The organism is Kitasatospora sp. NPDC059146, assembly GCF_042786665.1.
Taxonomy (GTDB): domain Bacteria; phylum Actinomycetota; class Actinomycetes; order Streptomycetales; family Streptomycetaceae; genus Kitasatospora.
In genome coordinates, this window is sequence record NZ_JBHZCY010000013.1 from 55,498 (window position 1) to 111,727 (window position 56,230).

The window sequence follows — 56,230 nt, forward strand, 5'->3', positions numbered from 1 at the left end:
GGCCAGGCCGAGCGGGACCGCCAGCAGCAGGCCGATGAGCACCGGGACCAGGGCGATCACGGCGTGGTCGGCGAGCAGGTTGCCGAGGTAGCCGACGTGGTCGCCGATCCAGTACCAGCGGACGATCGGTTCATCGTCCACCGTCGGCTCCGTCCGCCGGGGTCTGCGCGGGTGGCTGCGGGAGCGCTTCGTCCGCCGCGTCCGCCTCGTCCGCTTCGTTCGCCGGGACCTCCGGGTCCGCCTTGGTGAGGGCGACCGGCGTGAGGGCCGGAGTGGGGGCGACCGGCGTGAGCGCGGCCAGGACGGCCTCCCGGCCCGCGGTGCCGACCGCCCGGCCGTCGGCGTCCAGCGCGACCGCGACCCCGGCGGGGGAGAGCACGGCGGCGTCCAGCGCGGCGCGCAGGGTGTCGGTGTCCGGGCGGTAGCCGGCGACCGGCTGCAGCTCGGTGGCACCGGCGGCGCGGTCGATCCAGCCGATCGGGCGGCGCTCGTCGTCCAGGGCCAACTCCCAGCCCCCGTGGCCGGGTCCGTCCTCGATCGGGCGGAGCTCGACGGCCTTCGCGGGCCGCAGGCCCAGGCCGCGCAGGCCCCGGTCGCGGCCGAGGAAGGCGGCCACGCCGTCGTCCGCGGGGGCGGTGAGCAGGGTGTGCGGGTCGGCCAGCTGGGCGATCCGGCCGTGCTCGCGCAGCACCACGACCTGGTCGCCGAGCCGCACGGCCTCCTCGATGTCATGGGTGACGAACAGCACGGTCTTGTGCAGCTCGGACTGCAGGCGCAGCAGCTCCTCCTGGAGCCCGGCCCGCACCACCGGGTCGACGGCGCTGAACGGTTCGTCCATCAGCAGGACCGGCGGGTCGGCGGCCAGCGCCCGGGCCACGCCGACCCGCTGCTGCTGGCCGCCGGAGAGCTGGAACGGGTAGCGCTTGGCGGTCTCGGGGGCGAGGCCGACCAGTTCGAGCAGTTCGGCGGCCCGGGCCCGGGCCTTCTTGCGGTCCCAACCGAGCAGGTAGGGGACGGTGGCGATGTTGTCGATCACCTTGCGGTGCGGGAACAGCCCCGCCTGCTGGATCACGTACCCGATGCCTCGGCGCAGCTTGGCGGGTTCCAGTTCGGCGACGTCGGCGCCGTCCAGCAGCACCCGGCCCGAGGTGGGCTCGACCATCCGGTTGACCATGCGCAGCAGGGTGGTCTTGCCGCACCCGGAGGGCCCGACCAGGACGGTTATCCGACCGGTCGAGACTTCCAGGTCCAGTCCCTCGACCGCGATGGTGCCGTCTGGGTGGCGCTTGCCGGCGCCCTCGAATCTGATCACGGAGTGTTTCCTCGTCAGGGCGCCCCGGGGAGGCGGCGCCTGTGTCGGTCGGTCTTTCGGGTCGTTCGGTTGGCGGCGGTCGCACCGCCCGGGCGTTCTTCCGCCCGCCTGGCTGCCCAGCTTCGGACCGGCGGAAACTCTGATCAGACTATGACCTGCATCATCTCCTGTCCCTGATTTACCGCCCGGCACGTGGCGTGACTCCCGGCCCGGCGGCCCGCCGGCCCGGGAGGTGACCCGGGCTCAGCCGCCCGGGAACACCCCATGTGACCTCGGGTTCAGTCGCCCGGACGGGTCGGCAGCCCGGACGCCGCCCAGCCGACGAAACCGCCGTCGAGATCCGTCGCCCGGTGCAGCCCGAGCTCGCGCAGCGAGGCCGCGGCCAGACTGGAGGCGTAGCCCTCGGAGCAGACCACGATCACCTCGACGTCGTAGCCCGAGGCCTCGGGGATCCGGTGACTGCCCGTAGGGTCGAGCCGCCACTCCAGCACGTTGCGCTCGATCACCAGCGCGCCGGGGATCCCGCCCTCGGCGGCCCGCTGCGCCACCGGACGGATGTCCACCAGCAGCGCGCCGTCCAGCTGGGCCTGGTACGCCTCCCGGGCGCGCGGGCGGTGGACGCCCTCGCGGGCCCGCTCCACCAGGTCGTCGATCGTGGTCACCATTGCTCCGGTCCTTCCTCAGAGGTGCGGACGAGCCCGCCGGCCCGCAGGTCGTAGTGCGCCATCGAGCTCAGCGGGGGCGAGTAGGCGTGCAGGGTGACCGCCGGGCCCGAGGCGGTGTTGCGCACGTCGTGCACGTACTCCGGGCCGAAGGCGCGGGCGGTGCCGGCCGGGACCCTGCGGATCAGCAGGCCCTGGTCGGGGCCGCCGAGGGACAGCTCCTCCAGCTCGCCGAGTGCGACGGTGAACGCGCCGCGCGAACCGCCGTGGTCGTGGAAGCCGGTCGACTGGCCGGGCAGCCAGCTGATCAGCCAGACCTCGTGGTCGTCGTCGGCGACCAGCCGCTGGTACCAGCGCTCCCCGGTGGAGAGCCGGACCAGGTGGATCCACTGGTCGGGCCGCTCGGCGAGCTCGCGGACCACGGTCCGCAGGGTGCTCGGGCTGAGCGGGGGCTGTGCGGGGTCGGCGGCGGGGCCGGTCGTGGGGCCGGTGACCGGGGCGGTGGTGGCGCCCGTGGCGGGGCCGGCGGCCGGTGGTTGCTCGGGGCGGCGGGTCGGGGTCTCGGTTGCGAGGTCCAGGCTCATGAGGCGTCCTCGGGTGCGGCGGGAACGTCGGGAGGGGCGCTCGGATCCGGCGGCGGGGCCGCGGGCTGCGGGCCGCGGGCCGGCGGAGCGGCCCGTGCTCGGCCGGGCACGGCACGGGCGGTGCCGCCGGGCGGGCGGGTTTCAGGACTGCGGGTACGGGTGCGCGGTGCGGGTCCTGGCAGTGGTCACAGGGCGGAACCGGCGAAGTGGAACAGGGTCAACAGGCACAGATGGAACTCGCCTGGCGTCGCAGATCGACGTGCAGGCGGCAAACCAGAGTGGTGCCGGAGTCCATGCCCCGGATCTTTTCCGAGCCGGTCGCACGAAGTCAAGCCGGGGCGCCCGTTCGTTGCGGCCTGTTGCGCCCCGTGAACGGGCGGCCCGACGCCCCGGCCGGGGAGCCGGCTCAGCGCGCTGCGCAGCCTGCTGCCCGGCTCCCTGCCTGGCTCCCTGCTCAGCTCCCTGCTCAGCTCCCGGTCCGGTCCTCGGCGGGCCGCTCGGGTGCTGTGGGCTCTTCGCCCCGCGGCTGCGCGGGCACGGGTGCGGGTGTCGCGGTGGCCGCCGCAGCGGCGGACAGCGCCCGTTCGATCACCGGGCCGGCCTGCTCGCCCAGGTAGCGGCCGAGCGTCTGGTAGGCGTCGAACTGCTGGTGGTCGAACCACTGGTCGCTGGTGCCGTCGTTCGGGAAGGCCGGGTGGGTCACCGCGTAGGACTGCAGCTCGTACGGCATGTCGGCGGTCAGCACCGCCTGGAGGACGATCAGCGTGCCGTGCCGTTCGGAGTCGGGCTCGCCGTCGATGGCCGGGTAGCGGACGTCCCCGGTGATCACGCCCCGGGCCGAGAGCCGTTCGGAGAGCTGGGCCGCCAGCCCGCGCAGGGGCGTGCCGCCGTCGGCGTCGGTCCCGTCGGCACCGGCCCCGTCGTGGTCGCTGCCGGGGTCGCTGCCGTGGCCCCCGTCGGGGGTGCGGCCGGTGGTGGCGCTGCCCGGGATCAGCAGCTCCGGTCGGTGCAGGGTGATGACGACGCCGAGCTCCTCGCGGGCCAGGGTGATGGCGGCGGCCAGGTTGGCGGCGTAGCCGGAGTCCCCGCTGGCGTCGATGCTCACCGCCGTCTGGACCCGGTGCCGTAGCAGTTCGACCAGCCCGAGGTTCTCGTAGTGCCCGCCGTCGGTGGTGAGCAGGAAGCGGTCGTCCGCCGGGAACCGGCCGGTCAGTTCGCGGAGCTGGTAGGGCAGTCGGCGTACGGCGGGCTCCCCGGCGCGGCGCCAGTCGGGCGTGCCGGACCAGGCCGGGCCGAGCTCCGCCGGGTTGGGCAGCCACGTCCCGAGCCGGGCGTTGGTGACCGCGAACAGGCCCTGGTAGACCCGGGACTGGCGGCCCATCGCGGAGGAGAAGGCGGCGCCGGAGACGGCCATCGCGGACTGCACGGTGAGGTCGCGGGCGATGTGCCGACGAGTCCGCCGCTCCAGCAGGTCGGTGCGCGCGTAGCCGACGTCCGGGCCGCCCACGTAGTCGTACGAGAGGGAGAAGGAGACCGCCCGACGGCCGGGCGGCGTACGGGAGTTGCCCGACAGGTTGGCCGCCGCCGAGAAGATCACCTGGGGGAAGTCGGGGTGCCGGGCGCCGTAGTGGCTCAGCCAGGTCTGCTCCCGGTAGAAGTCGTACCGGCGGGCGAGCGAGCGGCCGCCCTCGGTGGCCCGGCGGACGGCGAAGGCCGAGGCCAGGCGCAGCCGGTAGAACGGGTGCAGGCTCATCCAGGTCTGGTCGAGGTTGAGACCGACGGCGCCGAGCACCAGCGGCAGCAGCACCTGGACGGCCGTCGGCCAGGCGTACCCGGTGGCGATCGCCCAGCCGAGGGCCAGCAGCGCACCGGCCGTCAGGGTGCCGAGGGCGGCCCAGACCACCAGGTACTGCGGGAGGTTGGCGGTCAGCCCGCCGCCGATCCGGCCGGCGCCGCGCAGCGCCCCGGCGGCCGCGCGCACGCCGCTGCCGATCGCCCGGCGGTCGCGCCAGAGTATGCCGAGCAGCAGGGCGAGGTAGCTGAGCACCACGGTCAGGCTGAGCCCCGCGCCGGTCAGTCGCGGGCCGGCCGCCAGCGCCTGCTGGAGCCGGACCGCGCCCCAGGCCAGGCCCGGCACCGCCAGCACCCCGAGGGCCAGCAGCCCGGCCAGCGCGAGCGCGGCGTAGTTGAGCCGGCGCAGCGCGCGCGGCAGCAGCGCGTGCCAGCCGAGCGGTGGGAAGGCCAGCAGCCAGAGCAGCCAGCAGCAGGCCGCCGCGCCCAGTACCACGCCGAGGGCGGCCAGGGCGGGGGCGCGGAACTCCAACCCGCCCGGCACGGCGCCCGGGTGGCGCAGGCCGGCGGCGGCCAGGGCGTCCAGGTCGGTGACCGGGACGGCGTGGTAGAAGCGGCTGAGGCCGAGGCCGAGCACCAGCACGGCGGCCAGCAGCAGGGTGAGCGCCGAGAGCACGCCGCGCAGCAGCGTGCCGAGGGCGACCAGCCACTCGCCGGTGCCGTCGGCGATGTACTTGCTGTGGCGGCGGAGGTGGTCCTCCTCCGGGGAGCCGGGCTCCAGGACCGTGTCGGCCGTCAGGCCCGAGACGGCGCGGACCGGGCTGCCGGGGGCGGAGTCGCTGAGCGCGAGCTGCAGCGCGCCCACGGTGTACCCGCCGCCGGAGACGGAGACCAGGTAGCGGGCCCGTTTCAGCCACGGGCGCAGGGCCTGGAGCGCGCCGAGCGTGACGCAGGCCGAGCGGATGCCGCCGCCCGAGGCGCAGAAGCCCAGCTCGGCGGGCTCGCGGCCGGGCGGCACCCGGCCGGCGTCCCGCCAGTGGGCGTGGGCGCCGGGAGCGTCGGGTGGCGTCGCGGCCTCCGGTCGCCGGGAGTCGCGCGGCGGTTCGTGGGGTGGTTCGTGCGGTGGTTCGGACCGGGACGCGTGCCGGAGCCCGTGCCGGGGCCCGTGCAGCGGGCGGCCGTGCCGGGTGAGGACGGGCCAGGGCGGTATCAGCGCCGGGCGGTCCGGGTCGGCGTCGTCACCCGGCTTCACCGCCGTGGCGCGCAACCCGCGGGCGGCCCTGGCGGCCGTCACCGCGAGCAGGGCCGCGGCCGCCACCCCGGCGGGCAGGAGCAGCAGCCGGCTGACGGTGGTGAGCGCCGCCGCCACCGCGAAGGGGGTGTCGGAGTCGGCGTGGTCGAGCCCCAGGCGCAGCAGGACGTCGGCGGCGAGGTCGCTGCCGGCGGCGAGCAGCCCGGCGGCCCCGACCATCAGGGCCGGCCCGAGCCGGCGGCGCCGCCCGAGCACGTACCCGCCCAGCAGGGCCGCGGCCGTCAGCGTCAGCCCGTAGCCGGCGATCAGCCAGGGCTCGTCGCCCAGGGCGGCCCGGTACGCTCCGGAGCTCCCGCCGACCACCGCCTCGGCCGCCGCCCGGGAGCCGGCCAGGCGCAGGGCCGTCAGCCCGGCCCGCGGCACCTGCCCGGGGGCGAGGAGGAGGCCGGCGGCGAGCGGCAGCAGGGCACCGAGAGCGAGCAGCAGGCCGGCCCAGGCCGGCAGCGCGGGCGGCCGCCCCGCCGGCATGCCCGCCGTGCCCGACGTACCCGACGTGCGCTCCGCGCGCTCGTCCGTCGCTGTCATCAGTACCACCCCCCGTTCGGCCCCCGGCCGACCGTCGATCCCCGTGGCCGATCCCGCATCCGGCCCCGCACCCGATCGCCGGATGATCAGCTCATGATCACCGAAGTCGCCCCGTACGCGCGCCAGATGACGATCTGTCGCACCGTCAAGGCGCGTTTTACCCTGTCGTGGCCGATTCCGCACCCCCGGCGCCCGCTTTCACTCGAATGAGTAAGGAGGCCACCAATGGGGTAGATGAGCATTTCATCCCACCCATGGCCACCCGCGTGTCCGCGTAACAAGATCGCCCCGCAGGCGTTACCGCCGACGTATTGTCAGGCGACCGAAGCCCGGCCTACCGTCTACAGATCGCGCCTTCTACGCACGTAGACCCTTCCCGTAGACCCCCGCGGCCCCCGAGCGGAGCCGCGGGCGAGACCCGCCCCGTCAACCCTCAGACCGCGGGCCCGACCGCACGGCCGGGACGCGGAGTTGCGGAGGTACCCATGTCGCAGATCGTCCGTGCCGCGCTCGTCCAGACCCGCTGGACCGGCGACCAGGAGAGCATGATCGCGCTCCACGAGCGGTACGCCCGCGAGGCCGCCGCCCAGGGCGCGAAGATCATCGGCTTCCAGGAGGTGTTCAACGCCCCGTACTTCTGTCAGGTCCAGGAACCCGAGCACTACCGCTGGGCCGAGGCCGTCCCCGACGGGCCGACCGTGCGCCGGATGCAGGACCTCGCCCGCGAACTGGGCATGGTGATCGTCGTACCGGTCTACGAGGAGGAGCAGACCGGCGTCTACTACAACACCGCCGCGGTGATCGACGCGGACGGCAGCTACCTCGGCAAGTACCGCAAGCACCACATCCCGCAGGTCAAGGGCTTCTGGGAGAAGTACTACTTCAAGCCCGGCAACCTCGGCTGGCCCGTCTTCGACACCGCCGTCGGCAAGGTCGGCGTCTACATCTGCTACGACCGGCACTTCCCCGAGGGCTGGCGCGCCCTGGGCCTGGCCGGCGCGCAGATCGTCTACAACCCCTCCGCCACCAGCCGCGGCCTGTCCGCCTACCTCTGGCAGCTCGAACAGCCCGCCGCCGCCGTCGCCAACGAGTACTTCGTCGCCGCCATCAACCGGGTCGGCACCGAGGAGTACGGCGACAACGACTTCTACGGCACCTCCTACTTCGTCGACCCGCGCGGCCAGTTCGTCGGCGAGGCCGCCTCCGACAAGGAGGAGGAACTGGTCGTCCGCGACCTCGACCTCGGCCTGATCGAACAGGTCCGCCAGCAGTGGGCGTTCTACCGCGACCGCCGGCCCGACGCCTACGGACCCCTCGCCGAGGCCTGAGGAGCAGCGCGATGACCACCCGTGACCCGCAGCAGCGCACCGTCGTCCGCGGCGGCCTCGTCATCACCGCCACCGACGAACTCCACGCCGACGTCCTGATCGAGGGCGAGCGCGTCGCCGCCCTGGCCGCCACCGGCAGCGCCGCCGCCGAGGCCTGGACCGCCGACACCGTCATCGACGCCACCGGCCACTACGTCATCCCGGGCGGCGTCGACGCCCACACCCACATGGAGCTGCCGTTCGGCGGCACCGCCGCCTCCGACACCTTCGAGACCGGCACCCGCGCCGCCGCCTGGGGCGGCACCACCACCGTCGTCGACTTCGCCGTCCAGCCCGTCGGCGGGGCGCTGCGCGAGGGCCTGGACGCCTGGCACGCCAAGGCCGAGGGCAACTGCGCGATCGACTACGCCTTCCACACCATCGTCTCGGACGTCAACGACGCCGTCCTCAAGGAGATGGACACGCTGGTCGACTCCGGCGAGTCCACCTCCTTCAAGCTCTTCATGGCCTACCCCGGCGTCTTCTACAGCGACGACGGCCGCATCCTGCGCGCCATGCAGCGCGGCGCGGCCAACGGCGGGCTGATCATGATGCACGCCGAGAACGGCATCGCCATCGACGTCCTGGTCGAACAGGCCCTCGCCGCCGGGCGGACCGCCCCCCGCTACCACGGCGAGGTCCGGCGCGAACTCCTGGAGGCCGAGGCCACCCACCGGGCGATCAAGCTCGCCCAGGTGGCCGGCAGTCCGCTCTACGTGGTGCACGTCTCCGCCGCCTCGGCGCTCGACGAACTCGCCCGGGCCCGCGACGCCGGGCTCCCCGTCTTCGGCGAGACCTGCCCCCAGTACCTCTTCCTCTCCACCGACAATCTCGCCGAGGAGGGCGCCGACGGCTTCGAGGGCGCCAAGTACGTGTGCAGCACGCCGCTCCGGCCGCGCGAGCACCAGGAGGCGCTCTGGCGCGGGCTGCGCACCAACGACCTCCAGGTGGTCTCCACCGACCACTGCCCGTTCTGCTACGTCGGGCAGAAGGAACTCGGCCGCGGCGACTTCTCGAAGATCCCCAACGGCCTCCCGGGCGTGGAGAACCGGATGGACCTGCTGCACCAGGCCGTCGTGGACGGACGGATCAGCCGGCGCCGCTGGATCGAGATCGCCTGCACCACCCCGGCCCGGATGTTCGGGCTGCACCCGCGCAAGGGCACCGTCGCGCCCGGCGCCGACGCCGACCTCGTCGTCTACGACCCCACCGCGGTGCAGACCGTCTCCGCCGCCACCCACCACATGAACGTGGACTACTCGGCCTACGAGGGCCGCCGACTCACCGGCCGGGCCCGGACGGTGCTCTCGCGCGGCACCGTCGTGCTGGACGACGGCCGCTGGCTCGGCCGGGCCGGACACGGCGCCTTCCTGCGCCGGGACACCTGCCAGTACCTGACCTGATCCCCTTCGCCTTCCTTTCGGTTCTCGTCCCCCCTTCCCTTCCCTGTCCTTCTCTTCGCTTCGCCTTCGTCTCGCCTTCGTCGCCCGGGGCCGCGCCGAGTGCGCCGGCCCCGGGCCGCCCTCCCACCCCTCTCCCGGAGCACCCCATGGACATCGGCCTCGTCCTCCAGACCGACCCGCCGGCCCGCCTGCTCATCGACCGGATGATCCGCGCCGAACAGGCCGGGTTCAGCCACGGCTGGACCTTCGACTCCTGCGTGCTGTGGCAGGAGCCCTTCGTCATCTACAGCCGCATCCTGGCCGAGACCGAGCGCCTCACCGTCGGCCCGATGGTCACCAACCCCTCCACCCGCACCTGGGAGGTCACCGCCTCCCTGTTCGCCACCCTCAACGACATGTACGGCAACCGGACGGTGTGCGGCATCGGCCGCGGCGACTCCGCCATGCGGGTCGCAGGCCGACGCCCCGCCACCCTCGACCGGCTCTCCCAAGCCATGCACGCCGTCAAGGAGTTGGCCGAGGGACGCACCGCCGAGGTGGACGGCACCGAGATGCACCTGCCGTGGGTCGGCCCCGGCGCCTCGCTGCCGATCTGGATGGGCGCGTACGGGCCCAAGGCACTAACCCTGACCGGACGTCAGGCAGACGGCTTCATCCTCCAGTTGGCCGACCCCTACCTCACCGAGTACATGGTCAAGGCCGTCCGGGCGGCCGCCGTCGAGGCGGGACGGGACCCGGCCGACGTCACCATCTGCGTCGCCGCTCCCGCGTACGTCACCGCCGACGACTCGCCCGCCGCGCTCGCCCACGCCCGGGAGCAGTGCCGGTGGTTCGGCGGGATGGTCGGCAACCACGTCGCCGATCTGGTCAGCCACTACGGCGAACACTCCGACCTGGTACCCGACGCCCTCACCGAGTACATCAAGGACCGCCAGGGCTACGACTACAGCCACCACGGACGGGCCGGGAACCCCGACACGGCCTTCGTCCCGGACGCGATCGTCGACCGCTTCTGCCTGATCGGACCGGTCGAGGCCCAGCGCGCCCGACTCGCCGAACTCCGCTCGCTCGGCGTCGACCAGTTCGCCGTCTACGCCATGCACGACGCGGTCGAGGCCACCATCGACGCCTACGGGGCGGACGTCATCCCACACCTCTGAACCGCCGGCCTCGTGAGTTCGTGGCCCCCTGGGTCTGTGGCCCCTGAGCCCGTGATTCCTTGATCCTGCCCGTGGCAGAAGGGAGTTGCCCATGGCCGACACCGTGACCGGCGGCGGCGGACAGCGGCAGCATCCCGACGGCCGGGTCGAACTCGACCCGGCCGAAGGGGTGTTGCCTCCCAACGGCTTCACCAGTGACGACCTCCGGCCGGTCCCGGTGCGGCGGCGTACCTGGACCACCTACAACTTCCTCGCGCTCTGGGTCGGCATGGCCCACAACATCCCCTCCTGGACGCTGGCTTCGGGCCTGGTCGCGCTCGGGATGGACTGGAAGCAGGCGGTGCTGACCATCGCGCTCGCCAACCTGATCGTGCTCGCGCCGATGCTCCTCACCGGACACGCCGGGACGAAGTACGGCATCCCCTTCCCGGTGTTCGCGCGGGCCTCGTTCGGGCTGCGTGGCGCCAATCTGCCCGCGCTCATCCGGGCGACCGTCGCCTGCGCCTGGTTCGGCATCCAGACCTGGATCGGGGGTGAGGGGATCTTCCTGCTGGCGGGCCGGCTTCTCGGCGAATCCTGGCGGACCGCAACCGAGTTCGGCGGCTACCCGTGGACGCAGTGGGCCTCCTTCCTGCTGTTCTGGCTGATCGAGATGGTCATCATCGCCCGGGGGATGGAGGCGCTACGGCGCTTCGAGAACTGGGCGGCGCCGTTCGTCATCGTCGGCGCGCTCGCCCTGCTGGTCTGGATCGGCATGAAGGCGGGCGGGCTCGGCCCGTTGCTCGACCAGCCGTCGAAACTGGGCTGGGGCAGCGGGTTCTGGAAGGTCTTCTTCCCGTCGCTGATGGGGATGATCGGCTTCTGGTCCACGCTGGCGCTCAACATCCCCGACTTCACCCGCTTCGGCGGCAGTCAGCGGGCCCAGATCCGCGGCCAGGCCCTCGGTCTGCCGACGACGATGACGCTCTTCGCGCTGCTGTCGGTGCTGGTCACCTCGGGCTCCGCGGCGGTGTACGGCGAACCGGTGTGGAACCCGATCAAGCTCGCCGCGAAGATGGAGAGCCCGGTGGCGCTCCTGTTCGCGCTGCTGACGGTCCTGATCGCGACGCTGTCGGTGAACATCGCGGCCAACGTCGTCTCCCCGGCGTACGACCTGGCCAACCTGGTGCCCCGGTTCGTCAACTTCCGTACCGGGGCGCTGATCACCGGCGTGGTCGGGATCGCCATCTTCCCGTGGAGGCTGACCGCCGACCCGCACGTCTACATCTACGTCTGGCTGGGCGTGGTCGGCGGCCTGCTCGGGACGGTCGCCGGGGTGCTGATCGCCGACTACTGGCTGCTGCGCCGCACCCGGCTGCAACTCGCCGAGCTCTACCGGCCGTTCGGCGCCTACTGGTACGCGGGCGGATGGAACTGGCGGGCGGTCACCGCGCTGCTGGTCGGCGGTCTGCTGGCGGTCGGGGGGTCGTACTCGACGGTGGACGCGCACGGGGTGAAGCAGGGGCCGTTCCCGGTGGACGGGCTGGTCCCGCTCCTCCAGCCGCTGGCGGACTACGGGTGGGCGGTGGGGCTCGCGTCGTCGGCGGTGGTCTACCTGGTGCTGAGCGCGGGGCGAGGAGAGGGACGGGGCGGAACGGGTCGGGGGCAGGAGGAACGGGGAGCGGCGGGCGGGTGACAACTGGCGGGTGACAGATGTCAGCGAACGGATAACAGATAACAGATGACAGCGAACAGATTTCGAAATCTGTTCGCTGTCATCTGTTATCCGCCATCTGTCATTTGTCACCCGTCACCCGTCACCCGTCGCCTCCACCGCGGCCAGGACCTTGGCGGCGCCGTCCTCGGTGGCGAGGGCGGCTGCGACGGAGCGAGCGCGGGTGCGGTAGCGGGGGTCGTCCAGGGCCTGGCGGATGGAGGCGGCCAGGTGGGCGGGGGTCAGGGCGCGCAGGGGTACCGGGCCGGGGGAGACGCCGAGCGCGGTGAGCCGCGCGGACCAGAAGGGGGCGTCCAGCTGGGCGGGCACCGGGACGGTGGGGGTGCCGGAGCGGAGGGTGGCCGCCGTGGTGCCCGCGCCCGCGTGGTGGACGACGGCCGCGGTGCGCGGGAACAGCCAGTCGTGCGGGGTGTCGCCGATGGTCAGTACGGTCTCCGAGTCCTCGGCGGCCAGGCCGCTCCAGCCGGACTGCAGGAGGAGGCGCACCCGGGCGGCGCGGCCGGCGGCGAGGACGGTCGCGGTGAGTCGTTCGGGATCGGGCACGACCAGGCTGCCGAAGCCGACGAAGACCGGGGGCGGTCCGGCGGCCAGGAAGTCGAGCAGCCGCTGCGGGGGCTGCCAGCCCGCGGGTCCGGCGGGCCACCAGTACCCGGCCACGTCCAGTCGGGGGTGCCAGTCCGTCGGCCTGGGGACGACGCGCGGCGAGAAGCCGTGCAGGACGGGGTGGTCGCGTCGGGCCCGGCCGATGCCCAGTGGCGGCAGCCCGAGTCGGCGGCGCAGTCCGCGGACGGCCGGGACGAACAGTTGGTCGGTGGCCGCCTGGACGGCGTGGCCGGCGAGCAGGTTGCCGGGCCGTCCGAGCGAGCGTGCGCCGGTCACGGCCGGGGCGAACTCGCGGGTGGGGGAGAGCGGTTGGAGGTACAGCCCGATGGTGGGGATGCCGGCCGCCTCGGCCGCGACCTGGCCGAGCGCACTGGTGGTGCTGGTGGTGAGCAGCAGGTCGGCACCGAGCGCCGTCGCGTCCGCGATGCCGTCGCCGAGGGCGGGCATGAACCTACGCCCCAGGCGCAGGAGTTGCAGGACGACGCCGGGCCCGCTGCCGGCCCGCAGCAGTCGCCGGCCCTCGGTGGAGGCGAGTTCGGCCCGCGGGTCGACGGGCAGCGGACGGAACTCCAGTCCAGCGGCCCGTACCGAGTCGGCGAAGGTGGCGTGGGTGGCGACGGCCACCTGATGTCCGGCCGCCTGCAGGCGGACGCCGAGCCCGGTGAAGGGTGCGACGTCGCCCCGGGAGCCGGCGGTGGCGATCAGGATGCGCATGGCCGCAGTATTTCGGCGGGTACGACCGGCCGGAAGGACGCCACGCGCGGACCGGTCGGCTCCGGGTGGCCGGATCCCGCCGTCGGCCGGGGTCGGCCGGAACCGCCTCGGTGGGTGTCGGCGTCCTCCGTGGCAGAGCGCGCGGGACGGGGCCGTCGCGCCACGGACGGGAGGGACGGGTTCGGATGAGCGTCGTCGCGTGGATCGTGCTGGGCCTGGTGGCCGGGGCCCTGGCCAAGCTGCTGCTGCCCGGGAGGGACCCGGGCGGTCTGATCGTGACCACCCTGATCGGGATCGCCGGCTCCTTCGTCGGCGGCTGGATCGCGTCGCACTTCCTGCACCGGTCGATCACGGCGCGCTTCTTCGACGGGCCGACCTGGGTGTCGGCGATCGGCGGCGCGTTGGTGCTGCTGATCGCCTACCGGCTGCTGTTCGGCAACTCGCGCCGCTGACGGACGAGCGCGGCGGGGTCTCGTCACACCGATGACGCAAGGGGCGGCGGATGAGCTGGATGGAGTGGATCGTGCTCGGCCTGGTGTCGGGGACGCTGGCCAGGATGGCGATGTCGAGGGGGGAGCGCGGTCTGATCGGCAGCACCTTGATCGGGATCACCGGCTCCTACATCGGCATCTGGATCGTCCTGCACTGGATGCACGGGACGGTGAGGGTGGGCCTCCTCGACGTCACGACCTGGGTGTCGGCGATCGGCGGGGCGATGGTCCTGCTCATCGGCTACCGGGTGCTCCGCTTCCTCGCCCGGCGTTGACCGCCCGGCGGTGACTGCCTGGCGTTGACCGCCCGCCGTTGACCGCCCGGAGCTGACTGCCCGGCGCCTCCGACGTTCCGGCTACCGGTCGGCGGCCCACTCCGGCAGCTCCTCGCAGGCCGCGAGCCAGTCGGCCGGTACGTCCGAGAGCCCGGTGCGGGCGGCCACCACGCCAGCGGCGATGGCGCAGGTGGTGTCCATGTCGCCCCAGCCCTCCAGGGTGTGCCAGATCGCGTCGGGCAGTGAGTCCAGGTGCCCGGCGGCGGACCAGAGGGCGAAGGGGACGGTGTCCGGGGCGGAGATCATCAGCCCCGAGCCCAGCACGTTGGCGGCGTGCCGGACGCTGGTGTGCTCCGGCAGCCGGGCGGCGATCCGCAGGCCGGAGCGGACGTCGCTCTCCGGCAGCCGGTCGGCGACCTCGGTGAGGAGCTCGGTCCGACCAGGCGCCCGGTGGCCCCGGCTGCGGACGGCGAGCGCCGCGGCGAGTGCCACCGCCACCGCCCCGGTGACCGCCTCGGGGTGGGAGTGGGTGGTGAGCGCCTGGAGTTCGGCCTGCCGGGCGACCTCGTCGAGGTCCTCGGCGAACCCGGCGCCCAGCGGGGCGACCCGCATCGCGGCGCCGTTCCCGTACGAGCCCTGGCCCTCGAACTGGCCCGAGGTGATGGCGCGCCAGTTCCCGCCGGCGCCGATCCCGCGCAGCACCCGGTGCATCGACGGGCCGTACTTGCGCTGGTACTCGCGGGCGTACTCGGCCGCGAACCCGGCGGCCAGCGCGTCCTGCCGGACCTCGCCGTGGGCGGCGAGGTGGCGGACCAGGACGAGGGCCATCGCCGTGTCGTCGGTCCAGTGCCAGGGCGCCGGGCGGACCAGGCGAGCCGCCAGGGCGGCGGGTGCCTTGTCCACCGGGACGGAGAACCACCGGTCACCGAAGGCGTCGCCGAGCGCGAGCCCCCGCAGGCTGTCCAGGACGGGACCGGCCGCACGCATGTCATCCTCCGAGTGAGATCAACTGGGTGCGACAGTCTGCCTGAAAGGGTGAGGCGCCGACGACCGGATTTCGCTCCGGCCGCCGACGCCTCACCGCCCTCGCACGGGACGGGCTCCGCTCGGGGCGCGCTCCGCACGAGGACGGGCCCCGCTCAGAACTCCGTCGGCTCGGGGACCAGCTCGGCGGGCCTGCCCTTCAAGCCGCTGAGCACGAGCTTCCAGACCGCCGCGAAGCGCTCGTCCGCGGTGGGCTCGGACCAGGTGTGGGCGAAGACCGGGTTGTGGAAGGGGGCCGTGGCGTCGAAGACCGCGCGAGCGGTGGAGGGGACGTGGGCGAGCTGGAACTCCTTGGCGTCCATGCCGTCGTGGACGATCTGGGCGATCTGCTTGACCAGGGTCTCGACGTGCGCGTCGACGACCGTGCTGTTCTCCTCGGCCAGCACCAGGTAGGTGGCGAACAGCTCCGGGTCGTCCAGTGCCTTCTTCCGCTTGGCCCCGAACAGCGTGGTCAGCCAGCGCTGGAGGCGCTCGACGGCGCCGCCGGCGTCGTTCGCGACCATCTCCAGGTCGTAGTGCGCCTGGTTCAGCCAGCGCTGGGTGACCGCCTCCCGCAGCGCCGCCTTGCTGGGGAAGTGGCGGTAGACGCTGCTGTGGCTGACGCCGAGTTCCCGGGCGACGTCCACGACGGTGGCCTTGGCCGGGCCGAACCGCCGGAGGGCTTCCTCCGCCGCGATCAGGATCTGCTCGGCGGTGAGTGCGGTGTCCGTGGTCACGGGGCCGTCCTTAGGGTCGTGCGGTCGGGTGGTGCGGAGGGTTCTCGCCGGTCAGCGCGGGCTCGGTCAGCGCTCGCTGTCCAGGCGCGCCATCTGCGCGGCAGCGTACCGGTCGCCGGCCGCGGCCCCGGCGGGGACGGCGGCCTCGATGGCGGCCAGGTCGGCGGGGGTGAGGGTGACGTCCAGCGAGCCGAGCGCCTCGGTCAGCCGGTCGCGACGGCGGGCGCCGACCAGCGTGACGACGTCCTCGCCGCGCGAGGCCACCCAGGCGATGGCGATCTGGGCGACGCGGGCGCCCTTGGCGTCGGCGACCGCGCGCAGCGCCTCGACCAGGGCGAGGTTGTGGGTCAGGTTGTCGCCCTGGAAGCGGGGGCTGGCGGTGCGGAAGTCGGTGCCGGCGAGCGAGCGGTCCGGGTTCCAGTGGCCGCTGAGCAGGCCGCGGGAGAGCACGCCGTACGCGGTGATGCCGATGCCGAGCTCGCGGGCGGTGGGCAGGACGGCCGCCTCGATGGAGCGGCTGAGCAGCGAGTACTCGATCTGCAGGTCGCTGATCGGGTGGACGGCGGCGGCGCGGCGCAGGGTGTCGGCGCCGACCTCGGACAGGCCGATGTGGCGGACGTAGCCGTCCTTCACCAGGTCCGCGATGGCGCCGACGGTCTCCTCGATCGGGACCTTGGGGTCGAGCCGGGCGGGGCGGTAGACGTCGATGTGGTCGGTGCGCAGCCGGCGCAGGGTGTACGTCAGCGCGGTCTTGGTGGCGGCCGGGCTGGTGTCGTAGCCGAGCCACTGGCCGTCGGGGCCGCGCTGGGCGCCGAACTTCACGCTGATCTGGACGCTGTCGCGGTCGCGGCCGCGCAGGGCCTCGTGGATCAGCAGCTCGTTGTGGCCCATGCCGTAGAAGTCGCCGGTGTCGAGGAGGGTGATCCCGGCGTCCAGGGCGGCGTGGATGGTGGCGATGCTCTCGGCCTCGTCGGCCGGGCCGTAGAGGTCGGACATGCCCATGCAGCCGAGGCCGAGGGCGGAGGTGACGGGGCCGGAGGTGCCGAGGGGGCGCTGGGCGGGGCGGGTGGTCGAGGCCATGGGAGCTCCAGGGGCGGGTGCGGCGCCGGAGGGCGGGGGCAGTGTGACCCGGATCTCACTATGGCACGACAGCGAACAGATTTCAAAATCTGTTCGCTGTCTTTTGTCATTTGTTCGTGGCGATATGCCCGCTAGGAGTTGCGCCGCGAAGAGTTGCGCCGCGAAGAGTCGCGCCGCGAGGAGTCACGCCGCCTGGAGTCAGGAGTACGGCCCCGGCGAGCGCAGCAGGTGGGCCCGGGCGGGCGGCAGGTTGCGCCACACCGTGCGCTCGCCCAGCCCGTACGTCGCCTCGAAGCGCCGCAGCAGCCGCACCACCGCCCGGTGGCGGGCGCCCCGTCGGGGGCCCGAGGTGAGGGTGCGGGCCGTCGTGGTGCCGAGGTACCCGAAGTAGGTCAGCTCGCCGCCCGGGGCCAGCAGACGCAGGTAGAGGTCGAGGATGCGCCGGACCAGGGCCGGCTCGAAGTTGGTGAACGGCAGCCCGGACACGATCACGTCGTACCGCTCGGCCGCGGCCCCCGTCGGCGCGGCCGCCTCCGGCAGCTCCTCCACCCGGCAGGTCGACAGTCGCAGCCCCACCCCCGGCCGGCGCGCGGCCAGGACCGAGTCCTCCCGCAGCCGGTCGGCGAACCGCGGGTTCGCCTCGACCACGTGCAGCCGGTCGCCGGGGCGCAGCACCTGGGCCAGCCGGCGGGTCACCACGCCCGTGCCGGCGCCGACCTCCAGCACCGAGATCGGCCGGTTCGGGCGGCTGGTGGCCGGCACCACCAGGGCGTTCACCAGCGCCGGTCCGCTCGGCGCCAGCGCGCCGGTGTCGTGGAAGGTGCGCAGGGCCTCGGCGAGGAACAGCAGGCGGTCCCCGCCGTACGGAGAGCCGTGGGTGCTGGGCGCGGCCTGCCCGGCTTGCGTGCTGTGCGTGTCGTGCGTGTCGTGCGCGCTGTGCTGGTCGTGCACGCTCTCCTGGCCGTGCGTTTCGGCTGAACTGTGCTGCTGCGGAGGGGAGTCGGGGCTCGGGTGGAGCTGTTCGGTCGTCATGTCGACGACGCTAGGGAGCGCGGGAACGCCGCGGATCGGCCGGTGAGCGGCGCCGACCCCCGACGAAAGTCGAGGGTGCCGACGTCCGGGAGGAGGGGGTGCCGCGCCGCCGTCCGCCCGTAGCATTCGAGCGGGTGGACGGGACCGGGCGGGGAGGAGCTCCATGCGCACAGGCCTGCTCGGCTGGTACGGCCCGGACCACCGGCCCTGGGCCGACAGCCTGTTGCTGCTCGGGATCCTCGGGCTCGCCGTCGAGGAGGGCGTCTTCCAGTGGCTGCACCTCGACGGCCCGCTGCGCCTGCCCCGGGTGGCGGTGGCCGTGCTCGCCGCGCTCTCGCTGCTGCTCGCCCGCCGTCACCCCGCCGCCTCGGCCGTCCTGCCGGTGCTCACCGGCGGGCTGCTCAACCGGGCCTTCCCGGGCTTGATCAGCGTCTACTACCTGGCCTCCCTCGGCCGGGTCGGTCCGGCGGCGGCCGGCGGCGCGGTGATCGCCGTGGGCAGCGCGATCACTGCGGACTCGCTGGTCGGCTGGGCCGGCACGACCGGTTCCCAACTCCTCCTCCAGGCGGCCACCTTGTCCTTCGGGCTGTGGCTGCACGGCCGCCGGGTGCTGATCCGGACGCTGCACGCCCAGGTCGAAACCCTGCGGCGGGAGCGGGAGTTGCGCGCCGAGCAGGCCCGCTCCGCCGAACGCGCCCGGATCGCCCGGGAGATGCACGACGTGCTGGCCCACCGGCTGAGCCTGCTGGTGCTGCACGCCGGAGTGCTGCGCGACCAGGCCCGGGCCGGGACCGTCGCCGCCGACCCGGACCGGCTCACCCACCGTCTCGAACTCCTGCGCACCACCGCCGCCCGCTCGCTCGACGACCTGCGCGACGTCCTGGGCGCCCTGCGCGCCGAACCGCCGGAGCGGGCCGCCGCCGAGGCCGACGTGCCCGTACCGTCCGGGGAGTGGTCCGCGCCGTTCGGGTCGTCGACCGGGGCGCTGTCCGTCCCGTTGTCCGGCCGGTTGTCCGTCCCGTTGTCCGGCCCGCCTCCCGTCCTGCCGCCTGTCCCGGCACCTGCGCTGCGCGACCTCACCGACCTGATCGACGAGGCGAACCAGGCCGGGCAGCAGGTCGAACTCGCCCTGGCGGGAGACCCGGAGGCCGTGCCCACCACCCATCGGCTCGCCGTGCACCGGGTGGTCCAGGAGGCGCTGACCAACGCCCGCAAGCACGCCCACGCCGCGCCCGTCACCGTCCGGGTCGGCTACGGGGCACCGGCGACCACCGTCGAGGTCCGCAACGGCCCCGGAGGGACGACGCCGAACGGGCCGGTCTCGGGTGGCGGGTACGGGCTGGTGGGCCTCGGCGAACGGGTCGGCGCGCTGGGCGGCCACCTGGACGCCGGGCCGGACGGTGCCGGCGGCTTCCGGCTCTCCGCCCGGCTGCCCGCGCCGGACCGGCCGGCGCAGTCCGTGCCGCCATCCCACGCCGTGCCGCCATCCCACGCCGTGGCGCCGCCGGAGGTCCCGCCACCGGAGGTCACGCCGTCGAGGCCCCCGTCACCGGAGCCGCCGTCGCCGAGGTCGCCGTCCCGGAAGAAGCCCCCGCAGCCGAAGGACACCGCATGATCCGCACGATGGTGGTCGACGACGACGCACTGGTGCGCCTCGGCCTGGTCGACCTCCTCGCCCAGGACCCGGCCCTGACCGTGGTCGCCGAGGCCGCCGACGGGCTGCAGGCCGTCGAGCTCGCCCGCGGCCGCCGGATCGACGTCGCGCTGATGGACATCCGGATGCCCCGGCTCGACGGGATCGCCGCGACCCGGCGGCTGCGCCAACTCCCAGACGCCCCGCGGGTCATCGCGCTCACCACCTTCGACCTGGACGAGTACGTGTACCAGGCGCTCGCCGCCGGGGCGGACGGCTTCCTACTCAAGGACACCCCGCCCGCCGAGATCGCCCGCGCCGTCCACGTGGTCGCCGCCGGCCAGGGGATGCTGCACCCCGCCGCCGCGCGACGGCTGATCGACCGGTACCACCGGGTCGGCGCGCCGCGCTCCGTCGCCGCCCGGGCCCGGATCGCCGGGCTCACCCCGCGCGAGACCGACGTGCTGCGGGAGCTCGCCGACGGGCTGTCCAACGCCGAGATCGCGGGCGTCCTGGGGATGCGGGAGAGCACCGTCAAGGCGCACGTCAGTCGGATCCTGACCGCGCTCGGTGTGGCCAACCGGGTCCAGGCGGCGCTGCTCGCACGCGATGCGGGGCTCGTCGGGGACGGCGCCTGACCGCGGGCGCTCGGGAGGGCAGGGCGGGGCGCAGCGTCGGACGGTGTTCACACGGATGTTCCCCGGGCTTCGGTCCAGGTGTCGCCGCGGGCTTCCCTGAGCCGTCGCGTGCCTCCGGTTGGTACCGCCCGCTGAGCCGCTGTCACCCATCCGGCGTGGAAATGCCGTGCCTTGGCGGTTTGCGCTGCCGAACCCGGGCAGCGGGTCCATGGTGGAGATGGGCGCGATCCGGCGACCGTGCCCGCGCGTCGATCCGGGCCCGCCCGCCGAGCGCCCGCCGCTTCCGCCGACGGGTGCCCGGCACCGGGGCCCGTACCGGCACGCTGGGAGCAGGGCCACCTCGCAGGAAACCGAACGGTTCTTCTAGGCTCACATCTCGGCTTCCCTGCGGCGGTCCGGCCCTTGCGCCCGCCACCAGGAAGCCGCCGTCCACGGGGCTCCGGGCGGAACCGGGGCCACCGGATCGAGCGAGGAGGACGCAGATGCCAAGCACGCCGCCCAACCGTTCCACCGCACTTGGACCAGACGGGCCGTTCCGACGGGCCGTCCGGCCCCCCGGCCGACCGGCGCGGTCCGGCCGGGCCTGGCACCCGGGCGGGGGCGGTCGGCCGGTGCGGCCGCTGAATACCGGCTGCGGCCGCGGAGGCGAGCGTTGAGTCCCCAGATCGTCGGGTCGCCGGCCGCACCGGGCAGCGCCGCGGAACCCGACCGCGTACCCGTGACCGTTCCCGCCGCGGCCGACGGTGAGGCCCTGGTCGCCCTGGGCGGTTCCGCCAAGGTCGGTTCGTCCACCGTTGGTTCGTCCACCGTCGGTTCCGCTGTCGAGAGCCCGCCGGTCGCGACGTCCACGACCGGTGCCGCGGTCAGGCCCGGTGCTACGGCCGCGTCGGTGGCCGCGGTGAAGGTCGATGCCACGGCGAAGTCCAGTGCGTTGGCGGTCGGATCCGCCGGCGCTGCTGCCGCTGTCGCTGCCGGTGCCGCTGCGACGAGCATCACCGCTGCGCTGCCCGGACTGCCGCAGGCGCTCAGCACCCGGGCCCGTACCCTCGCCGGCGCCGTCCGGCGGCGGTGCGCGGACCTGGCCCGGATCGAATCGCCGAGTGGTGACGCGCCCCGACTCGACGCGCTCGCCGAGGAGTTGGAGTCCGGATTCCGGGCCACCGGGGCAACCGCCCGCCGTGAACCCGGACCGGCCGGTGACCACCTGGTGCTGGAGTGGGAGGGGCGGGACGAGACCCTGCCCCACCTGCTGATCGTGGGGCACCACGACACCGTCTGGCCCGCCGGCACCCTGGCGGACTGGCCGGTGACCGAGCAGGACGGGCGGCTCACCGGGCCCGGGGTGGTCGACATGAAGGGCGGACTCGCCGTCCTGGAGGGCGCCTTGGCGCTGCTCGCCGACCTGGGGCAGCGGCCGCACCGCACCGTACGGCTGGTCGTGGTGTCCGACGAGGAGGTCGGCAGTCCGGACGGGCGTGGCCTGGTCGAGCGCCAACTGCGGGGCGCGGCGGCCGTCCTGGGACTGGAGCCGCCGCATCCGGACGGCCGGTTGAAGACCGCGCGGCGCGGCAGTACCCGGGTGCGGCTCACCGTCACCGGCCGGGAGGCCCACGCGGGCAACGACGCCCACGACGGGGTGTCGGCGGTGGACGAGCTGGTCGACCAGCTGGTGCTCGTCCGCGACCTCGCGGGCCAGCCCGGTACGGAGCTCAACACCGGTCGGATCAGCGGGGGTTCACGGGCGAACGTGGTCGCCGGACGGGCCGAGGCGGAGCTCGGCCTGCGCTTCTCCACCACCGAGGCGCAGCGCCGCACGCTCGACAACCTCGCGCGGCTGACCGCGTTGCGGCCGGGCGCGCGGGTGCGGACGGAGGTGCTGTCCAGCCGGCCGGCCTGGCCCGAGCGCACCGGTAACCCACTGCTCAGGCACGTGCGTTCGCTCGCCGCGGTGCTCGGGCAGCAGCTCGACGGCGCCCCGGCCGGCGGTGCCGGGGACACCAACCTGCCCGGCTCGCGCGGTCTGCCGACGCTGGACGGGTTCGGCGCGGTCGGCGCCGGCGCCCACGCCCGGCACGAGTACATCAAGCTGGACCAGCTCGCGCCGCGGATCGCCCTGCTGGCGGCGCTGCTCGCGGTGCCGCTGCCGCGACTGCGGGACCGCGCGGAGGGGTGACCCTCGGTGGCTGACGGCTGACGGCTGACGGCTGACAGGTAACGGCGAACAGATAACAGCTGACAGATTTCAGATTCTGTCAGCTGTTATCTGTTGTCTGTTTTCTGTTCGCCGCCCCTCGGCCTGCCCCTCGCTCCCTGCCCCTCGCGCCCGCCCATTCGTCGGCGTCCCTTGCCATCTCTCCGTCCCGCCGCGCAGAATGGTACCGACCGAACGGTCAGTCGGTTGGCTCCCCGCCGTCCAGGCCGGGGAGCCGGGAAGCCGGAGCAGGAACACGAGAGGGGACCGTGGTGACAACAGAGGTGGAAGAGGCGGTCCCCGCGCAGACGCCGGAGGACCGGTTCGACGCGGTGATCGCCGCCGAGCAGCGGATCGAGCCCCGGGACTGGATGCCCGACGCCTACCGGGCCACCCTGATCCGCCAGATCGCCCAGCACGCCCACTCCGAGATCATCGGCATGCAGCCCGAGGGCAACTGGCTCACCCGGGCCCCCTCGCTGCGCCGCAAGGCGATCCTGCTCGCCAAGGCCCAGGACGAGGCGGGCCACGGCCTCTACCTCTACGCCGCCGCCGAGACCCTCGGAGTCGACCGTGCCGAGCTCACCGAGAAGCTGATCAGCGGCCGCCAGAAGTACTCCTCGATCTTCAACTACCCCACCCTCACCTTCGCCGACGTCGGCGTGATCGGCTGGCTGGTGGACGGCGCCGCGATCTGCAACCAGGTCCCGCTCTGCCGCTGCAGCTACGGTCCGTACGCCCGCGCGATGGTGCGGGTCTGCAAGGAGGAGTCCTTCCACCAGCGCCAGGGCTACGAGCTCCTGATGACCCTGATGCGCGGTACCGAGGGCCAGCGCCGGATGGTCCAGGACGCGGTCGACCGCTGGTGGTGGCCGTCGCTGATGATGTTCGGCCCGCCGGACGCCGACTCGCCGAACACCGCCCGCTCGATGGCCTGGCGGATCAAGCGCCACACCAACGACGAGCTCCGGCAGCGCTTCGTCGACATGACCGTCCCGCAGGCCGAGCACCTGGGCGTCACCCTCCCCGACCCCGAGCTGCGCCGGAACGAGGAGCGCGGCGGCTGGGACTTCGGCGAGCCGGACTGGTCCGAGCTGACCAGGGTCATCCGTGGGCAGGGCCCGTGCAACGCCCAGCGGGTCGACCGCCGCCGGGCCGCGCACGAGGAGGGCGCCTGGGTGCGCGAGGCGGCCGTCGCCTACGCCGCCAAGCGCGCCGCCGACGCCGGACACGCCGTCGATGCCGGACACGCCGCGGCCGCCGAGCGGCCCACCCCCGAACAGGAGAACGAGAAGTGACCGAGTCCGAGGCAGGCCCCAAGGCCGGCTGGCCGCTGTACGAGGTGTTCGTGCGCCCCCGGCGCGGCCTGAACCACGTCCACGTCGGCTCGCTGCACGCCGCCGACGACCGGATGGCGCTGCTCGCCGCCCGCGACCTGTACACCCGCCGCAACGAGGGCGTCAGCCTCTGGGTCGTCCGCTCGGACGCGATCACCGCCTCCACCCCGGACGAGCGCGACCCGTTCTTCGAGCCCAGCGGCGACAAGGTCTACCGCCACCCGACCTTCTACGACATCCCCGAGGATGTCCCGCACATCTGACGGGGGAGCCACCGTGCACGACCACACCACGTCCGCCACCGAGGACGACCACGTCTACCTCAGCCTCGCCGGGGCCACCCCCGGCCCCGAGGGCGAGGGCCGCTGGGCGTACGGGACGGGCTTCACCGACCCGCTGCTCGGCGTGGACACCGCCCTGCCCGCCGGCCTGGCCGGTGCCGACCTCGCCGCCTACTGCCAGATGCTCGGCGACGACGCCCTGGTGCTCTCCCAGCGGTTGATCGAGTGGTGCACCCGGGCGCCCGAGCTGGAGGAGGAGGTCGCGCTCGCCAACCTGGGCCTGGACCTGCTCGGCCAGGCCCGGCTGCTGCTCACCCGGGCCGGCCAGGCGGACGGCTCCGGCCGCACCGAGGACGACCTGGCCTACTGGCGGGAGGACCACGAGTTCCGCAACGTCCGCCTGGTGGAGACCCCGAACGGCGACTTCGCGCACTCGATCGCCCGGCTGCTGCTGTTCGCCACCGCCCGCGGCGCGCTGTACGAGGCGCTGAGCGCCCACCCGGACCCGGTGCTGGCCGCGGTCGCGGCCCGGGGCGTCAAGGAACTCGCGTACCACCGCGAGTACGCCACGGCCTGGACGCTGCGCCTCGGCGACGGCACGCCGTACTCGGCGGAGCGGATGCAGGCCGGGCTGGACGCCGTCTGGCCGCTGCTGGAGGAGCTGTTCACCGCGCACCCCGTGGAGCTGCGGGCCGGCGTCGACCCGGCCGGTCTGCGCGAACCGGTGCTGCGCGAGCTCGCCGCCGTCCTCGCCGAGGCCGGACTGACCGTGCCGGACCTCCCGCCGCTGGCCACCGTCCTGGGCCGGGCCGGCCGCGACGGGGTGCACACCGAGGCGCTCGGCCCGCTGCTCGCCGAGCTGCAGGTGGTGGCGCGCGCCCACCCGGGGGCGACGTGGTGACGGGCACCGCGGACACCGTCCGCGAGAGGGCCTGGTCGGTGGCCGCGGCCGTCCCGGACCCGGAGCTGCCCATGCTCACCCTGGCCGACCTGGGCGTGCTCGCCGGGGTCGAGGTGGACGACGGCAGCGGCACGGTGACGGCCTGGCTGACGCCGACCTACTCGGGCTGCCCGGCCGTCGCCGAGATGGCCGCCGACGTCGACCGCCGGCTGCGCTCCGCCGGGTACCCGGACGTCCGGGTGCGGCTGCGGCTGGACCCGCCGTGGTCCACCGACCTGATCACCGCCGAGGGCCGCCGCAAGCTCGCCGAGGCGGGCATCGCCCCGCCGCGCCCGACCTCGGCCCTCACGTCCGGCCCCGGGCCGGTCCCGCTCACCCTCGGCGCCACCCGCACGGGCGCCGCGGCCCCCGTGCCCTGCCCGCACTGCGGGGGCGCCGACACGGAGGAGCTGTCCCGCTTCGGCTCCACCGCCTGCAAGGCGCTCTGGCGCTGCCGCGCCTGCCGCGAGCCGTTCGAACGCGTCAAGGAGATCTGAATGCCCGCCGCGACCCCTGTGACGGACCCCGTCCGCCCGGCCCGTCGGCCGAGCTTCCACCGGCTGCGGATCGAGCGGGTGGAGCGGCTCTGCGAGGACGCCGTGGCGGTGACCTTCGCGGTGCCGGACGCCCTTGCGGACGAGTTCGCGTTCCGCCCCGGCCAGACCCTGACCCTGCGCAAGCTGGTGGACGGCACCGACGAGCGCCGCTCGTACTCGATCTGCGCGCCCGTCGGCGGCCCGCTGCGGATCGCCGTCCGCGAGGTGCCCGGCGGGCTGTTCTCGCGCTGGCTGGTGCGCGAGGCCCGGCCCGGCGAGGAGGTCGAGGTGCTGACCCCGTCCGGCCTGTTCTCCCCCGAACTCGGCGTCCCCGCCGATCACGTGCTGCTCGCGGCGGGTTCCGGCATCACCCCGATGCTGTCGATCGCCGCCTCCGTGCTGGCCGCCGACCGCCGTTCCACCGTCACCCTGCTCTACGGCAACCGGCGCAGCGACACCGTGATGTTCGCGGACGAGCTGGCCGACCTCAAGGACCGCTACCTCGGCCGGTTCCAGCTGGTCCACGTGCTCTCCCGGGAGACCAGGGACGCCGAACTGCTCAGCGGCCGGCTGGACCCGGAGCGGGTCCGGGCGCTGCTGGCGGCGCTGGTGGACGTCGACGCCGTCGGGCACTGGTGGCTGTGCGGGCCGTTCGGCATGGTCACCGGGGCGAAGGAACTGCTCGCCGACCTGGCCGTGCCCGGGGAACGGGTGCACCAGGAACTGTTCCACGCCGAGGACGAGCCGCTCGCCGAGCGGGACGAGGACCTGGACGGCCCCGACGGCGCGGCCGGGGCCGAGGCCGGCGAGCGCAGCGAGGTCACCGTCGTCCTCGACGGCCGCGGCAGCACCCTCACCCTCCCGCGCGACCGCTCGATCCTGGACGGAGCCCAGCGCTCCCGCCCCGACCTGCCCTTCGCCTGCAAGGGCGGGGTGTGCGGCACCTGCCGGGCCCTGGTCACCGAGGGAGAGGTGGAGATGCGCCGCAACTTCGCGCTGGAGGAGAAGGAACTGGCGGCCGGCTACGTCCTCACCTGCCAGGCCCGGCCGGTCACCGACCGGGTCACCGTCGACTACGACCGCTGACCGGGGCCGTCAGGCGGGGACGGCGGCGGGAACGGGGGCGGGTACGGGCTCGCGCTCGGCCGCCCCGGCCGCGCCGGCCGCCCCGACCCGATCGTCCAGGCCGACCCGACCGGCCCGCCCGGTCGGGTCCCCGAGCAGCTCGACCAGGTCGTTGACGGCGGCGCGGCACGCCCGGTTGGCGCCGATGGTGCTGGCGGACGGCCCGTAGCCGACCAGGTGGACGCGCGGGTCGGCGGTGGCGCGGGTGCCGGTGAGCGCGATGCCGCCGCCGGGGGAGCGCAGGCCGAGCGGGGCGAGGTGGCCGACCTCGGGGCGGAAACCGGTCGCCCAGACGATCGCGTCCACTGCCAACTCCTGGTCGCCCCAGGCGACTCCGTGCTCGGTGAGCCGGTCGAACATCGGGCGGCGGTGCAGCGCCCCCAGCTCCTCGGCGCGGCGGTAGGCGACGGACGGGCCGAGGCCGGTCACGCTCACCACGCTGCGCACCGGCAGGCCCTGGCGGACCCGCTCCTCGACCTTGGCGACCACCGCGCGCCCGTACTCGGGGGTGAACGGGCCCTCGTGGAAGACGGGTTCGGAACGGGTGACCCAGACCGTCTCGCCGACCGCGGCCACCTCGGACAGCACCTGGATCGCCGAGGCGCCGCCGCCCACCACCAGGACGCGCCGGCCCGCGAACTCCTCGGGGCCGCGGTACTCGGCGTAGTGCAGCTGACGGCCCGCGAAGTGGCCGGGGTAGTGGGGGAGGAACGGGCGGGTCCAGGTGCCGGTGGCGTTGATCAGCGCGCGGGTGGACCAGGTGCCGCGGTCGGTCTCGACCAGCAGCCGGGAGTCGGGGCGCTCGGACTCGGCGCGTACGGCGCGCCCCGCGACCGGGCGCACGACCGGGAGCGCGTGCCGGTTCTCGTACGCCGTGAAGTACCCCGGCACGACCTCCCGCGCGCGGGCCTCCGGGTCGGGTGCCGGGAGCTCGGCGTCCGGGAGGTCGTGGAAGCCGTGCACGGTGGCCATCCGCAGGGACGGCGAGCGGTGGGCCCAGGCGCCGCCCGGGGCGGGGTTGGCGTCGAGCACGACGAAGCCGCCGTCGACTCCCGCCCGGTAGGGGGCGAAGCCGCGGCGGCCGAGGTGGTAGGCGGCGGACAGTCCGGCCTGTCCGGCACCCACCACCAGGACGTCCACGCGCCGCGCGCCGGTTTCGTCCGTCGCCCCTGTCGCCCCTGTTGCACCTGTTGCACCTGTTGCACCGTAAACAGTCACGCACGTGAAACATCGGGGTGGCGGTGGCTGTTCCCGCGCAGCGCGGGGGCGGCGTGGGGCGGCCAGGTCCGTGGTGAGGTGCTGGGCCTCAGCCGATCGGCGAGATCACCGCGGCGGTACCGTACGCGCAGACCTCGGTGCCGACGTCCGCCGCCTCCGTCACGTCGAAGCGCATCATCAGGACGGCGTTGCCGCCGCGCGCCTTGGTCTGCTCGATCAGCCGCTGCATCGCCTCGTTGCGGCTCTCGACCAGGGTCTTCGTCAGACCCCGCAGCTCGCCGCCGATCAGCGACTTGAGCCCGGCACCGATCTGGCTGCCGATGTGGCGGCTGCGCACGGTCAGCCCGAAGACCTCGCCGATCACGTGGTCGACCCGGAAGCCGGGGATGTCGTTGGTGGTCACGACCATGACGTCGGCGTTCGGGCCCTGCCCGCCGCCGTACTCGTTGATGTCAGCCATGGGGGCCATCCTGCCGGTGTCGTGCGTCCGGGTGACAGAGGCGCGGCCGGGCGGTGGCCGAGAAGCTCTCCGGAAGCTGGTACGGACCGGTGATCGGGCGGCCGAAAAGCCGTACCGTAGCCCCATGGGCGAGCGAAGCGATCATCCGCAGGGGCCGGGCGCGGCAGAGTACTCCGGCGCGCCGGAGATCGAGGCGACGGTGGTGCTGGGCCTGCGGATCAATGACTGGCCGGCGCTGCGCGCGGCCGCGATCAGGGCCGTCGAGGAGTTGGACTTCGACGGCGTCGACCCGGCCGGCCAGCGCCGTGAACTGCTGCGCGAGGTGGCCGAGGACGCCAACGCGGCGCTCGGCGCGCTGCTCCACCCGGACCGGCTGGTGGCCGCCATTCCCGGGGTCGAGGCGATCGGCGGCACGCTGGAGATCAGCGTCACCGAGGACTTCACCCCGGACTTCGCCGAACTGTTCCCGCTGGACGGCGAGGACGAGGAAGGCGGCGCGGGCGCCGACTGGACCCTCACCCCGCGCACCGCCTGCCTGCTGCACGCCCAGCTGCTCGGCCTGGCCGATGCCGCCTACGACGACCTCGACGAGCACGGGGACGACCCGGTGGTCGACGGCGAGGACGTCGACTGGACGGTCTTCGCCCGGCTGCCGCAGCGCACTTGGCGGCTCCACCGGAACTGGCGGCGCACCATGGCGCGGGCCTTCGACGACCTGGCCGACGACCTCGCGCTCGGCGAATGGCCGCTGCCGCGCTGCCTCGCCGATGAGATCGCGCTGCGGATGGCCCTGGTGGACGCCCGGACGCTGCTGGGCTCCCAGCCCGAGTCGGTGGCCGACATGATGGGCGACCTGCCCGCCGACCTGTACGACTACGACTGGGACGGCTGCCACGACGAACTGTTCGGCGTCTTCGGGCCGGACGACGGCGACCCGGAGCTCGGCGCGGAGCAGCGCACCGAACTGCTGCTGGCCGCGACGCACCCCGAGGGCTGGTTCCTGATGTACGAGGACGCCGAGGAGCGGGACCCGCAGCGCGGCTACCGGCGCTGAGCGGGCGGCCGGGCCTGTCCGGCGGACCTTGCCGGGCGGGATGCGTCGGACCGGCCCTAGGCTGCGGGCATGTCCGATGTGTCTGATGTGTCTGATGTGTTTGGGGTGTCCGGTGTGCGCGGTGCGTCCTCGGCGGAGTCGGGTCCGGACGAGTCGGCGCTCGGCCGGATCGCGCTCGGACTGGACGGCGTGCGGGCGGCGCAGCGCGGGCGGACCGCCGAGGCGCGGGCCAGCTTCGAGGCCCTCTGGGAGGAACTGGGCGAGCGGGACGTCTTCCACCGCTGCGTCCTGGCGCACTATCTGGCCGACCTCCAGGACGATCCCCGGGCCGAACTGGAGTGGGACCGGCGGGCCCTCGCGGCCGCCGACTCGCTGACCGCCGAGCGCGCCCGGACCTACGACTCCGCGCTCCAGGTACGGGCCTTCTATCCGTCGCTGCACCTCAACCTGGCCTCCGACCACCTCAAGCTCGGGGAGCCCGACCTCGCGCGCGAACAGCTGGAACGGGCGGTCCGGAGCCTGGACGCCCTGCCGGAGGACGCCTACAGCGCCGGGATCCGGACGGCGGTGGACGAACTGCGGCAGCGACTGCGCTGAATCCGGCCGGTCGGCCGGCTCGGGGCGCGCCCCGAGGGCACGGGGGCGGGCCGGGGCGGTGGTGGCGGGGCTGGCATGCTGGACGGGTGACTTCTCCGTTCGATGACCCGGCCCCCGCTCCCGCCCCCGGCGCCGTTCCCGACCCCGAGGACCGCGACGCGCGGCCGCAGTACGTGCTGCCGCTGCTGGTCCGACTGGAGAAGGCCACGCCGCCCGGGCGCACGGACGCGCTGGAGACCTCGGCGCGGGCGGTGCTGACCCTGCTCGCCGACCCCCGGGTGACCGAGGTGGACGGGGAGTGGGCGGAGCGGGTCGCGGCCTGGGAGGACGCCCGGATCCGCAAGGTGGTCCGGCGGGCCCGGGGCGGGGAGTGGCGCCGGGCCGGGGAACTGCCCGGCATCACGGTGCGGGGGCGGGAGGCCGAGGTGCGGGTGTTCCCGCCGGTCCCGCTGGACGGCTGGCCGAAGGACCTCGCGAAGTTGCAGGTCTCCGGTACGGAGCTGGAGGAGACCGCCGAGGTCGGCGCGCCCGCGCCGGGGCTGCCGGTGCTGTGGGTCAACCCGGAGCTGGAGATGAGCGCGGGCAAGACCATGGCCCAGACCGGCCACGCGGCGCAGCTCGCCTGGTGGCGGCTGGACGAGGCGCAGCGCAAGGAGTGGGCGGAGTCGGGCTTCGCGCTCGCCGTCCGCACGGCGGAGCCGGGGGCGTGGGAGGAACTGGTCCGCAGCGAACTGCCGGTGGTCCGGGACGCGGGCTTCACGGAGATCGCCCCCGGGCCGACCGTCGTTTTCGAAGGCGGCGAGCGCTACTGCCCCACCCTGCGCCTTCGGCGCCCGTGAACGCGGCACGCTGACCCCGCCACGGGATGTCGTCACCCGGGGTACCGAGTCCGGGGCACCGAGCCCGGGAGACGAATCCGGGGAACCGAGCTCGGGGCACCGAATCCGGGGAACCGGTACCGGGATCAGGCCGTGACGAGTTCCTTCCCGCGGTCCGGCGTCCTGGCCTTGGGCTTCCGGTTCGGCAGCGAGAGCCGGAAGACCTTGCGCCACGCGGAGAACACCTGCTTGGGCAGCGGCCCGGTGACGTACTCCAGCTCGTACTTCTCGAACAGGGCGCGCACCTTCACCGCGACCTCGGCGTACCGGTTGCTCGGCAGGTCGGGGAACAGGTGGTGCTCGATCTGGTGGGACAGGTTGCCGCTCATGAAGTGCATGGCCCTGCTGCCGCTGATGTTCGCCGAGCCCATCATCTGGCGCAGGTACCACTGGCCGCGCGTCTCGCCGTTGATCGACTGCCGCTCGAAGACCTGTACGCCCTCGGGGAAGTGCCCGCACATGATCACCGAGTGGGTCCAGATGTTGCGGACCAGGTTCGCGGTGAACGTGGCGGCGAGCGTGGTGAGGAACGACGGGCCCGACAGCAGCGGGTGGATCACGTAGTCCTTGAGCACCTGCTTGCGGATCTTGCGGCCCACGGCCCTGGCCCGCGCGCGGAACTCCGGGTTCCTGCGGCGGTCCTTGCGCAGGTTCTTGCCGAGCTCCAGGTCGTACGCCGCGATGCCGTACTCGAAGAAGCAGGCGTTGACGAGGTTCCACAGCGGCTGGCCGAGGTGGAACGGGTGCCACTTCTGGTCCTCGTCGACGCGCATGATGCCGTAGCCGAGGTCGTTGTCCTTGCCGATCACGTTGGTGTACGTGTGGTGCAGCTCGTTGTGCGAGTGCTTCCACTGGTCGGACGGCGAGACGTGGTCCCACTCCCAGGTGGTGGAGTGGATCTTCGGGTCCCGCATCCAGTCCCACTGGCCGTGCAGGACGTTGTGGCCGATCTCCATGTTGTCCATGATCTTCGCCACCGACAGGCCGGCGGTGCCCAGCACCCACGCGGGCGGGAAGATCGAGAACAGCAGCACGCCCCTGCTGGCCAGTTCGAGCTTGCGCTGCGTCGAGATGACCTTGCGGATGTAGGCGGCGTCCTTCTCGCCGCGGTCGGCGATCACCTCGTCGCGGATCGCGTCCAGCTCGCGGCCGAGCTCCTCGATCTGCTCCGCGGTCAGGTGGGCGGTGGGGTCGATGGCGGTCAAGGTGCGTCTACCGTTCGATGTCGCAGGGGCCCGCCGCGGCGGACACGCAGGTCTGGATGAGGACGCCCGGCTCGGCCTCGGTGATCTCGCCGGTGCGCAGGTCGCGGACGGCGCCCGCCTTGAGCGGCGTGACGCAGCCGAAGCAGATGCCCATGCGGCACCCGGAGGGCATGAGCACACCGGCCTCCTCGCCGACGTCCAGCAGCGGCGTGGCGCCGTCCGCCTCGACGGTCCTGCCGGTGGTGCTGAACGTGACCTCGCCACCGCCACCGCCACTGCCACCGTCATCGTTGCCGGAGACGGCGACGCGGGGGCGGAAGCGTTCGGTGTGCAGGCGCTCCCGGACGCCCTGCTCGCTCCAGTGCCGCTCCGCGGCGTCGAGCAGGCCCGCGGGGCCGCAGGCCCATGTCTCGCGCTCGGCCCAGTCGGGCACGAGCTCACCGAGACGGGCGATGTCGAGTGTGCCGTCCGTGGCGGTGTGCACCTCGGTGAGGCGCAGCTTCCCGTCCGCGACCAGGCCGTGCAGTTCGTCGCGGAAGATCACGTCCTGCGGCCGCGGCGCGCAGTGGACCATGACGACGTCGTCCAACTCGATGTCGCGCAGCATGCCCATCACGGGCGTGATGCCGCTGCCGGCCGTCAGGTAGAGCACCTTGGCGGGCCTGGTGGGCGGCAGGACGAAGTCACCGGTCGGCTGGTCGAGCTGGACCAGCGTGCCCGGTGCCACCCCACGGACCAGGTGGTTGCTGACCTTGCCGTCCGGGATCGCCTTCACGGTGATCGTGATGCGGCCGTCCCGGCGGTTCGTCGGTGAGGTGACGGAGTAGGCGCGCCACAGGCGCCTCCCGTCGACGTCGACCCCGATCCGCACGTACTGACCGGCCGTGTGGCCGCGCCAGCCCCGGCCCGGCCTGATCACGACGGTCGCGGCGTCACCCGTCTCGGGGTGCACGGCCTCGATGCGCCCCCGCAGGTCGGCGCCCGCACGCAGCGGGCTGACCAGGTCGAGGTAGTCCGACGGCAGCAGTGGCGTCGTGACCATCTCCAGCAGTTTCCAGGCCCTGCTGCGGAGGGCTGCACTCGTCATGACTCCAGCTTGCTGCGCCCGAGGGCGTAAAGTCCTGACCGCAGGACGTAAATCTGGCCGGTAGAATTGTTCGTAGGGAACAAGAACGTGAGCCATGCCATCCGGAGGGCCAGCGAGCTGGCCCTGGACGGGACGACGGTCGCCGCGCTCCGGGCCGCGCTGACGGCCACCGCCGACGAGGTCGTCCAGGCGATCATCGACGAGGTCCCTCCGTACGCCAACGCCCTCTCGGGCCGCATGGGCGGCACCATCCGCCGGGCCGTCCGCACCGCCCTGGGGCACTACCTGGACCTCGCGAGCGGGAACGCCACGGGCGGCGACGCCGGTGACGCGGCCTACGAGCTGGGCCGCGGCGAGGTGCGCGACGGCCGTTCGATGGACGCCCTGCTCAGCGCCTACCGCGTCGGCGCCCGGGTGGCCTGGCGGTGCCTGGCGGCGGGTGCCGTACCCGCGGGTCTGCCCGCCGCCGAGGTCGCCAAGTTCGCCGAACTGACCTTCGCCTACATCGACGAGCTCTCCGCCGCGAGCGCCGCGGGCCATGCCGACGAACTGGCCGCCCGGGGCCGGGCCCAGGAGCGCCACCTGGAACACCTGGCCCGCGACCTCCTCGCCGGCGCGAGCCCGGACGTGCTGCTGGCCGCCGTTCAACGGGCCGGGTGGCAGCCTCCGGGTTCGCTGACCGCGGTCCTGCTGCCCGCCGCACAGGCCCGGCCCGCCTACCGCACGCTCGACCCGGGCACCCTCGTCCTCGACGATCTGCCCGATGCCACCGGTGTGCTGCTCGTCCCCGACGCCGACCGGTCGCACCTCCTGCGGCAGTTGGCCGACCGCACCGCCGTGGTCGGCCCGGCCCGGCCCTGGATCCGTGCGTCCGCCTCGTACGCCCGAGCCGTGCGCGCGCGCTCCCTCTCCGCCGACATCCGCGACACCGAGGACCACCTGCCCGAACTGGTGCTGAGCGCCGACGCGGACGCGTTCGCGGACCTGCGTGCCCGGGCCCTCGCGCCGTTGCGGCCCCTGCCCGCCGCGACCGCACGGCGGTTGGAGGAGACGCTGCGGGCGTGGCTGCTGCACCAGGGCAGGCGGGACGAGGTGGCGGCGGTGCTGTTCGTCCATCCTCAGACGGTCCGGTACCGGATGTCGCAGCTGCGGGAGCTGTTCCCGGATCTCGCGTCACCGGACCGGGTCCTCGAACTGACCCTGGCGTTGGGCCTGCGGGTCGGCTGACGCCCACTTGGACCACAACGGCACGCGGGAGAACGGCGGTTGCGCGGCACGGGGAGTCCCGGTCGCGGGCCGTCCGGTCGGCGGTGGCCGGGAGCGGGCAGCGCGAGCCCGCCATCCGAGATCACATCTGCAGTCACTTGATCACTTTCAGCGGGCATGTTCTCCTAGCGGAGGCCTTCCGGAACCACCCGGTACGGTCGCCGTGTTCTTTCTTTGGGGGAGGGGGAGCCGATGAGGCATGCCCAAAACGGGGCGGACGTCGACGAGGTCCGGCACCTGCACACGCTCGGTCCGAGCGGCACCAATCTGCAAGCAGCGTCCCACGAGTGGCTGCGCCGCCGGGGAGTCCGGGGGACGGTGGAGCTGCACTCGTCCATCGAGTCCGCGCTCGACGCCGTACCGGACGACGGACGGCACGCGTTGGTCGCCTGCGCGGTCTACCCGGCGCTGCACACCCTGGTGTTCGGGAACCTGCACCGCCTGCACATGGTCGACAGCTTCATCATGCCGACGCACAACATGGTGCTCGCCACCAACGGGGTCGACGCGCCCGCCACCGTCGCCTCGCACCCGGCGCCGACGGGTCTCGTGCCCGACGGCACGGAGATCCGGGAGGTCCTGAGCAACTCCCGGGCGGCCATCGAGTGCGCCGAGGGCCGCGTCGAGGGCTGCATCACCACCATCGTCGCGGCCGAGGACCAAGGGCTGCGCGTGGTGCGGGACTTCGGCCCCGTACCCATGGTGTTCACGGTCCATCAGGTGCTGGCGGTCGGTGCCGGGGACGAGCGGCGGATCCCGGTGGGAGCGGCCCTGTGACCACCGCGACCGCACCCGTCCCCGCGAACCTGCTCGCCGACGCCGACGAACTGGCCGGCTCCCTCATCCCGGAGGTCGACCGCTTCCGGGCGCGTCAGGCGGACGACGGCACCGTCCCCGACGCGACCGCGGAGGACCGCGCGCTGCTCGGCCGCATCCGCGACGAGGCCTGCGCCTGGTACGCGCGGCGCGGACAGGACGACCAGGCGGCCGCGCTGGCCGCCGACGTCGACGGCTGGCTCGCGGCCGGCCTCGACACCAAGCCGCACTTCGCCCGCTCGCGGGACGCCCTGCGGGTGCCCGAGGACGGTTCGGCCGTCTTCTTCCTCGCACCGCTGCAGAGCACCAACAGCGCGCCGCCCGTGGGCAAGCGGCTGGACTGCTTCTTCGCGCTGCGCAAGGAGCCCGCCGCGCTGCCGGAGCTGGCCGGGTCGTACCCGCATCCCAAGAACAACTGTCAGTCGCTCATCCTGATCACCGGCAGCGCGGGCTTCCGGCAGGGCAACTGCCTGGTGTTCTTCCCGGAGAACGTGGCCGCTCACGACAAGATCACCGAGCAGCCGTACGCCATGTTCTTCTACAACAAGATGCGGAAGATCCACGAGACCTACGCGCTCCGCGGCGCGGAGGCCGTCCTGACCCCGGAGTCCCTGCCCCGCGCGTCCACGGGCCTGGACGCCGACGTGTGCTTCGAGGCCCGCGCCATCTGGGGCTACCTGCACGACTCGATGCACTACCAGGGCCTCTGGCCGTTCGACCAGCACATCTCGCTGAAGATGAACTGGTTCGTCGGCCTGCTGGAGGAGATCAAGGTCGACGCCAAGACCGTGCTGGCCTGCGCGGACAGCGGTGTCGTCCCGTTCGCGGCCGAACAGGTCGACATGATCCTGCTGGAGCGGGTCTTCCGCTACCCGCAGGCGGACGACGCCACCCGCAACTTCGACTCCGGCACCGGGGTGTTCATCTACTCCTGGCTGCGCGAGCACGGTGCGCTGACCGGCTCCCCGGACGACGGCGGACTGCTGCACTTCGACCGGGCCAAGGCCCTCGACGCGCTGCGGGAATTCGTCGCCACGGTCGAGGAGTTGGAGGCCGCCGTCACTACCGACGACGAGTACCGCTCGGCGGCCAAGGAGCTGGTCCGCAGGTACCTTCCCGAGCCCGAGTCCGTCGCGGCTGGTGCCGGTGGTGCTGCCGCTGCTGGTACCGGTGCCGGTGGGGCACGGCAGCGGTACGCCTTCACCGAGGACCAGCGGGTCCTGCTGCGCGCCAAGCAGGGGCTGGACCGGATGCCTGCCTTGGAGTTCGAGCGGGCGGAATGGTGACGGGCGCGCCCCTGCGCCCCCGCCGGGGCGGACGCCTCGTGGTGCCCGCCCTCTCGGCACTGATGATCGCCCTGCTGGCCGCCGGCTGGCTGCTCGCCGGGCGGCTGGTCGACGGCGTTCCCCCACTGGCGGTGGCGGCCGGGCGGACGGCGGCCAGCTTCGTGGTCATCACCGTCATCGCCCTGCTGTACCCGCGGTCGCGGTCCGACGTCCGGGCCGCGACCGCCCGCCGCGGAACCGTCGTGCTCCTGGCCTTCCTCGGCTTCTTCGCGTACTACTCCGGAACGCTGCTCGGGACCGGCTTCATCGGAGCCTCCCGGGTCGGCCTGATCGTCTCCCTGCTGCCCTGCATCACCTTCGTGATCGGGGTCGCCGCCTTCCGCGAGCCCTCCTCGCCGCGCAAGGTCCTGGGCACGGTGCTGGCCGTCGTCGCGGCCTGCGGGTACGCCCTCGCCGACGGCTCCGCGGCCGCCGGTGCGGGCTCAGGGGCGGGCGGCGGCGCCCTCGCGGGCGGGAGCCTGCTGGCGCTCGGCGGCACCTTCACGTACGCGGTGTACGGCTACGTCTACCGGCGGCGGATGGCGGACCTGACCCCGGTCGCGGCCCTGCCCGCCGTCACCGGGGCGGGCACGGTCATGCTGGGGCTGGCGGTCGCCCTGTTCGTCCCGCTCGGCGGTGTCTCCCCGGCCGACTGGGGCGGCATCGCGGTCCTCGGCGCGGTCCTCACCGCCCCGGTCTTCCTCATCTCGCACGAACTCATCCTGCGCAAGGGGCCGTTGTTCACCTCCGCGCTCGCGCTCGTGGTGCCGTTCCTGGTGCGCCTGGGGGAGTGGGCCCTGGGCCGGGAGGCCGCGCCCGGACCGCTCGTGATCCTGCTGCTCCTGCTGTGCGGGGGCGGCGTGTGGCTCACCATCGGCGGTGCCCGCCCGGCCGGGCGCGCCACGGCCGAGGCGGTCGAGGTGGTCGAGGTGGACCCTGCGGCGGAGGCGGCCCCCGCAGCCGCCGCGGCCCCGGACGGGACGCACACCGGGCAGGGGACCGAAGTGCCCGCCCGGCAGGGGACATCGTGACGGCGAAGGACCTCGTGACGGCAGAACACCTCGTGGCGGCAGAAGGCCTCGTGACCGCAAAGGACCCCGTGATGACAGCGGACAGCCCCAGGCCCACCCTCGTACTGGTCTACCAGCGCACCTCGCTCCCCTGGGTCTTCGAGAGCGCCCAACGGGCCGGGATCGACCTCGTGCTGGTGCCCCGGCCCGACGAAGCGGTGTCCGCGGACCAGTTGCCGCCGGCCGTGGTCGACCTCCTGCGGCTGGACGTCGAAGGCGACCCGGCCGGTGCACTGGACGCCCTGCGGCGACGGCACGAGGCGAACGCCTTCCAGGGCGTCGTCACCCTCTACGACCCCGCCGTGCCGTTCGTCGCCGAAGCCGCCGAGCTGCTCGGACTCCCCGGAATCGGCCGCGACGCGGCGCTCGGCGCGCAGGACAAGCGCGTCATGAGGGAGCGTCTGGCCGCTGCCGGCCTCAACGTGCCGGGCTTCGTCCGGCTGGACGACCCGGCCGACTGGGAGAAGGCGGCGCGCCTGGCCTTCCCCGTCGTGGTGAAGCCCGCCCACGGCTTCTCCAGCCTCGGCGTCACCAAGGCGGAGACCCCGCAGAGCCTCAAGAGCGTCGTGGACGAGGTGTGGCAGACCTCCGCGAACAAGCTCGGCCGCACGGACGGCCTGGTGGTCGAGGAGTACCTGGACGGCCCCGAGTTCGCCGTCGAGTCCCTCGCCCACGGCGGAGACGTGCGGGTCCTGGCCATCGGCTACAAGGGCGACCCCCAGGGGCCGCACTTCGAGGAGGGCGTCTACCGGGCACCGGCCGCCCTGCCCGACGCCGTGCAGGAGTCCGTCCGGCGCGAGGTGGTCGCCGCGCACCGGGCCCTCGGCATCACCGACGGGCCCACCCACACGGAACTGCGCCTGCGCGGCGGCGAGACGCCGTACCTGCTGGAGATGGGAGCCCGGATCGGGGGCTCCGGTGTGTCCCACTACATCGCCTCCGGGGTGACCGGCATCGACTTCGCCGCCCAGGCACTGCGGATCGCCGCCGGCACCGCCACCGAACCCCTGGGCTCCGGCCCGTCGCCGACACCCGTGGCGGCCGCGGCCAACTACATCGTCCCCTGCGGCGGTTCCGGACGGATCACCGCGATCCACGGCCTGGCCGAACTGCGCGACGACCCCAGGGTCGACCACGTCGTGCAGATGCTCTTCCCCGGGGACGTCGTGCGGCCCTACCCGGATTTCACCGGCTACCCGGCGTTCGTGCTGTCCCGCCACGCGGACACCGCCGAGGCCGAGGAGTTCCACCGGTTCCTGGAACAGTCCATCCGCATCGACTACACCGATGACACCGTCGACACCGACGACACCGTCGACACCGACGACACCGACCACGAGGGGCAGGCGTGACCACCGTTCCGTTCGACGACCGCGACGGCGTGATCTGGCTGGACGGGGCGTTCGTGCCGTGGCGCGACGCCCAACTGCACGTCCTCTCCCATGGCCTGCACTACGGCGGCGGCATCTTCGAGGGCATCCGCGTGTACGACGGGCGGCCGTTCAAGTCCGCCGAGCACTTCGAGCGCCTCCACACCTCGGCGGGGGAGCTGAACTTCCGTATCCCCTTCACCCCTGCGGAACTCGACGCCGCGATGCAGGAGACCATCCGGCACCAGGGGATCGTCGACGGGTACGTCAGGCCGGTGGCCTGGCGGGGCAGCGAGCAGATCAGCGTGTCCGGGGCGGGGACGTCCGTCCACGTCGCGATCGCCGCCTGGGAGTGGCCGCACGTGTTCTCCGGCGACGCGCAGAGCCGCGGCATCCGGCTGCGCACGTCCCGGTGGCGGCGGCCGTCCCCCGACACCGCGCCGGTACGGGCGAAGGCGGCGTCGCTGTACAACATCTGCACCCTCGCCCGCGACGAGGCGGAGGCGGCCGGATGCGACGACGCCCTGCTCCTGGACCACCGCGGGTACCTGGCGGAGGCCACCGGGGCCAACCTCTTCCTGGTGATCGACGGGGCCCTGCACACGCCGACCGCGGACACCTTCCTCGACGGCATCACCCGGCAGACCGTCCTGGCCCTCGCCCGGGAGCTGGGGATCCCCGTCCACGAGAGGCACATCCAGCCCGAGGAACTGCCGGGCGCCGACGAGGTCTTCCTCACCGGCACGGCCTACGAGGTGCAGCCGGTGTCCGGCGTGGACGGCCACTCCTTCGAGGTCGGCAGCATCACCACGACCCTGTCCAAGGCGTACGCCGGGCTGACCCGCCCGGGCGCGGGGTGACGGGGTGACGGGGTGGCGGGGTGGCGGTTCGGCGGGGTGATGGTTCGGCGGGCGGCTGACCGGGAACAGGCGACGGCGAACAGATGACAGAAAACAGATAACAGCGAACAGACTTCGAAATCTGTTCGCTGTTATCTGTCATCTGTTTTCTGTCACTTGTCAGCTGTCACTCGTCAGCTGTCACGGGTCGGCTCTCGGCGGTCACCCGCCCGAGGCCTGGTGCCGCCGCATCGCCCGTAGCCCGCCGTAGACGGCCGCGGCCGTCCAGAGCGCCATGATCAGCAGTCCGGTCCAGTGTCCGTAGTGGATGCCGGGTTCGGTCCGGGTGCGCATCGCGTACAGGCCGCCCCGGTCGGGCAGGAACTGTCCGACCTCGCGGACGCCGGGGATCGCGCCCAGCCAGGTGGTGCCGAGGAACACCATCGGGGTGAGCAGGCCGAGCGCGGCGCTGAAGTTGCCCAGCATCGCGGTCAGTCCGAGGCAGAGCAGCACCATCAGCGGGTGGTAGAGCACCCCCGCCACGAAGCTGCGGGTCAGGCCCGGGGTCGACAGGTCCAGGTCCGCGGTGGCGCGGACGGAGAGGAAGCAACTGGTCGTCGAGACCAGGCCGAGCAGCAGGCCCAGCCCGGCGCCGAGCGCGAGCTTGGCGCCGTACAGCCGGCCGCGTCGGGGCACCGCCGTGAGCGAGGTGCCGAGCATCCGGGTGTTGAACTCCTGCCCGATCAGCAGGATTCCGAGGCAGGCCACGGCGACGTGGCCGAACAGCAGCCCGAAGTAGATCATGTCGGCCGGGTCCTTGCCGGAGCCCGGCGCCGGGGGGCCCTCGCTGGCGCCGACGGCCGCGGTGATGCCGACGGTCAGTGCCAGGGCGGTGAGCGGTGCCGCCCACTGCGAGGGCAGGGTCGTGAACTTGATGCGTTCGGCCCGTAGGGCGTTGCCGAAGGCCATCGCCGTCTCTCTTTCGTCCAGGGGTACTCGGGGCGGTGCCGGTTCCGCGGCCGGTACGCGGTTTCGCGGCCGGTGCCCGGTTCAGCGGCCGGTGCGTTGCAGGGCCCGCAGTCCGCCGTACGCCGCCAGGGCCGTCCAGAGCGCCATGACGATCAGCCCGGTCCAGTGCCCGTACCCGGTCTGCGGGTCGTCGGCGTAGCGCAGCGCGTACTGGCCGGCCCGGTCGGGCAGGAACTGGACGACGTTCCGTACCCCCGGCACCCCGGAGAGCAGGGGCGAGAGCAGGAAGACGGTCGGGGTCAGCAGGCCCAACGCGGCTGTGAGGTTGCCGAGTTGAGCGGTCACCCCGAGGCAGAGCACCGCCAGCAGCGCCGGGTAGAGCACTCCGGCTGTGGCCGCGCGGGCGAAGCCCGGTCCGTGCCACTCGGCGGGGACGGTGGCCGCGTACCCGGCGAAGGCGCCCGCGGTGCCGACCGCGCCCACGCCGAGGCCGACCAGGGCGCCCAACGCCAGCTTGGCGCCGTACAGTCGGCCGCGTCGGGGGACGGCGGCGAGCGAGACGTCGAGCATCCGGGTGTTGAACTCCTGGCCCATCAGCAGGACTCCGAAGGAGACCAGCGCGGCCTGGCCGAAGTTGAGCCCGTAGAAGATGCCGACGCCCGGGTCGTCGGTGATGTTGTGGTCGGCGTCGCCGAGCGCCGCGCCGACGGCCGTGGTGACACCGGCGGTGAGCAGGACGGCGATCAGCGGCGGGAGCCAGAGCGAGCGGAGGGTGGTGAGCTTGATCCGCTCGGCGCGCAGGGCGGTGAGGTTCATGCGGAGGCCTCCGCGCGGTACTCGACGCTGTCGGCGGTCATCCGCATGAACGCCTCCTCCAGGGAGTCCTGTTGGACCGCGATCTCGTACAGCACCACGCCGTTGGCGGCGGCGAGCGCCGCGATCCGCTCGGGCTCGGCGCCGGTCACCTCCCAGGCCCCGTCGGCGACTTCGGTCGCGTCGAGGCCATGGTCGCCGGTGCCGAACAGGGCGGCCAGCTTGGTCGGGTCGACGGCCCGCACCCGGATCCGGGGCCGGCCGTGGCGGTCGATGAACTCGGCGGTGGCGGCGTCCGCGAGCAGCCGGCCGCGCCCGATCACCACCAAGTGGTCGGCGGTGAGCGCCATTTCGGTCATCAGGTGGGAGGAGACCAGCACCGCCCGGCCCTCGGCGGCCAGGTCGCGCAGCAGGGTGCGGATCCAGCGGATGCCCTCCGGGTCCAGGCCGTTGACCGGCTCGTCCAGCAGCAGCACCGGCGGATCGCCGAGCAGCGCGGCGGCCACCCCGAGGCGCTGGCGCATGCCGAGCGAGAAGCCCCGGACCCGCCGCCGCGCGGCCTCGGCCAGCCCGACCTGGGCGAGCACCTCGCCGACCCGTCGCTCCGACAGGCCGTTGCTCGCGGCGAGCCAGCGCAGGTGGCCCTGCGCCGTGCGGCCGCCGTGCAGCGCCTGGGCGTCCAGCAGCGCGCCCACCTGCCGCAGTGGCTGGGCGAGTTCGGCGTACGGGCGGCCGCCGACCAGGGCGCGCCCGGCGGTGGGGCGGTCCAGGCCGAGGATCAACCGCATGGTGGTGCTCTTCCCGGCGCCGTTCGGGCCGAGGAAGCCGGTCACCACGCCGGGCCGGACCTCGAAGGACAACTCGTCGACGACCCGTCGTCCGTCGTACTCCTTGGTCAGGCCCTGGATCTCGATCACGGCCGTCTCCCTCCTCGCAGGTGCTCACCGTCGCTCTCCCCGGACGGTGGTTCCATTCGACCGGAGGGGTGGTCCGGGCGGATCCCGCCGCGGCGGGGATCCGCCTCCCTCCCGGGAGGGAGGGGCGCGGCGGCCCCGCGGGGGAGTCGGGACGGCCGCCGGGCTGGCAGGATGGCCGGATGCCACGAACGACCGCGTCCCGGTTCAGGGACGGAGCGACCGCGATCCTCGCCCCGCTGGTGGCCGGCGTCACGTACGCCCGGCTGTTGCACCTGCTGGTCGGGTGGATCTTCGCGGGCGTCGTCCTGCTGGTCTACCCGGGGACCTACCACAAGAGCCTCGGCGCGATCGTGCTGCAGGGCACGGCGACGGACGTGGTGCTGCTGGCGCTGATCGCGCTCGTCCCGGCGGCGCGGCGGGCCGAGGGCGTGCAGGCCCGGCTGCTGCTGGTGCCCGACCGCGAGGAGGACATCGGGGTCGAGCCCTCCGGCAACTGGGCCGACCGGCGGCGGATGGCCGGCTGGCTGATCGGCCGGGTGGCGCTCGGCTCGGCGATCGGCTTCGTGACGGTCTTCGGGCTCACCGGTGCGTACGGCCTGCTGACCGGTCCGGGCGCCGCCCGGTACCTGCTGTCCGCGCCGCTGGTGGTGCTCGGCTACGGTTGGCTGGTCATCGGCGCCGGCCGCCTCCAACTGGCCATGGCCGAAAGGCTTTTGGGGCCGTCTCCGGCGGAGCGGCTGGCCGAGGCCGAACTGCGGGCCGAGCGGCTGCTGGAGCGCAACCGGCTGGCCCGCGAGCTGCACGACTCCATCGGCCACGCCCTGACGGTGACGGTCCTCCAGGCGGGCGCGGCGCGCGAGGTCGGGGACCCGGCCTTCGTCGCCAAGGCGCTGGAAGTCATCGAGGAGACCGGTCGGCGGGCGATGGAGGACCTCGAACGCACCCTGGTACTGCTGCGCGAGACACCGGCGGGCGGCGGTACGGCGGGCCGCGGTACGGCGGGGAGCGGCGTGGCCGGGCAGGGGACGGCCGGGCACGGGACGGCCACCGAGCAGCCGGGCATCGACCAGCTGTCCGCGCTGTTCGACACCGCCCGCGCGGCGGGCAGTCCGGTCGACGCGCGGATCGACGTGCCGCCCGGCGTGCTGCCCGGGGTGCTCTCGCGCGAGTCCTACCGGATCGTCCAGGAGGGCGTCACCAACGCGCTCAAGTACGCACCCGGTGAGCCCGTCGGCGTCCGGATCGCCGTCCGGGACGGGCGCTTGGAGCTGCGCTGCGCCAACCGGCTGGCGGCGCCGGGCCGGGGCGGGCCCGGCCGGGTCGGCTCGCGCAAGGGCGGCAAGGGGCTGCGCGGCATCCGGGAGCGGGCCACCCTGCTCGGCGGGGAGGCCACGGTCGGGGCGGGCGGCGAGGGGGGAGCGGAGTGGGTGCTCGACGTCCGGCTGCCCCTACGCTTGGGCTCGTGACGAACGATCTTGCGGGCGGAGGCGTCGGTGCCGGTGCCGGAGTCGGAGCCGGTACTGGTGCCGGTGCTGGTGCGGCTGCCGGTGCGGCGGGGATGACCGACGTCCTGCTCGCCGACGACGAGGGACTGGTCCGGGCCGGGCTGCGGGCGGTCCTGGAGGCCCAGGGCGACCTGCGGGTCGTCGGGGAGGCGGGCGACGGCGCGGAGGCGGTGGTCCTGGCCCGCGCGCTGCGCCCGCGGGTGGTGCTGATGGACGTCCGGATGCCCGTCATGGACGGCCTGGCGGCCACCCGCGAACTGCTGCGCCCCGGCCCGCCGGGGGAGTTGCCGCCGCGGATCCTGGTCGTCACCACCTTCGAGAACGACGACTACGTCTACCAGGCGCTGCGCGCGGGCGCGGACGGCTTCCTGCTCAAGCGCAGCCGCCCGGCCGAGATCGTCCACGCGGTACGGCTGGCGGCGGCCGGCGAGTCGCTGCTCTTCCCGGCCGCGATCCGGCGACTGGCCGCCGGGCACGGCAACCCCGCCGCCCGCGCCGCCATGGACCGCGCGGCGCTGACCGGGCGCGAGGCCGAGGTGCTGCGGATGATGGCGCGCGGACTCAGCAACGGGGAGATCGCCGAGCAGTTGGTGCTCGGGGTGCAGACGGTGAAGACGCACGTCAGCAGCGTGCTGGCGAAGCTCGGCGCGCGGGACCGTACCCAGGCGGTGATCGCCGCGTACGAGTCGGGGTTCGTCGAGCCGTCGGAGTAGCGCCGCCCGGCGGGGCGGCCCGGCGCGGTGGAGCGCGCCTCGGGGCAGGGTCGGGTCAGGCCGGGTCAGGCCGGGTAGGCGTGGGTCTGGGCGGCCTTGACCGAGGCCCAGACCGGTGTCCCCGGGGCCAGCCCCAGTTCGGCGACGGCGGCCGGGGTGAGGTCGGCGGCCATCGGCAGGGCGCCGGAGAGTTCGGCGCGCACCTGGTCGCCGTGCAGGTCCAGGCCGGTGACCTCGGCCTGCCACAGGTTGCGGGCGCTGGACTGCGGCCGCTCCCGGTAGAGGGTGACGGCGGAGGGCGGGAAGGCCACGAAGGCCGGTCCGGACAGCTCCTCGGCGCTGGTCAGGACGGTGCCGTCCGGGAGGGTGACCGAGGTGCCCTCGGCCCGTCCCTGGTACAGGTTGAGGCCGACCAGGCGGGCGATGTAGTCGGTGCGCGGACGCCGGGCGACCTCCGCCGGGCTGCCGGACTGCACCTCGCGGCCGTCCTCGATCACCACCAGCCGGTCGGCCAGCACCATCGCGTCCAGCGGGTCGTGCGTCACCAGCACCGCCACGGCCTCGAACTCGGCCAGGTGGCGGCGCAGTTGGGACCGCACGTCGAGCCGGGTGCGGGCGTCCAGGGCGGCCAGCGGCTCGTCCAGCAGGAGCAGCCGGGGGCGGACGGCCAGGGCCCGGGCCAGCGCCACCCGCTGGGCCTGGCCGCCGGAGAGCCGGCCGGGGCGCACCGAGGCGTGGTCCGTCAGGCCCATCCGCTCCAGCCAGGCCGCCGCCTCGGCCCTGGCCTCGCGCTTGGGGCGGCCCTGGCAGCGCGGACCGAAGGCGACGTTGTCGAGCGCGCTCAGGTGCGGGAACAGCAGGTAGTCCTGGAACACCACGCCGACCGGCCGCTGCTCGGCGGGGGTGTGCAGGCGCCGGGCCGGTTCCTCCAGGACGTGGCCGTCCAGGCGCAGGTGGCCGCCGGTGAGCGGGAGCAGGCCGGCGAGGGCGCGCAGCGCGGTCGACTTGCCGGCGCCGTTCGGGCCGAGCAGGGCGATCACCTCGCCGGGGGCGGCGGTGAGCGCCAGGTCGAGGGCGAACGCGGCCCGGTCGACCCGCAGGTGGGCGTCGAGGGCGGCGGACGGGGCTCCGGCTCCGGCACCCGGTGCGGGAGCGGGCGCGGGTGCGGGGGGCGGTGCGGGGGTCATCGGTGCGGCCGTCCTGTCGGCGTCCTGGGGGTGGGTGCGGGTGCGGCCGTGGGTGCGGGCGTGGCTGCGGGTGCGGGGGCGTCCGTCCGGGTCCGGGACGGTGGGGCCGGGGTCACGGGGTCGACATCCAGCGGTCGCGCAGGCCCACCAGGACGGCGACGGAGACCACCAGCAGTACCAGCGACAGTGCGATCGCCGCCTCCGGGTCTGACTCCATGGCCAGGTAGACGGCCAGCGGCATGGTCTGGGTGCGGCCCGGGAAGTTGCCCGCGAAGGTGATCGTCGCACCGAACTCGCCGAGCGCCCGGGCCCAGGCCAGGACGGCTCCGGCGGCGATCCCCGGGGCGATCATCGGCAGGGTGATCCGGCGGAACGCGGTCAGCCGGGAGGCGCCCAGGGTCGCGGCGGCCTCCTCGAACCGGGGATCGGCCGCCCGCAGCGCGCCCTCCACGCTGATCACCAGGAAGGGCATCGCCACGAAGGCCTCGGCGATCACCACCCCGGTGGTGGTGAAGGGCAGGGTGATGCCGAACGCCGAGTCCAGCCAGGAGCCGACGATCCCGCGCCGCCCGAGCACCAGCAGCAGCGCCACACCGCCCACCACCGGCGGCAGCACCAGCGGCAGGGTGACCAGCGCCCGGATCACCCGCCGGCCGGGCAGCTCGGTGCGCGCGAGCAGCCAGGCCAGCGGGACGCCGAGGACCAGCGACACCGCCGTGGCGGCCGTCGCGCAGATCAGCGAGAGCCGCAGGGCGTCCCAGACGGCGGCGCTGGTCAACTGCTCGGACAGGCCGCTCCACGGCGCCCGGACGAGCAGCCCGACCAGCGGGAGGATCAGGAACGCCAGGCCGAGCAGCGCCGGGAGCAGCAGGGTGACCGGGACGCGCTGGGCGCCGGGGCGGCGCGGGCCCCGGCGGCGGCCCGGCAGGGCGTTCGCGGGTCCTGTCGGGGCCGGTGCCGGGGCCCGCGCCGGTGCCGGGGCAGCGTCGTCCCGGGTGGTGCCGGTGTCGGCGCTGGAGTCCCGGTTCCGGTCCCGGTCGCTGCCGGTGGTGCGGTCCGTCACGGCGCCTGGAAGCCCGCCGCGGTCAGCACCTGCTTGGCCTCGGCCGACTGGACGTAGGCGACGAAGGCGGCCGCGCCGTCCTTGTTCGGCGCCTTGGCGAGCGCGGCGATCGGGTAGTCGTTCACGGCCTTGGCGGCCTCGGGGAAGTCCACGCCGTCGATCTTCGCAGCATCGGCCTGCACATCGGTCTTGTACACCAGCGAGGCGTCGACCTCGCCGAGCTCGACCTTGGTGAGCGCGCCCTTGACGTCCTGTTCCAGGGTGACCGGGGTGAGGTCGACGCCGGCCGCCTTCAGCGCGGTGAGGGCGGCGGCGCCACAGGGCACCTCCTTCGCGCAGAGCGCGACCTTCACGCCGGAGCCGGTGAGGTCCTTGAGGCCCGTGAGGTGCTTGGGATTGCCCTTGGGCACGGCGATGGCGAGGGTGTTCTTGACGAAGGTCGTCGGCTGGCCGCTCGCGCCGCCCGCGTCGGTGACCGTCTTCATGGTGGCCGGGCTGGCCGCGGCGAAGACGTCCGCCGGTGCACCGGAGTTGATGCTGGTGGCGAGGGCGGAGCTGCCGCCGAAGTTGAAGGTGACCTTGGTACCCGGGTTGGCGGCCTCGAACTTCTTGCCGAGCTCGGTGAAGGTCTCCTTGAGGGAGGCGGCGGCGAACACGGTGACGGCGCCCTTGGCCTTCGGGGCGCTGGCGCCGTCGGTGCCCGCCGCGCCGGCGGCGCCGGTGGCGGCGGTGGTCGCGGCCGAGGAGGCGGAGCCGGAGGACTTGCCGCCGTCACTGCCGCAGGCGGTGGCCCCGAAGCTGAGGACGAGGGCCGCGGCGACGGCGACGGCGAGTCTGCGGGTGGGGGTGGTGCGGGTGCTCATCGGTGCTTCCCCTCCAGGGTTCGCGCCGGAAGGGGCGCGGAGGTGTGGCCGCAGGTGCGGCCATTACGGCGATCATAGTGCCGCAGTTGCGAGCGATAAATCCTCTGTCACATCGCACAGCGGAAGTGGGGTGACGGTCTCGGGGCTGCTGTGCGAAGGCTCAAACGTGCACGGACGGTTCGGCTCGGAAGGGAGGCCGGTCCGGCTCGGAAGGGTGGGCCGGTTCGGTGCGCGGCGGGCGTGCGGTTCGGTGCGTGGTGGGCGTGCGGCTGTCGTACGGCCGTTGTGCGGCGCCTGGTGGAAAACCCTTCGCATCCGGGCAGGTGGAGCGGTCAGAGTGGGCGGCAGCCCGTAGGCGCGGCCGACCGTCGGCCGCCCGGGCCCGAAGGTCGATCCGAACGGATCCACGGGGAGGAGTCCGCCCATGTCCACGCTGCGCGTCACCGCCGAGAAGCTGGTCATCCTGGAGCACCCGAACGCCGACGCACTGGAGTTGGCCCAGGTCGGCCTCTACCGCGCCGTGGTGGCCAAGGGCTCCTACCGGACCGGCGACCATGCCGTCTACATCCCCGAACAGGCCGTCCTGCCGGAGGAGTTGGTCGAGGAGCTGGGGCTGACCGGCAAGCTGGCGGGCGGCGCGGCGAACCGGGTGAGGGCGGTACGGCTGCGCGGGGAGCTGTCCCAGGGCATCGTCTGCCGGCCCGGCGCGCTGGCCGGCACCGACCTGGCCGGGGCGGCCGAGCGGGGCGAGGACTTCGCCGAACTGCTCGGGATCGTCAAGTGGCAGCCGCCGGTGCCGACCTCGATGAGCGGTGACGTCCTCAGCGCGCCCGACCTGCTGCCCTGGGTGGACATCGAGAACCTCAAGCGTCACCCCGACGTCTTCGAGCCCGGCGAGCCCGTGGTGCTGACCGAGAAGCTGCACGGCAGCTGCTGCCTGGTCACGTACACCGCCGCCACCGGCGAGGTGCACGTCTCGTCCAAGGGGATCGGCGCGCAGGGGCTGGCGCTCGTCGAGGACGAGCGCAACCTGTACTGGCGGGCGGTGCACGCGTACGACATCCCGGCGGTGGCGGCCCGGTTGGCCGAACGGCTGGGTGCCGAGCGGATCGGCATCTTCGGCGAGGTGTTCGGCGAGGGCGTGCAGGACCTGTCGTACGGCGTCTCCGCGCGCACCGAGCGCCCCGGGTACGCGGCCTTCGACGTGTCGGCCGTCGTGGACGGGCGGCTGGCCTGGCTGTCGGCCGCCGAACTCCTGGACGGCGAACTGCCGTTGGTGACCGAACTGTGGCGCGGGCCGTTCGACACCGCGACGGTGCTGGCCCACGCGCAGGGCAAGGAAGCCCACTCCGGGCGCGAACTCCACCTGCGCGAGGGCGTGGTGGTCCGGCCGGCGGTCGAGCGCTGGAGCCCGGTGCTCGGCGGACGGGCGATCGCCAAGGTCGTCAGCGACGCCTACCTGACCCGCAAGGGCGGCACCGAGTACGAGTGAGCCGAGGCGACCGGGCGCGGACTTGGCCCCTTTGCGCGGCTTCCTCGGCTGAATACCCGTCAGTAAGGTTGAAGGGTAACCGAGTGCGCGTCAGCGCCGAGGAAGTCCAGAAGGAGTGCCGATGGCCACCGCAGCCGCCGTACCCGGACCGGCCGGGAACCCCCTGGTCGGGTCGCTCTTCGACCTCACCCGCCGTCCGCTGCGCACCTACCTCGCGGCCCGGCGCGACCACGGCGACGTGGTGCGCATGGTGGCCGGGCCGCCCGGGCTGCGGGTCGAGTTCTACGGGGTGTTCTCGCCGGAGGGCGTCCACCAGGTGCTGGGCAGCGAGGCGGCGAACTTCCGCAAGGAGAACAGCTTCTACGACGAACTGCGGACCAGCGTCGGCAACGGGCTGCTGACCAGCCAGGACGAGGTCTACCAGCGCCAGCGCCGGCTGGTCCAGCCGCTGTTCACCCGGCGCCGGGTCGACGGCTACGCCCAGGTGCTCGCCGAGGAGGCGCAGGCGCTCGCCGAGCGCTGGCGGGCGGTGCCGGGCGGGGTGGTGGACGCGGCGGAGGAGATGTCGCGGTTCGCGCTGCGGGCCGTCGCCCGGATCCTCTTCGGCGCCGACGTGGAGGAGGCGGTGGAGGTGGTGAACCGCAGCTTCCCGGTGCTCGGCGAGTACGTCAAGGAGCGCGGCTTCGCGCCGGTCCGGTTCCCGCGCACCTGGCCGACGCCGGGCAACCGGCGCGGCCTGGAGGCGCAGCGGGCGCTCTACGAGGTCTGCGACCGGATCATCGCGGAGCGGGCCGCGCGCGGGGGCGGTGACGAGGAGGCGGACGACCTGCTGACCCTGCTCGGCCGGGCGCGCGGCGAGGACGGCGAGCGGCTGGACCCGGCCGAACTCCGGGACCAGGTCCTGGTGTTCCTGCTCGCCGGGCACGAGACCACGGCCACCTCGCTGGCCTTCGCGCTGCACCTACTGGCCAAGCACCCGGAGCAGCGCAAGCTCGCCCGGGAGGAGGCGCTGACCGTTCTGGCCGGGCGGGCGCCGACGGCGGCGGACCTGGAGCGGCTGCCGTACCTCACCCGGGTGATCAAGGAGGCGATGCGCCTCTACCCGGCGGCGGCGCTGATCGGGCGGCGGGCGGTCGAGGAGACGGTCATCGACGGGTACGTCATCCCGGCGGGGGCGCAGGTCGTGGTCGCGCCGCTGGTCACCCAGCGGCACCCGGACCACTGGGTCGACCCCGAGCGCTTCGACCCGGACCGGTTCCTGCCGGAGGGGGAGAAGGCGCGGCACCGCTACGCGTGGTTCCCGTTCGGAGGCGGGCCGCGGGCCTGCATAGGGCAGCACTTCTCGATGCTGGAGTCGGTGCTGACCCTCGGGGTGCTGCTGCGGGACTTCGACCTGGAGGTGGTGGACCGGCGGGTGGCGCTCGCGCAGGGGATCACGCTCCGGGCGACGAGCGCGATGCGGGTGCGGGTCACGGCGCAGGACTGACGGCGCTGGGCCGACGGGAACGGCTGGCGGGAACGGCTGGCGGGTTTCAGAGTTCAACTTTCAGAAGACAGATAACAGATTTCAACATCTGTTATCTGTCTTCTGACTTTTGTCTTCTGTTCGTCGTCAGCCGCCCGCCCGCCCGGGCGCCACCGGACACAGGACCGGGTCATTCGAACACAGCGCCCGCGCCGCGCGTGCAGCTTTTCAGATCTTCGTCTGGCCGATTCCGGCCGCTCGATAGCGTCCCACGCACCCCAGGCCGGAAGCGCACATGCGATGGGCATATGCCCATGTGCCCGTCGGATGCAGTCCGCCCGGCCGGGGGTGCCCGGGGGCACCGCATTCCGCCCCGGGCCCGACCGGTCGACCGGAGGTCCCATGGGCGCCCTCAACCAGTTCAGCTTCGGCTGGCTGACCCCTGTCCTCTCCTACGCGATGGCCTGCGCCGGCGCCGCCCTCGGGCTGCGCTGCACCCTGCGCGGCCTGGCCGCCACGGGCGCCGCCCGCCGGAACTGGCTGCTCACAGCGGCCGCCGCGATCGGCTCCGGGATCTGGACCATGCACTTCGTCGCCATGTTCGGCTTCGCCGTCGACGGCACCGAACTGCGCTACAGCGTGCCGCTCACGGTGCTGAGCCTGCTGGTCGCCGTACTGGTCACCGGGCTCGGCCTGACCGTGGTCTGCTACGGCCGGCACCGCGGCCTCGCCCTGCTGGGCGGGGGCTGCACCACCGGCGTCGGCGTCGCCGCGATGCACTACCTCGGGATGGCCGCCGTCCGGATGCACGGCGGGCTGCGCTACGACGGCGGGACGGTCGCCCTCTCCGTCCTGGTCGCGGTCGGTGCCGCCACCGCCGCGCTCTGGGCCGCCGTCACCGTCCGCAACGGGTACGCCGCGGCCGCCGCCTCACTGGGTATGGGCCTCGCCGTCAGCTGCATGCACTACACGGGCATGGCCGCCGTCCACGTCCAGCTGGATCCCGCCCGGACCGGTCTGGGCGGGGTCAGCCCGATGGATTTCGTCTTCCCGCTCGCCGTCGGCCTCGGCTCGTTCCTCTTCCTGGCCTCCGCCTTCGTCGCGCTCTCCCCGACCACCCAGGAGCGGGCCGGGTACCCGGAGGCGGGGGAGCTGGCGATCGAGGAGTTCGCCGGGCCCGCCGCCGGGCCCGTGGCCGACCCGGGCGCTGTGCCCTCGGGCCTCGCGCTCACAGATCTGTACGGCCCCGCCGCGGACGGCTTCGACCCGTACGGCCGGGACCCGGACGGCTTCGACCCGGCCGGCCGGGATCCGTACGGCCGGGACCGTGCGGCCTGAGCCCGTCCGCGCCGCCCGAGCCCCGTCGCCCCCGCCTGAAAGGCCCCGTCCATGCGAGAAGACCGTGGCACCACCCCCGGCGCCCGCCGGGGTGCCCACGCCGGACCGCCCGCCCGCTCGTCGCGCCCCGGCCCCCGATTGCGCGGGCTGCTCGGGCCGCTTGGGCCGCTCGGGCTGCGTGGGCTGCGTCCCCGGAGCGTGCGTGCCCGGATCATCGCCCTGCTGATGGTCCCGGTCGTCTCCGTCATCGCCCTCTGGGGCTTCGCCACCGTCACCACCGCCCAGGGCGTCTGGGACCTGCTGCGCCTGCGCGACGCCCAGCGCAGCCTGCTCACCCCCGTCGCCGACACGGTCGCCGGCCTGCAGGCCGAACGCGCCGCCGCCGGACAGTTGTTGGCCGGTCCGGGCCTCGTTCCGGGGACGGTGCCCGCCGCGGGGCGGGAGAGTGCCCTGCGCGAGGCCGCCGCCGCCACCGACCGGGCGCTCACCCCACTGTTCCCCGATCCGCGCCACCCCGGCCAGGGCTACAACCGGGCCGACGCCCAGGGCCTCGGCGCCGACGCCGCCGCCCGCCTGGACGGCCTCGGCACCGCGCTCGCCGCCCTGCCCGAACTGCGCGGCAGGGTGCTCACCCGGAGCGTGGGCTGGTCCGAGGCGTACGCCGCCTACGGGGCGGCCGTGGACCGGGCACTGGCCGTGTCCGGTGCCGTCGCCGCGACGGCCGACGGCCGTTCCGGGGCCGACGCGCGGGCGCTGCCGGAGCTGGACCGCTCCCGCGAACTCCTCTCCCGCGAGGACGCGCTGCTGCGGTCCGCCGAGCTCTCCGGCGGGCTCGGTGACGACCAGCTGCGGGAGTTCGCCGGGACGGCCTTCGCTCGCCGCGCGTTCGAGCAGGGCGCGGCCGCCGGTCTCGGCTCCGCCGGCCGGGAGGCACTGCTTTCCGTCACCGGCGGCCCGGACCACCGGGAACTGGTGGGCTACGAGGAGGAGGTCCGGACCGCCGCTGACGGCCGGTCGGCCGTCGCCGCGGTGCCGGCGGACCGCTGGGCGACGGTGGCCGGGAGCGTCGCCGCCGGGCTGCGCGACGTCGCCGACCGGGCCGGTCGGCTCGTCGCCGAACAGCAGAACCCTTACGCGCTGGGCCTGTTCACCCCGGCCGGGATCGCCGTCCTGCTCGGGCTGCTCGGGGTGATCGCCTCGCTGGTGATCTCGGTGCGGATCGGCCGCGGTCTGGTCGCCGAGCTGACCGGCCTGCGCAATACGGCACTTGACCTGGCGGGGCGCAAACTCCCCTCCACGATGCGGAAGTTGCGTGCGGGTGAGGAGGTGGACATCGAAGCCGAGGCGCCCCGGCCGGTCGGCCGCGACGACGAGATCGGCCAGGTGCACCGGGCGCTCGGCACCGTGCAGCGGGCCGCCGTCACGGCGGCGGTGGAACGGGCCGAGGTGCTGTCGGGGGTGTCCGGGGTGTTCGTCAACCTCGCGCGCCGCAGCCAAGTCCTGGTGCACCGCCAACTCGCCTTGCTGGACGCCATGGAGCGCCGCACCGAGGACCCGTCCGAGCTCGCCGACCTGTTCCGGCTGGACCACCTGACCACCCGGATGCGCCGCCACGCCGAGGGCCTGATCATCCTCTCCGGCGCGGCCCCCGGCCGGGCCTGGCGGCGGACCGTCCCCCTGGTGGACGTGGTGCGGGCGGCCGTCTCGGAGGTCGAGGAGTACGCCCGGGTCGAGGTGCACCCGCTGCCGCGCGCCGCCGTCGTCGGCCACGCCGTCGCCGACCTCACCCACCTGGTGGCCGAACTGGTCGAGAACGCCACCGGGTTCTCCCCGCCGCACACCAGGGTGCACATCCGCGGTGAACAGGTCGGCAACGGCTACGCGGTGGAGATCGAGGACCGGGGCCTCGGGATGGGTCCGGCCGCACTGGCCGCCGCCAACCGGCGGATCGCCGCGGCCGAACAGACCGACCTGTTCGACAGCGACCGGCTCGGCCTGTTCGTGGTCAGCCGGCTGGCCCGACGGCACGGCGTCCGGGTCTCGCTGGTGACCTCCGCGTACGGCGGTACCACCGCGGTGGTGTTGCTGCCCACCGGGCTGCTGGCCGACGAGCGCGAGGGCCCGGGACAAGGCTACGAGCCGGTACCGGAGTTGGACATCACGCCGGAGCCGGTGCCCGAGTGGGAACCGGCGCCGAAGTGGGAACCGGCACCCGAGCGGGAACCGGTACCCGAGCGGGAGCCGGCGTCCGAGCGGGGGCCGGCCCCCGGCGTCGGGCCTGCGTGGTGGCCGCCGGCCGGGCCGGATCCGGCCGGGGCCGGAACGGAACCCGCCCTCCCGGGCAGCGGGGTGGCGGGGACAGAGCTTCCGGCGGCGGGTGGGCCGCCGCCGGAGGGCGGGGCGCTGCTGCCGTTCGGAGCCCGGGGCGTCCACCCCGAGCCGATGCGCCGCACCCCCTTCCGGGCCTCCGGTGCCCGGACGGCCGGACCGGCTGCGGACGGGGGCCCGGGTGCGGCCTCCCGTTCGCAGCCCGGTCCGCCGCAACCCCACCACGGCGCCACCGCAGCGCCGGCGGGTGCGATGCCGGGTGAGTGTGGATCGGTGGACGGTCCGGAGGAGTTGCCGCGCCGGGTGCGCCGGGCGAGTCTCGCCCCGCAGCTGCGGGAGGCGCCTGCCGCCGCCCCGTACGGCCGCCGCGGAGTCGGCGCCGGAGTTGCCACCGGAACCGGTACGGGGCCGACGGCCCGCAGTCCGGAGGAGGCGCGGGCGGCGATGGCGGCCTTCCAGCACGGCTGGGCCCGCGGCCTGCGGCCCGACGTCCGGCCCGGAACCCCGTCCGACGTCGGGCCCGGAACCCCGCCCGACGTCCGGCCGGAAGCCCGGCCCGGAGCGAGACCCGACACCCGAACCGAAGGAGACCGGCCGTGATCGGCACCACCCACCGCACGGGGGAACTGAACTGGCTCCTCGACGAGTTGGTCCAGCGCGCGCCCGAGGTGAGCTTCACCGTGATGCTCTCCGCCGACGGCCTGGCCATGGCCAGTTCGGCCGGTCTGGCCCGGGAGGACGGCGAGCACCTGGCGGCCGTCGCGGCCGGATTCCACAGCCTCGCCAAGGGCGCCGGACGGCACTTCGGCGCGGGCGAAGTCCGGCAGACCATGGTCGAGTTGGAGGGCGGCTACCTGCTGGTCGCGGCGGCCGGGGAGGGCACCTGTCTGGCCGTGTTCGCGACCGCGCGGGTCGATCTCGGGCTGGTCGCCTACGAGATGGCCAGACTGGTCCGCCGGGTCGGCGAGCACCTGAGCGCCACGCCCCGTACGGTGCACGGCGGGTGAGCTCGGTGCCCCGGCCGGACGGCCCGTACCACCGGGCGGAGGACGCCTTCCATCCGTACCGCCAGCGACATCCGGAGCACCCGCGGGCCGACCCCGACCGGCTGCCCCGGAACCCGCTCGCCGCCGCCCACCGGGCCCACTGGTACGACGACGAGGCCGGGCCGCTGGTCCGCCCGTACGCCATGACCGGGGGCCGGACCGGGGGCGGTGAGCAGCAGTTCGACCTGATCGCCGTGGTGGTGTCCGAGCTGCCCGACCCGGCGCTCGCGCCGGACGCGCCCGAGCTGCCGGTCGGTCCGGAGCAGGCGCAGATCCTGCGTCGGTGCCTGGGCACACCGCTGTCCGTGGCCGAGCTCGCCGCCGACCTCGACCTGCCGGTGGGCGTCGTGCGGGTGCTGCTCGGCGATCTGCTGGCGGCGGGGCTCATCCGGGTCAACCGCCCGGTCCCGCCCGCCCTGCTCCCCGACGAACGCATCCTCCAGGAGGTCATCCATGGGCTCCGCGCACTCTGACCGTCCGTCCGGCCGTCACCACCCCGCCGGCCCGGACCGCCCGATCAGCCGGTGGCCGTCCGCCCCGGTGGGCCCGGTGGACCAGTCCGACTCCGTGCTCGCGCTCAAGATCCTGGTCGCGGGCGGGTTCGGGGTCGGCAAGACGACGCTGGTCGGCGCGGTCAGCGAGATCCGTCCGCTGCGCACCGAGGAGCGGCTGACCGAGGCCGGGCGCGGGGTGGACGACCTGGACGGGGTGGAGCGAAAGTCCAGTACAACGGTGGCGATGGACTTCGGCCGGATCACCATCCGCGAGGGCCTGGCCGTCTACCTGTTCGGAACCCCGGGGCAGGACCGGTTCTGGTTCCTCTGGGACGAGTTGGCCCAAGGGGCGCTCGGTGCGGTGGTGCTCGCCGACACCCGTCGGC

Annotated in this window: 53 protein-coding genes (2 of these 53 running past the window's edge); 32 read left to right on the top strand and 21 right to left on the bottom strand. The window is 74.1% G+C overall.

Features of this window, described 5'->3' with window-relative positions; all coding sequences use genetic code 11:
• From ACFXPX_RS08405 to ACFXPX_RS08430, 6 genes are all read right to left on the bottom strand, one after another.
• Positions 1-141, bottom strand: the beginning of a protein-coding gene (locus ACFXPX_RS08405) for an ABC transporter permease (protein WP_375890662.1). Its footprint begins 528 nt before the window's first position; the window shows 141 of its 669 coding nt (coding positions 1-141); its start codon is at positions 139-141; the stop codon falls past the left edge of the window.
• Positions 131-1,312, bottom strand: a complete 1,182-nt coding sequence (locus ACFXPX_RS08410) for an ABC transporter ATP-binding protein (RefSeq protein WP_380640137.1) — start codon at positions 1,310-1,312, stop codon at positions 131-133. The genes ACFXPX_RS08405 and ACFXPX_RS08410 overlap by 11 nt, the downstream gene beginning before the upstream one ends.
• 278 nt (positions 1,313-1,590) lie before the next feature.
• Positions 1,591-1,977 carry a rhodanese-like domain-containing protein gene (locus ACFXPX_RS08415; RefSeq protein ID WP_375890658.1) on the bottom strand — a complete coding sequence of 129 codons (387 nt, stop codon included), beginning with the start codon at positions 1,975-1,977 and terminating at the stop codon, positions 1,591-1,593.
• Positions 1,971-2,558, bottom strand: coding sequence for a cysteine dioxygenase (locus ACFXPX_RS08420; RefSeq protein WP_380640139.1), 588 nt, complete (start codon positions 2,556-2,558; stop codon positions 1,971-1,973). The genes ACFXPX_RS08415 and ACFXPX_RS08420 overlap by 7 nt, the downstream gene beginning before the upstream one ends.
• A 217-nt stretch (positions 2,559-2,775) precedes the next feature.
• A complete protein-coding gene (locus ACFXPX_RS08425) occupies positions 2,776-2,853 on the bottom strand; it encodes a putative leader peptide (protein ID WP_101948289.1) in 78 nt (25 codons plus the stop codon).
• Positions 2,854-3,024: 171 nt separating this feature from the next.
• Positions 3,025-6,186, bottom strand: coding sequence for a hypothetical protein (locus ACFXPX_RS08430; RefSeq protein WP_380640141.1), 3,162 nt, complete (start codon positions 6,184-6,186; stop codon positions 3,025-3,027).
• 485 nt (positions 6,187-6,671) lie between these two features.
• On the opposite strand from ACFXPX_RS08430, the gene ACFXPX_RS08435 reads away from it, so the two are divergent.
• The 4 genes from ACFXPX_RS08435 to ACFXPX_RS08450 all read left to right on the top strand — a co-directional run bounded on the left by ACFXPX_RS08435 (position 6,672) and on the right by ACFXPX_RS08450 (position 11,791).
• Positions 6,672-7,514, top strand: a complete 843-nt coding sequence (locus ACFXPX_RS08435) for a nitrilase-related carbon-nitrogen hydrolase (RefSeq protein ID WP_375890653.1) — start codon at positions 6,672-6,674, stop codon at positions 7,512-7,514.
• Between the two features lie 11 nt (positions 7,515-7,525).
• Positions 7,526-8,956, top strand: coding sequence for a dihydropyrimidinase (gene hydA, locus ACFXPX_RS08440; RefSeq protein ID WP_380590978.1), 1,431 nt, complete (start codon positions 7,526-7,528; stop codon positions 8,954-8,956).
• A gap of 146 nt (positions 8,957-9,102) precedes the next feature.
• Entirely contained in the window at positions 9,103-10,116 is a 1,014-nt protein-coding gene (locus ACFXPX_RS08445; protein WP_380640143.1) for a TIGR03842 family LLM class F420-dependent oxidoreductase, read from the top strand.
• A 91-nt stretch (positions 10,117-10,207) separates the two neighbouring features.
• Complete coding sequence (locus ACFXPX_RS08450; protein WP_380640145.1) at positions 10,208-11,791, top strand: NCS1 family nucleobase:cation symporter-1; 1,584 nt, start codon at positions 10,208-10,210, stop codon at positions 11,789-11,791.
• Between the two features lie 114 nt (positions 11,792-11,905).
• Here the strand turns inward: ACFXPX_RS08450 and ACFXPX_RS08455 are convergent, their stop codons facing one another.
• On the bottom strand, positions 11,906-13,147 hold the full coding sequence (locus tag ACFXPX_RS08455; protein WP_380640147.1) for a glycosyltransferase: 1,242 nt from the start codon (positions 13,145-13,147) through the stop codon (positions 11,906-11,908).
• Between the two features lie 185 nt (positions 13,148-13,332).
• Here ACFXPX_RS08455 and ACFXPX_RS08460 point away from each other — a divergent pair, with 185 nt between their 5' ends.
• Positions 13,333-13,599 (top strand): GlsB/YeaQ/YmgE family stress response membrane protein, encoded by a 267-nt coding sequence (locus ACFXPX_RS08460; protein ID WP_375890644.1) that lies wholly within the window; start codon positions 13,333-13,335, stop codon positions 13,597-13,599.
• 50 nt (positions 13,600-13,649) lie between these two features.
• Positions 13,650-13,913 (top strand): GlsB/YeaQ/YmgE family stress response membrane protein, encoded by a 264-nt coding sequence (locus ACFXPX_RS08465; protein WP_380640149.1) that lies wholly within the window; start codon positions 13,650-13,652, stop codon positions 13,911-13,913.
• A gap of 81 nt (positions 13,914-13,994) precedes the next feature.
• Here ACFXPX_RS08465 and ACFXPX_RS08470 read toward each other — a convergent pair whose 3' ends face one another.
• The 4 genes from ACFXPX_RS08470 to ACFXPX_RS08485 all read right to left on the bottom strand — a co-directional run bounded on the left by ACFXPX_RS08470 (position 13,995) and on the right by ACFXPX_RS08485 (position 17,785).
• Complete coding sequence (locus ACFXPX_RS08470) at positions 13,995-14,900, bottom strand: ADP-ribosylglycohydrolase family protein (protein ID WP_380640151.1); 906 nt, start codon at positions 14,898-14,900, stop codon at positions 13,995-13,997.
• A gap of 152 nt (positions 14,901-15,052) precedes the next feature.
• The gene (locus tag ACFXPX_RS08475; protein ID WP_380395915.1) at positions 15,053-15,673 is read right to left on the bottom strand and encodes a TetR family transcriptional regulator; all 621 of its coding nucleotides are present in this window, start codon (positions 15,671-15,673) and stop codon (positions 15,053-15,055) included.
• A 66-nt stretch (positions 15,674-15,739) separates the two neighbouring features.
• The gene (locus tag ACFXPX_RS08480; protein WP_380590990.1) at positions 15,740-16,753 is read right to left on the bottom strand and encodes an aldo/keto reductase; all 1,014 of its coding nucleotides are present in this window, start codon (positions 16,751-16,753) and stop codon (positions 15,740-15,742) included.
• A 198-nt stretch (positions 16,754-16,951) separates the two neighbouring features.
• A complete protein-coding gene (locus ACFXPX_RS08485; protein WP_380640153.1) occupies positions 16,952-17,785 on the bottom strand; it encodes a class I SAM-dependent methyltransferase in 834 nt (277 codons plus the stop codon).
• 163 nt (positions 17,786-17,948) lie between these two features.
• Here ACFXPX_RS08485 and ACFXPX_RS08490 point away from each other — a divergent pair, with 163 nt between their 5' ends.
• The 8 genes from ACFXPX_RS08490 to paaE all read left to right on the top strand — a co-directional run bounded on the left by ACFXPX_RS08490 (position 17,949) and on the right by paaE (position 26,427).
• Positions 17,949-19,400 carry a sensor histidine kinase gene (locus ACFXPX_RS08490; protein WP_380640155.1) on the top strand — a complete coding sequence of 484 codons (1,452 nt, stop codon included), beginning with the start codon at positions 17,949-17,951 and terminating at the stop codon, positions 19,398-19,400.
• On the top strand, positions 19,397-20,056 hold the full coding sequence (locus tag ACFXPX_RS08495; RefSeq protein WP_380640157.1) for a response regulator: 660 nt from the start codon (positions 19,397-19,399) through the stop codon (positions 20,054-20,056). The genes ACFXPX_RS08490 and ACFXPX_RS08495 overlap by 4 nt, the downstream gene beginning before the upstream one ends.
• Positions 20,057-20,774: 718 nt before the next feature.
• Positions 20,775-22,229, top strand: coding sequence for a M20 family metallopeptidase (locus ACFXPX_RS08500; protein WP_380640159.1), 1,455 nt, complete (start codon positions 20,775-20,777; stop codon positions 22,227-22,229).
• Between the two features lie 287 nt (positions 22,230-22,516).
• On the top strand, positions 22,517-23,545 hold the full coding sequence (paaA, locus tag ACFXPX_RS08505; RefSeq protein ID WP_380520952.1) for a 1,2-phenylacetyl-CoA epoxidase subunit PaaA: 1,029 nt from the start codon (positions 22,517-22,519) through the stop codon (positions 23,543-23,545).
• A complete protein-coding gene (gene paaB, locus ACFXPX_RS08510; RefSeq protein WP_375890625.1) occupies positions 23,542-23,847 on the top strand; it encodes a 1,2-phenylacetyl-CoA epoxidase subunit PaaB in 306 nt (101 codons plus the stop codon). The genes paaA and paaB overlap by 4 nt, the downstream gene beginning before the upstream one ends.
• On the top strand, positions 23,831-24,766 hold the full coding sequence (paaC, locus tag ACFXPX_RS08515) for a 1,2-phenylacetyl-CoA epoxidase subunit PaaC (protein ID WP_380640161.1): 936 nt from the start codon (positions 23,831-23,833) through the stop codon (positions 24,764-24,766). Before paaB ends, paaC begins: the two co-directional genes overlap by 17 nt.
• Positions 24,760-25,302 (top strand): 1,2-phenylacetyl-CoA epoxidase subunit PaaD, encoded by a 543-nt coding sequence (gene paaD / locus ACFXPX_RS08520; RefSeq protein WP_380640163.1) that lies wholly within the window; start codon positions 24,760-24,762, stop codon positions 25,300-25,302. The genes paaC and paaD overlap by 7 nt, the downstream gene beginning before the upstream one ends.
• Complete coding sequence (gene paaE / locus ACFXPX_RS08525; protein WP_375890619.1) at positions 25,303-26,427, top strand: 1,2-phenylacetyl-CoA epoxidase subunit PaaE; 1,125 nt, start codon at positions 25,303-25,305, stop codon at positions 26,425-26,427. It begins immediately after the preceding gene.
• Between the two features lie 9 nt (positions 26,428-26,436).
• Here the strand turns inward: paaE and ACFXPX_RS08530 are convergent, their stop codons facing one another.
• A complete protein-coding gene (locus ACFXPX_RS08530) occupies positions 26,437-27,594 on the bottom strand; it encodes an NAD(P)-binding domain-containing protein (protein ID WP_380640165.1) in 1,158 nt (385 codons plus the stop codon).
• 178 nt (positions 27,595-27,772) lie between these two features.
• Positions 27,773-28,144 carry a YbjQ family protein gene (locus ACFXPX_RS08535; protein WP_375890615.1) on the bottom strand — a complete coding sequence of 124 codons (372 nt, stop codon included), beginning with the start codon at positions 28,142-28,144 and terminating at the stop codon, positions 27,773-27,775.
• Positions 28,145-28,268: 124 nt separating this feature from the next.
• On the opposite strand from ACFXPX_RS08535, the gene ACFXPX_RS08540 reads away from it, so the two are divergent.
• The 3 genes from ACFXPX_RS08540 to ACFXPX_RS08550 all read left to right on the top strand — a co-directional run bounded on the left by ACFXPX_RS08540 (position 28,269) and on the right by ACFXPX_RS08550 (position 30,634).
• Positions 28,269-29,198 (top strand): hypothetical protein, encoded by a 930-nt coding sequence (locus ACFXPX_RS08540; protein ID WP_380520961.1) that lies wholly within the window; start codon positions 28,269-28,271, stop codon positions 29,196-29,198.
• Between the two features lie 87 nt (positions 29,199-29,285).
• Complete coding sequence (locus tag ACFXPX_RS08545; protein ID WP_380520962.1) at positions 29,286-29,795, top strand: hypothetical protein; 510 nt, start codon at positions 29,286-29,288, stop codon at positions 29,793-29,795.
• Positions 29,796-29,881: 86 nt separating this feature from the next.
• Positions 29,882-30,634, top strand: coding sequence for a peptidyl-tRNA hydrolase (locus ACFXPX_RS08550; protein ID WP_380640167.1), 753 nt, complete (start codon positions 29,882-29,884; stop codon positions 30,632-30,634).
• Positions 30,635-30,759: 125 nt separating this feature from the next.
• Here the strand turns inward: ACFXPX_RS08550 and ACFXPX_RS08555 are convergent, their stop codons facing one another.
• Positions 30,760-31,878, bottom strand: coding sequence for a fatty acid desaturase family protein (locus ACFXPX_RS08555; RefSeq protein ID WP_380640169.1), 1,119 nt, complete (start codon positions 31,876-31,878; stop codon positions 30,760-30,762).
• Positions 31,879-31,885: 7 nt separating this feature from the next.
• On the bottom strand, positions 31,886-32,965 hold the full coding sequence (locus tag ACFXPX_RS08560; RefSeq protein ID WP_380640171.1) for a ferredoxin reductase: 1,080 nt from the start codon (positions 32,963-32,965) through the stop codon (positions 31,886-31,888).
• An 87-nt stretch (positions 32,966-33,052) separates the two neighbouring features.
• On the opposite strand from ACFXPX_RS08560, the gene ACFXPX_RS08565 reads away from it, so the two are divergent.
• From ACFXPX_RS08565 to ACFXPX_RS08590, 6 genes are all read left to right on the top strand, one after another.
• Entirely contained in the window at positions 33,053-34,192 is a 1,140-nt protein-coding gene (locus ACFXPX_RS08565; RefSeq protein WP_375890603.1) for a PucR family transcriptional regulator, read from the top strand.
• A gap of 231 nt (positions 34,193-34,423) precedes the next feature.
• A complete protein-coding gene (locus tag ACFXPX_RS08570; protein WP_375890601.1) occupies positions 34,424-35,008 on the top strand; it encodes a bacilysin biosynthesis protein BacA in 585 nt (194 codons plus the stop codon).
• Complete coding sequence (locus ACFXPX_RS08575) at positions 35,005-36,333, top strand: DUF6421 family protein (RefSeq protein WP_375890599.1); 1,329 nt, start codon at positions 35,005-35,007, stop codon at positions 36,331-36,333. Before ACFXPX_RS08570 ends, ACFXPX_RS08575 begins: the two co-directional genes overlap by 4 nt.
• Positions 36,334-36,374: 41 nt before the next feature.
• Complete coding sequence (locus ACFXPX_RS08580; RefSeq protein WP_380640173.1) at positions 36,375-37,403, top strand: DMT family transporter; 1,029 nt, start codon at positions 36,375-36,377, stop codon at positions 37,401-37,403.
• A 71-nt stretch (positions 37,404-37,474) separates the two neighbouring features.
• Complete coding sequence (locus ACFXPX_RS08585) at positions 37,475-38,794, top strand: ATP-grasp domain-containing protein (protein ID WP_380640175.1); 1,320 nt, start codon at positions 37,475-37,477, stop codon at positions 38,792-38,794.
• Entirely contained in the window at positions 38,791-39,672 is an 882-nt protein-coding gene (locus tag ACFXPX_RS08590) for a branched-chain amino acid aminotransferase (RefSeq protein ID WP_375890593.1), read from the top strand. Before ACFXPX_RS08585 ends, ACFXPX_RS08590 begins: the two co-directional genes overlap by 4 nt.
• Before the next feature lie 201 nt (positions 39,673-39,873).
• Here ACFXPX_RS08590 and ACFXPX_RS08595 read toward each other — a convergent pair whose 3' ends face one another.
• The 3 genes from ACFXPX_RS08595 to ACFXPX_RS08605 all read right to left on the bottom strand — a co-directional run bounded on the left by ACFXPX_RS08595 (position 39,874) and on the right by ACFXPX_RS08605 (position 42,350).
• A complete protein-coding gene (locus ACFXPX_RS08595; protein ID WP_380640177.1) occupies positions 39,874-40,620 on the bottom strand; it encodes a hypothetical protein in 747 nt (248 codons plus the stop codon).
• A gap of 81 nt (positions 40,621-40,701) precedes the next feature.
• Positions 40,702-41,436 (bottom strand): ABC transporter permease, encoded by a 735-nt coding sequence (locus tag ACFXPX_RS08600; protein ID WP_380640179.1) that lies wholly within the window; start codon positions 41,434-41,436, stop codon positions 40,702-40,704.
• The gene (locus tag ACFXPX_RS08605) at positions 41,433-42,350 is read right to left on the bottom strand and encodes an ABC transporter ATP-binding protein (RefSeq protein ID WP_375890588.1); all 918 of its coding nucleotides are present in this window, start codon (positions 42,348-42,350) and stop codon (positions 41,433-41,435) included. The genes ACFXPX_RS08600 and ACFXPX_RS08605 overlap by 4 nt, the downstream gene beginning before the upstream one ends.
• Before the next feature lie 179 nt (positions 42,351-42,529).
• Here ACFXPX_RS08605 and ACFXPX_RS08610 point away from each other — a divergent pair, with 179 nt between their 5' ends.
• Positions 42,530-43,816 carry a sensor histidine kinase gene (locus ACFXPX_RS08610; RefSeq protein ID WP_380640181.1) on the top strand — a complete coding sequence of 429 codons (1,287 nt, stop codon included), beginning with the start codon at positions 42,530-42,532 and terminating at the stop codon, positions 43,814-43,816.
• Between the two features lie 92 nt (positions 43,817-43,908).
• Complete coding sequence (locus tag ACFXPX_RS08615; protein ID WP_375890584.1) at positions 43,909-44,568, top strand: response regulator; 660 nt, start codon at positions 43,909-43,911, stop codon at positions 44,566-44,568.
• Between the two features lie 65 nt (positions 44,569-44,633).
• On the opposite strand, the gene ACFXPX_RS08620 is transcribed toward ACFXPX_RS08615, so the two are convergent.
• From ACFXPX_RS08620 to modA, 3 genes are all read right to left on the bottom strand, one after another.
• Positions 44,634-45,755 (bottom strand): ABC transporter ATP-binding protein, encoded by a 1,122-nt coding sequence (locus ACFXPX_RS08620; protein ID WP_380593351.1) that lies wholly within the window; start codon positions 45,753-45,755, stop codon positions 44,634-44,636.
• Between the two features lie 112 nt (positions 45,756-45,867).
• Positions 45,868-46,683, bottom strand: coding sequence for an ABC transporter permease (locus ACFXPX_RS08625; RefSeq protein WP_375890764.1), 816 nt, complete (start codon positions 46,681-46,683; stop codon positions 45,868-45,870).
• Between the two features lie 131 nt (positions 46,684-46,814).
• Positions 46,815-47,681, bottom strand: coding sequence for a molybdate ABC transporter substrate-binding protein (gene modA, locus ACFXPX_RS08630; protein WP_380640183.1), 867 nt, complete (start codon positions 47,679-47,681; stop codon positions 46,815-46,817).
• A 424-nt stretch (positions 47,682-48,105) separates the two neighbouring features.
• Here modA and ACFXPX_RS08635 point away from each other — a divergent pair, with 424 nt between their 5' ends.
• From ACFXPX_RS08635 to ACFXPX_RS08665, 7 genes are all read left to right on the top strand, one after another.
• Positions 48,106-49,173 (top strand): RNA ligase (ATP), encoded by a 1,068-nt coding sequence (locus ACFXPX_RS08635; RefSeq protein ID WP_380640184.1) that lies wholly within the window; start codon positions 48,106-48,108, stop codon positions 49,171-49,173.
• Between the two features lie 121 nt (positions 49,174-49,294).
• Complete coding sequence (locus ACFXPX_RS08640) at positions 49,295-50,659, top strand: cytochrome P450 (RefSeq protein WP_380640186.1); 1,365 nt, start codon at positions 49,295-49,297, stop codon at positions 50,657-50,659.
• Between the two features lie 381 nt (positions 50,660-51,040).
• Positions 51,041-51,976 (top strand): MHYT domain-containing protein, encoded by a 936-nt coding sequence (locus ACFXPX_RS08645; protein ID WP_380593347.1) that lies wholly within the window; start codon positions 51,041-51,043, stop codon positions 51,974-51,976.
• Between the two features lie 198 nt (positions 51,977-52,174).
• On the top strand, positions 52,175-54,904 hold the full coding sequence (locus ACFXPX_RS08650) for a nitrate- and nitrite sensing domain-containing protein (protein WP_380640188.1): 2,730 nt from the start codon (positions 52,175-52,177) through the stop codon (positions 54,902-54,904).
• Complete coding sequence (locus tag ACFXPX_RS08655; protein WP_380640190.1) at positions 54,901-55,311, top strand: roadblock/LC7 domain-containing protein; 411 nt, start codon at positions 54,901-54,903, stop codon at positions 55,309-55,311. Before ACFXPX_RS08650 ends, ACFXPX_RS08655 begins: the two co-directional genes overlap by 4 nt.
• Positions 55,312-55,412: 101 nt before the next feature.
• Positions 55,413-55,823, top strand: coding sequence for a DUF742 domain-containing protein (locus ACFXPX_RS08660; protein WP_380521135.1), 411 nt, complete (start codon positions 55,413-55,415; stop codon positions 55,821-55,823).
• Between the two features lie 76 nt (positions 55,824-55,899).
• Positions 55,900-56,230: the 5' portion of an ATP/GTP-binding protein gene (locus tag ACFXPX_RS08665; RefSeq protein WP_380520994.1), read on the top strand. 269 nt of this gene lie beyond the right edge of the window; the window shows 331 of its 600 coding nt (coding positions 1-331); it begins with the start codon at positions 55,900-55,902; the stop codon falls past the right edge of the window.

What these genes read in the sequence shown, in the direction of transcription:
- ACFXPX_RS08415 (WP_375890658.1), bottom strand. Translation starts at nt 1,977, where the DNA reads ATGGTGACCACGATCGACGACCTGGTGGAGCGGGCCCGCGAGGGCGTC.
- ACFXPX_RS08420 (WP_380640139.1), bottom strand. Translation starts at nt 2,558, where the DNA reads ATGAGCCTGGACCTCGCAACCGAGACCCCGACCCGCCGCCCCGAGCAA.
- ACFXPX_RS08425 (WP_101948289.1), bottom strand. Translation starts at nt 2,853, where the DNA reads ATGGACTCCGGCACCACTCTGGTTTGCCGCCTGCACGTCGATCTGCGA.
- ACFXPX_RS08430 (WP_380640141.1), bottom strand. Translation starts at nt 6,186, where the DNA reads ATGACAGCGACGGACGAGCGCGCGGAGCGCACGTCGGGTACGTCGGGC.
- ACFXPX_RS08435 (WP_375890653.1), top strand. Translation starts at nt 6,672, where the DNA reads ATGTCGCAGATCGTCCGTGCCGCGCTCGTCCAGACCCGCTGGACCGGC.
- hydA (WP_380590978.1), top strand. Translation starts at nt 7,526, where the DNA reads ATGACCACCCGTGACCCGCAGCAGCGCACCGTCGTCCGCGGCGGCCTC.
- ACFXPX_RS08445 (WP_380640143.1), top strand. Translation starts at nt 9,103, where the DNA reads ATGGACATCGGCCTCGTCCTCCAGACCGACCCGCCGGCCCGCCTGCTC.
- ACFXPX_RS08450 (WP_380640145.1), top strand. Translation starts at nt 10,208, where the DNA reads ATGGCCGACACCGTGACCGGCGGCGGCGGACAGCGGCAGCATCCCGAC.
- ACFXPX_RS08455 (WP_380640147.1), bottom strand. Translation starts at nt 13,147, where the DNA reads ATGCGCATCCTGATCGCCACCGCCGGCTCCCGGGGCGACGTCGCACCC.
- ACFXPX_RS08460 (WP_375890644.1), top strand. Translation starts at nt 13,333, where the DNA reads ATGAGCGTCGTCGCGTGGATCGTGCTGGGCCTGGTGGCCGGGGCCCTG.
- ACFXPX_RS08465 (WP_380640149.1), top strand. Translation starts at nt 13,650, where the DNA reads ATGAGCTGGATGGAGTGGATCGTGCTCGGCCTGGTGTCGGGGACGCTG.
- ACFXPX_RS08470 (WP_380640151.1), bottom strand. Translation starts at nt 14,900, where the DNA reads ATGCGTGCGGCCGGTCCCGTCCTGGACAGCCTGCGGGGGCTCGCGCTC.
- ACFXPX_RS08480 (WP_380590990.1), bottom strand. Translation starts at nt 16,753, where the DNA reads ATGGCCTCGACCACCCGCCCCGCCCAGCGCCCCCTCGGCACCTCCGGC.
- ACFXPX_RS08485 (WP_380640153.1), bottom strand. Translation starts at nt 17,785, where the DNA reads ATGACGACCGAACAGCTCCACCCGAGCCCCGACTCCCCTCCGCAGCAG.
- ACFXPX_RS08490 (WP_380640155.1), top strand. Translation starts at nt 17,949, where the DNA reads ATGCGCACAGGCCTGCTCGGCTGGTACGGCCCGGACCACCGGCCCTGG.
- ACFXPX_RS08495 (WP_380640157.1), top strand. Translation starts at nt 19,397, where the DNA reads ATGATCCGCACGATGGTGGTCGACGACGACGCACTGGTGCGCCTCGGC.
- paaC (WP_380640161.1), top strand. Translation starts at nt 23,831, where the DNA reads ATGTCCCGCACATCTGACGGGGGAGCCACCGTGCACGACCACACCACG.
- paaE (WP_375890619.1), top strand. Translation starts at nt 25,303, where the DNA reads ATGCCCGCCGCGACCCCTGTGACGGACCCCGTCCGCCCGGCCCGTCGG.
- ACFXPX_RS08535 (WP_375890615.1), bottom strand. Translation starts at nt 28,144, where the DNA reads ATGGCTGACATCAACGAGTACGGCGGCGGGCAGGGCCCGAACGCCGAC.
- ACFXPX_RS08540 (WP_380520961.1), top strand. Translation starts at nt 28,269, where the DNA reads ATGGGCGAGCGAAGCGATCATCCGCAGGGGCCGGGCGCGGCAGAGTAC.
- ACFXPX_RS08560 (WP_380640171.1), bottom strand. Translation starts at nt 32,965, where the DNA reads ATGACGAGTGCAGCCCTCCGCAGCAGGGCCTGGAAACTGCTGGAGATG.
- ACFXPX_RS08570 (WP_375890601.1), top strand. Translation starts at nt 34,424, where the DNA reads ATGAGGCATGCCCAAAACGGGGCGGACGTCGACGAGGTCCGGCACCTG.
- ACFXPX_RS08585 (WP_380640175.1), top strand. Translation starts at nt 37,475, where the DNA reads ATGACAGCGGACAGCCCCAGGCCCACCCTCGTACTGGTCTACCAGCGC.
- ACFXPX_RS08595 (WP_380640177.1), bottom strand. Translation starts at nt 40,620, where the DNA reads ATGGCCTTCGGCAACGCCCTACGGGCCGAACGCATCAAGTTCACGACC.
- ACFXPX_RS08600 (WP_380640179.1), bottom strand. Translation starts at nt 41,436, where the DNA reads ATGAACCTCACCGCCCTGCGCGCCGAGCGGATCAAGCTCACCACCCTC.
- ACFXPX_RS08610 (WP_380640181.1), top strand. Translation starts at nt 42,530, where the DNA reads ATGCCACGAACGACCGCGTCCCGGTTCAGGGACGGAGCGACCGCGATC.
- ACFXPX_RS08615 (WP_375890584.1), top strand. Translation starts at nt 43,909, where the DNA reads ATGACCGACGTCCTGCTCGCCGACGACGAGGGACTGGTCCGGGCCGGG.
- ACFXPX_RS08620 (WP_380593351.1), bottom strand. Translation starts at nt 45,755, where the DNA reads ATGACCCCCGCACCGCCCCCCGCACCCGCGCCCGCTCCCGCACCGGGT.
- modA (WP_380640183.1), bottom strand. Translation starts at nt 47,681, where the DNA reads ATGAGCACCCGCACCACCCCCACCCGCAGACTCGCCGTCGCCGTCGCC.
- ACFXPX_RS08635 (WP_380640184.1), top strand. Translation starts at nt 48,106, where the DNA reads ATGTCCACGCTGCGCGTCACCGCCGAGAAGCTGGTCATCCTGGAGCAC.
- ACFXPX_RS08640 (WP_380640186.1), top strand. Translation starts at nt 49,295, where the DNA reads ATGGCCACCGCAGCCGCCGTACCCGGACCGGCCGGGAACCCCCTGGTC.
- ACFXPX_RS08645 (WP_380593347.1), top strand. Translation starts at nt 51,041, where the DNA reads ATGGGCGCCCTCAACCAGTTCAGCTTCGGCTGGCTGACCCCTGTCCTC.